At 41.3% G+C, this 57,671-nt stretch carries 45 protein-coding genes (1 of these 45 only partly in view); 17 read left to right on the forward strand and 28 right to left on the reverse strand.

Annotation, left to right across the window (positions count from 1 at the left end; genetic code table 11):
- The 10 genes from HMPREF1505_RS01600 to ftsZ all read left to right on the forward strand — a co-directional run.
- A protein-coding gene (locus HMPREF1505_RS01600) for a penicillin-binding protein (protein ID WP_036921522.1) crosses the window boundary here: on the forward strand, positions 1-472 show its end. It extends 1,688 nt beyond the left edge of the window; only the last 472 of its 2,160 coding nucleotides appear in the window; the start codon falls outside the window, past its left edge; it ends in the stop codon at positions 470-472.
- 65 nt (positions 473-537) lie between these two features.
- Positions 538-1,995, forward strand: coding sequence for a UDP-N-acetylmuramoyl-L-alanyl-D-glutamate--2,6-diaminopimelate ligase (locus HMPREF1505_RS01605; RefSeq protein ID WP_036921524.1), 1,458 nt, complete (start codon positions 538-540; stop codon positions 1,993-1,995).
- 55 nt (positions 1,996-2,050) lie between these two features.
- Complete coding sequence (locus tag HMPREF1505_RS01610; RefSeq protein ID WP_036921527.1) at positions 2,051-3,322, forward strand: phospho-N-acetylmuramoyl-pentapeptide-transferase; 1,272 nt, start codon at positions 2,051-2,053, stop codon at positions 3,320-3,322.
- Between the two features lie 178 nt (positions 3,323-3,500).
- Entirely contained in the window at positions 3,501-4,832 is a 1,332-nt protein-coding gene (murD, locus tag HMPREF1505_RS01615; RefSeq protein ID WP_036921529.1) for a UDP-N-acetylmuramoyl-L-alanine--D-glutamate ligase, read from the forward strand.
- Positions 4,833-4,922: 90 nt separating this feature from the next.
- Complete coding sequence (locus HMPREF1505_RS01620; RefSeq protein WP_036921532.1) at positions 4,923-6,209, forward strand: FtsW/RodA/SpoVE family cell cycle protein; 1,287 nt, start codon at positions 4,923-4,925, stop codon at positions 6,207-6,209.
- 84 nt (positions 6,210-6,293) lie between these two features.
- On the forward strand, positions 6,294-7,400 hold the full coding sequence (gene murG, locus HMPREF1505_RS01625) for an undecaprenyldiphospho-muramoylpentapeptide beta-N-acetylglucosaminyltransferase (protein ID WP_036921534.1): 1,107 nt from the start codon (positions 6,294-6,296) through the stop codon (positions 7,398-7,400).
- 89 nt (positions 7,401-7,489) lie between these two features.
- On the forward strand, positions 7,490-8,866 hold the full coding sequence (murC, locus tag HMPREF1505_RS01630) for a UDP-N-acetylmuramate--L-alanine ligase (RefSeq protein WP_036921537.1): 1,377 nt from the start codon (positions 7,490-7,492) through the stop codon (positions 8,864-8,866).
- A gap of 42 nt (positions 8,867-8,908) precedes the next feature.
- On the forward strand, positions 8,909-9,847 hold the full coding sequence (locus HMPREF1505_RS01635) for a hypothetical protein (protein WP_013263811.1): 939 nt from the start codon (positions 8,909-8,911) through the stop codon (positions 9,845-9,847).
- 50 nt (positions 9,848-9,897) lie between these two features.
- The gene (gene ftsA, locus HMPREF1505_RS01640; RefSeq protein ID WP_036921543.1) at positions 9,898-11,358 is read left to right on the forward strand and encodes a cell division protein FtsA; all 1,461 of its coding nucleotides are present in this window, start codon (positions 9,898-9,900) and stop codon (positions 11,356-11,358) included.
- Positions 11,359-11,414: 56 nt separating this feature from the next.
- On the forward strand, positions 11,415-12,743 hold the full coding sequence (ftsZ, locus tag HMPREF1505_RS01645; protein WP_036921546.1) for a cell division protein FtsZ: 1,329 nt from the start codon (positions 11,415-11,417) through the stop codon (positions 12,741-12,743).
- A gap of 235 nt (positions 12,744-12,978) precedes the next feature.
- On the opposite strand, the gene HMPREF1505_RS01650 is transcribed toward ftsZ, so the two are convergent.
- From HMPREF1505_RS01650 to recO, 3 genes are all read right to left on the reverse strand, one after another.
- The gene (locus HMPREF1505_RS01650) at positions 12,979-13,470 is read right to left on the reverse strand and encodes a hypothetical protein (protein WP_036921550.1); all 492 of its coding nucleotides are present in this window, start codon (positions 13,468-13,470) and stop codon (positions 12,979-12,981) included.
- A gap of 350 nt (positions 13,471-13,820) precedes the next feature.
- A complete protein-coding gene (locus HMPREF1505_RS01655) occupies positions 13,821-14,867 on the reverse strand; it encodes a YeiH family protein (protein ID WP_036921553.1) in 1,047 nt (348 codons plus the stop codon).
- A gap of 402 nt (positions 14,868-15,269) precedes the next feature.
- Positions 15,270-15,995 carry a DNA repair protein RecO gene (gene recO, locus HMPREF1505_RS01660; RefSeq protein ID WP_036921555.1) on the reverse strand — a complete coding sequence of 242 codons (726 nt, stop codon included), beginning with the start codon at positions 15,993-15,995 and terminating at the stop codon, positions 15,270-15,272.
- Positions 15,996-16,205: 210 nt separating this feature from the next.
- Here recO and rpsT point away from each other — a divergent pair, with 210 nt between their 5' ends.
- Positions 16,206-16,460 carry a 30S ribosomal protein S20 gene (rpsT, locus tag HMPREF1505_RS01665; RefSeq protein WP_004358670.1) on the forward strand — a complete coding sequence of 85 codons (255 nt, stop codon included), beginning with the start codon at positions 16,206-16,208 and terminating at the stop codon, positions 16,458-16,460.
- A gap of 250 nt (positions 16,461-16,710) precedes the next feature.
- On the opposite strand, the gene hemG is transcribed toward rpsT, so the two are convergent.
- The 4 genes from hemG to HMPREF1505_RS01685 form a co-directional block, all read right to left on the reverse strand.
- A complete protein-coding gene (hemG, locus tag HMPREF1505_RS01670; RefSeq protein WP_036921558.1) occupies positions 16,711-18,075 on the reverse strand; it encodes a protoporphyrinogen oxidase in 1,365 nt (454 codons plus the stop codon).
- A 66-nt stretch (positions 18,076-18,141) separates the two neighbouring features.
- Positions 18,142-19,506, reverse strand: coding sequence for an oxygen-independent coproporphyrinogen III oxidase (hemN, locus tag HMPREF1505_RS01675; protein ID WP_036921561.1), 1,365 nt, complete (start codon positions 19,504-19,506; stop codon positions 18,142-18,144).
- Positions 19,507-19,691: 185 nt separating this feature from the next.
- Entirely contained in the window at positions 19,692-20,894 is a 1,203-nt protein-coding gene (locus HMPREF1505_RS01680; protein ID WP_036921564.1) for an MFS transporter, read from the reverse strand.
- A gap of 111 nt (positions 20,895-21,005) precedes the next feature.
- Positions 21,006-23,063, reverse strand: a complete 2,058-nt coding sequence (locus HMPREF1505_RS01685) for a TonB-dependent receptor (protein WP_036921567.1) — start codon at positions 23,061-23,063, stop codon at positions 21,006-21,008.
- Between the two features lie 230 nt (positions 23,064-23,293).
- On the opposite strand from HMPREF1505_RS01685, the gene gyrB reads away from it, so the two are divergent.
- Together gyrB and HMPREF1505_RS01695 are read left to right on the forward strand one after the other, a co-directional pair.
- Complete coding sequence (gene gyrB / locus HMPREF1505_RS01690) at positions 23,294-25,267, forward strand: DNA topoisomerase (ATP-hydrolyzing) subunit B (protein WP_036921570.1); 1,974 nt, start codon at positions 23,294-23,296, stop codon at positions 25,265-25,267.
- Between the two features lie 216 nt (positions 25,268-25,483).
- Positions 25,484-26,368: a helix-turn-helix domain-containing protein gene (locus tag HMPREF1505_RS01695; RefSeq protein WP_036921573.1), complete on the forward strand. Its 885-nt coding sequence runs from the start codon at positions 25,484-25,486 to the stop codon at positions 26,366-26,368.
- A gap of 50 nt (positions 26,369-26,418) precedes the next feature.
- Here the strand turns inward: HMPREF1505_RS01695 and HMPREF1505_RS01700 are convergent, their stop codons facing one another.
- The 8 genes from HMPREF1505_RS01700 to HMPREF1505_RS01735 form a co-directional block, all read right to left on the reverse strand.
- Positions 26,419-27,009 carry a DUF3109 family protein gene (locus tag HMPREF1505_RS01700; RefSeq protein ID WP_036921576.1) on the reverse strand — a complete coding sequence of 197 codons (591 nt, stop codon included), beginning with the start codon at positions 27,007-27,009 and terminating at the stop codon, positions 26,419-26,421.
- Positions 27,010-27,252: 243 nt separating this feature from the next.
- Positions 27,253-27,918, reverse strand: a complete 666-nt coding sequence (ung, locus tag HMPREF1505_RS01705; RefSeq protein WP_036921578.1) for a uracil-DNA glycosylase — start codon at positions 27,916-27,918, stop codon at positions 27,253-27,255.
- 163 nt (positions 27,919-28,081) lie between these two features.
- Positions 28,082-28,405 carry a hypothetical protein gene (locus HMPREF1505_RS01710; RefSeq protein WP_036921580.1) on the reverse strand — a complete coding sequence of 108 codons (324 nt, stop codon included), beginning with the start codon at positions 28,403-28,405 and terminating at the stop codon, positions 28,082-28,084.
- 939 nt (positions 28,406-29,344) lie between these two features.
- The gene (locus tag HMPREF1505_RS01715; RefSeq protein WP_036921583.1) at positions 29,345-29,947 is read right to left on the reverse strand and encodes a hypothetical protein; all 603 of its coding nucleotides are present in this window, start codon (positions 29,945-29,947) and stop codon (positions 29,345-29,347) included.
- 147 nt (positions 29,948-30,094) lie between these two features.
- Positions 30,095-31,612 (reverse strand): 2,3-bisphosphoglycerate-independent phosphoglycerate mutase, encoded by a 1,518-nt coding sequence (gene gpmI, locus HMPREF1505_RS01720; RefSeq protein WP_036921586.1) that lies wholly within the window; start codon positions 31,610-31,612, stop codon positions 30,095-30,097.
- Between the two features lie 306 nt (positions 31,613-31,918).
- A complete protein-coding gene (locus HMPREF1505_RS12580; RefSeq protein ID WP_051412288.1) occupies positions 31,919-32,368 on the reverse strand; it encodes an energy transducer TonB in 450 nt (149 codons plus the stop codon).
- Positions 32,369-32,458: 90 nt separating this feature from the next.
- Positions 32,459-32,860 carry a TonB family protein gene (locus HMPREF1505_RS01730; RefSeq protein ID WP_231480319.1) on the reverse strand — a complete coding sequence of 134 codons (402 nt, stop codon included), beginning with the start codon at positions 32,858-32,860 and terminating at the stop codon, positions 32,459-32,461.
- 108 nt (positions 32,861-32,968) lie between these two features.
- Positions 32,969-33,418, reverse strand: a complete 450-nt coding sequence (locus HMPREF1505_RS01735) for an energy transducer TonB (protein WP_036921590.1) — start codon at positions 33,416-33,418, stop codon at positions 32,969-32,971.
- Between the two features lie 409 nt (positions 33,419-33,827).
- On the opposite strand from HMPREF1505_RS01735, the gene HMPREF1505_RS01740 reads away from it, so the two are divergent.
- From HMPREF1505_RS01740 to HMPREF1505_RS01750, 3 genes are all read left to right on the forward strand, one after another.
- On the forward strand, positions 33,828-35,075 hold the full coding sequence (locus HMPREF1505_RS01740; RefSeq protein WP_036921593.1) for a hypothetical protein: 1,248 nt from the start codon (positions 33,828-33,830) through the stop codon (positions 35,073-35,075).
- 223 nt (positions 35,076-35,298) lie between these two features.
- On the forward strand, positions 35,299-36,021 hold the full coding sequence (locus tag HMPREF1505_RS01745) for a hypothetical protein (RefSeq protein ID WP_036921596.1): 723 nt from the start codon (positions 35,299-35,301) through the stop codon (positions 36,019-36,021).
- A gap of 37 nt (positions 36,022-36,058) precedes the next feature.
- The gene (locus tag HMPREF1505_RS01750) at positions 36,059-36,865 is read left to right on the forward strand and encodes a PoNe immunity protein domain-containing protein (RefSeq protein WP_036921599.1); all 807 of its coding nucleotides are present in this window, start codon (positions 36,059-36,061) and stop codon (positions 36,863-36,865) included.
- Between the two features lie 331 nt (positions 36,866-37,196).
- On the opposite strand, the gene HMPREF1505_RS01755 is transcribed toward HMPREF1505_RS01750, so the two are convergent.
- The 5 genes from HMPREF1505_RS01755 to HMPREF1505_RS01775 form a co-directional block, all read right to left on the reverse strand.
- Positions 37,197-38,438 (reverse strand): SGNH/GDSL hydrolase family protein, encoded by a 1,242-nt coding sequence (locus HMPREF1505_RS01755; RefSeq protein ID WP_036921602.1) that lies wholly within the window; start codon positions 38,436-38,438, stop codon positions 37,197-37,199.
- A gap of 130 nt (positions 38,439-38,568) precedes the next feature.
- Positions 38,569-39,489 (reverse strand): YafY family protein, encoded by a 921-nt coding sequence (locus tag HMPREF1505_RS01760; RefSeq protein WP_036921604.1) that lies wholly within the window; start codon positions 39,487-39,489, stop codon positions 38,569-38,571.
- A 515-nt stretch (positions 39,490-40,004) separates the two neighbouring features.
- A complete protein-coding gene (locus tag HMPREF1505_RS01765) occupies positions 40,005-41,552 on the reverse strand; it encodes a RagB/SusD family nutrient uptake outer membrane protein (RefSeq protein WP_036921607.1) in 1,548 nt (515 codons plus the stop codon).
- A gap of 25 nt (positions 41,553-41,577) precedes the next feature.
- On the reverse strand, positions 41,578-44,655 hold the full coding sequence (locus HMPREF1505_RS01770; RefSeq protein WP_036921611.1) for a TonB-dependent receptor: 3,078 nt from the start codon (positions 44,653-44,655) through the stop codon (positions 41,578-41,580).
- A gap of 1,372 nt (positions 44,656-46,027) precedes the next feature.
- Entirely contained in the window at positions 46,028-46,630 is a 603-nt protein-coding gene (locus HMPREF1505_RS01775; RefSeq protein ID WP_036921614.1) for a ribonuclease HII, read from the reverse strand.
- A 167-nt stretch (positions 46,631-46,797) separates the two neighbouring features.
- Between HMPREF1505_RS01775 and HMPREF1505_RS01780 the strand changes: the two genes are divergently transcribed.
- Positions 46,798-47,079 (forward strand): hypothetical protein, encoded by a 282-nt coding sequence (locus tag HMPREF1505_RS01780; protein WP_013264647.1) that lies wholly within the window; start codon positions 46,798-46,800, stop codon positions 47,077-47,079.
- Positions 47,080-47,174: 95 nt separating this feature from the next.
- Here HMPREF1505_RS01780 and HMPREF1505_RS01785 read toward each other — a convergent pair whose 3' ends face one another.
- The 8 genes from HMPREF1505_RS01785 to rimP form a co-directional block, all read right to left on the reverse strand.
- Entirely contained in the window at positions 47,175-48,392 is a 1,218-nt protein-coding gene (locus HMPREF1505_RS01785) for an aminotransferase class V-fold PLP-dependent enzyme (RefSeq protein ID WP_036921617.1), read from the reverse strand.
- 76 nt (positions 48,393-48,468) lie between these two features.
- Positions 48,469-49,812, reverse strand: a complete 1,344-nt coding sequence (gene sufD / locus HMPREF1505_RS01790; RefSeq protein WP_036921620.1) for a Fe-S cluster assembly protein SufD — start codon at positions 49,810-49,812, stop codon at positions 48,469-48,471.
- 116 nt (positions 49,813-49,928) lie between these two features.
- A complete protein-coding gene (gene sufC / locus HMPREF1505_RS01795; protein WP_036921622.1) occupies positions 49,929-50,687 on the reverse strand; it encodes a Fe-S cluster assembly ATPase SufC in 759 nt (252 codons plus the stop codon).
- A 12-nt stretch (positions 50,688-50,699) separates the two neighbouring features.
- On the reverse strand, positions 50,700-51,104 hold the full coding sequence (locus HMPREF1505_RS01800; RefSeq protein ID WP_036921625.1) for a hypothetical protein: 405 nt from the start codon (positions 51,102-51,104) through the stop codon (positions 50,700-50,702).
- 18 nt (positions 51,105-51,122) lie between these two features.
- Entirely contained in the window at positions 51,123-52,568 is a 1,446-nt protein-coding gene (sufB, locus tag HMPREF1505_RS01805; RefSeq protein WP_013264873.1) for a Fe-S cluster assembly protein SufB, read from the reverse strand.
- A 350-nt stretch (positions 52,569-52,918) separates the two neighbouring features.
- On the reverse strand, positions 52,919-55,774 hold the full coding sequence (gene infB, locus HMPREF1505_RS01810; protein ID WP_036921629.1) for a translation initiation factor IF-2: 2,856 nt from the start codon (positions 55,772-55,774) through the stop codon (positions 52,919-52,921).
- Between the two features lie 135 nt (positions 55,775-55,909).
- Positions 55,910-57,175 carry a transcription termination factor NusA gene (gene nusA / locus HMPREF1505_RS01815; RefSeq protein WP_036921634.1) on the reverse strand — a complete coding sequence of 422 codons (1,266 nt, stop codon included), beginning with the start codon at positions 57,173-57,175 and terminating at the stop codon, positions 55,910-55,912.
- 4 nt (positions 57,176-57,179) lie between these two features.
- Entirely contained in the window at positions 57,180-57,647 is a 468-nt protein-coding gene (gene rimP / locus HMPREF1505_RS01820; RefSeq protein WP_004358718.1) for a ribosome assembly cofactor RimP, read from the reverse strand.
- Between the last annotated feature and the right edge of the window lie 24 nt (positions 57,648-57,671).

Raw genomic sequence — 57,671 nt, forward strand, 5'->3', positions numbered from 1 at the left:
ACAGAAGACAGGTCTCCCAGCATCCGGAGGTGGCATGAGTGGTGTTGTATTCCACCACATTGCGGAAGGCATTATGGCACAAAGTCTGAAGCTGAATGTTACTGATGCACACGATGCTTCATCTGTAACAATCCCTACAGCAAAGACAGGCAACCTGCTTGCAACAGACTATGTGCTGAATTCTCTCGGCTTCCAAATAACGAATGGTTGGAACGGTGCTTACCCATTTGGTAATCCTATATGGGGAACAACCACCATAAAAGGAAAGTCATTGACCTTCCAAAAGGAGCAAACACCTAAAGCCAACATTGTCCCTGACGTCCATGGCATGGGTGCTCGCGACGCTGTTTACTTGATGGAGAAACATGGTATTAAAGTAATACTTACCGGTAGAGGTCGTGTTATTAAACAAAGCGTTGCACCAGGCGAAAAGGTTAAGAAGGGAATGAAATGTGAATTAAGAATGGGATAAACATTCACTTCACAAAGGCAGAACACTTCGATTACAATCATAAAGAATAAGAAAAGAACAAAGATATGAAGTTAAGCGAATTACTCAAAAACGTTAAGGTTATTGCCAGCCAAGGCAATATTGACGTTGAGATTAAAGGAGTGAACATTGATAGTCGTAAGATAAAGAACGGCCACTTGTTCATCGCAATGAAAGGAACACAGGTAGACGGACATAAATTCATTAGCAAAGCTATTGAGTTAGGAGCCGTAGCAATCCTACTTGAAGATATGCCTGAGGAACTGAATGAAAAGGTAACATACGTTCAAGTAGCATCAACTGAGGAAGAAGCAGGAAAGGTTGCCACAATGTTCTATGGAGAACCATCACGCAAACTAAAGTTGGTTGGTGTGACTGGAACGAACGGTAAGACAACCATTGCCACCTTATTATATAGAATGTTCCGTGAGTTCGGTCATAAGGTAGGCTTACTCTCTACCGTATGTAACTATATTAATGATGAGGAAGTTCCTGCAAGTCACACTACTCCAGACCCAATAGAGCTTAACAGTCTACTTGCGAAGATGGTTGAGGCAGGCTGCGAATATGCGTTCATGGAGTGCTCCAGCCATGCTATTCATCAGCATCGTATAGGTGGTTTAGAGTTTGTAGGAGGCATCTTTACCAACCTTACACGTGACCACCTCGACTACCATAAGACTTTCGAGAACTATCGCAATGCAAAGAAGATGTTCTTCGACGGATTGCCTAAGACCGCTTTTGCCATCACCAATGCCGATGACAAGAACGGTATGATTATGGTTCAGAACACAAAGGCAACCGTCAAGACCTATTCTATCAAACGAATGGCAGACTTCCGTGCAAAGATTCTTGAATGCCACTTTGAAGGTATGTACCTTGAAGTTGACGGTAAAGAGGTTGGCGTACAGTTCATTGGTAAGTTCAATGTGAGCAATCTGCTTGCAGTATATGGTGCTTCCATCATGTTAGGTAAGAAGCCAGAAGACGTCCTAATAGCAATGAGCACACTCAAGAGTGTTAACGGACGATTAGAACCTATCCAATCACCAGAAGGCTACACTGCTGTTGTTGACTATGCCCATACACCAGACGCACTGGAGAATGTCCTCAGTGCTATTCACGATGTACTTGATGGTAAGGGCGGACATGTCATTACTGTCTGCGGTGCAGGCGGACATCGTGACAAGGGAAAGCGTCCATTAATGGCTCAAGAGGCTGTTAAACAAAGTGACACTGTCATCCTTACAAGTGACAATCCACGCGACGAAGAGCCACAGGCTATTATCGATGATATGCTTGCAGGACTTGACACTACACAGCGCAAGAAGGTTCTCACGATTACTGATCGTAAGGAAGCAATTCGCACTGCAGCCATGATGGCACAGAAAGGTGACGTTATTCTTGTTGCAGGTAAGGGACATGAGAACTACCAAGAGATTAATGGTGTGAAACATCATTTCGATGACCACGAGGTTATCCGTGAAATCTTCGGTATTAAGTAATTCTAAAATAGAGACCCTATCGTCTATCGTAAGAACAACATAAAAGAGAAATAAAATGTTATACTATATCTTCCGTTGGCTTGACCAGTTCGGTATCAGTGGTTCTCACCTTTGGGGCTACATCAGTTTCCGTTCTATCTTGGCAATGATATTAGCACTGATTATCTCTGCATGGTTCGGAGAACGCTTCATTAAATACCTCAAGAAGAAGCAGATTACAGAGGTACAACGAGATGCACAGATTGACCCATTTGGTGTCAAAAAGATTGGTGTACCATCAATGGGTGGTATTATCATCATCGTTGCACTCTTGATTCCTGTCGTTTTGTTAGGTAGATTACGTAATATCTATCTGCTCTTGATGATTGTCACAACCATTTGGTTGGGTTTCCTCGGTGGTATGGATGATTTCATTAAGATATTCAAGCACGACAAGGAAGGACTGAAGGGTAAATATAAAATTATCGGACAAGTAACCATCGGACTCATCGTTGGCTTAACACTTTGGGCTTCTCCTGACGTTAAAGCTAACATGAACCTTGAGGTTGCAAATCAAAATGGTAAGGAAGTCGTCATCAAACATGAAACAAAAGCTGAAAAGACATTGAAGACGACCATTCCATTTGTCAAACTGCATAATCTGGATTATTCAGAGATAGTAGGCTTTTTAGGCGAGTATAAGAATGCAGGTGGCTGGATTCTCTTCGTGCTTATGACTATCTTTGTTGTCACTGCCGTCTCTAACGGTGCAAACCTTAACGACGGAATGGATGGTATGTGCGCAGGAAACTCCGCCATCATAGGTGTCGTATTGGGTATATTAGCCTACGTAAGTAGCCATATACAGTACGCAGCCTACCTCAACATTATGTACATTCCAGGCTCGGAAGAGTTAGTAGTGTTCTTCATGGCATTCATTGGGGCATTGATAGGCTTCCTTTGGTACAATGCTTATCCTGCACAAGTGTTCATGGGTGACACGGGAAGTCTTACCATCGGAGGTATCATAGCAGTAGGTGCAATCATCATTCACAAGGAGTTGATGCTCCCTATTCTCTGTGGCGTATTCTTTGTTGAGAGCTTAAGTGTTATCGTACAGGTTTGGTACTACAAGTTAGGAAAGCGTAAAGGTGTTAAACAACGTATCTTTAAGCGCACACCAATACATGACAACTTCCGTACACAAGATAGTCAACTCGATCCAGAGTGTAAGTATCTCTTGAAAAAACCACATAGTGCAGTGCATGAGAGTAAGATTACACTACGCTTCATCATCGTGACTATCATCCTCGCTGCAATGACTATCATCACACTGAAGATAAGATAAGCACGAGGCGTGCGAGGCGTTAGCACGATATGTGCGGGGCGTTCGCACAATTGGTGTTCATACGAAACACCACACAGCTGACCACTACCAAAGAGGCGAGTAACCGTTTACTCGAAGAGAGGTAAGCAGCCAGCAAACAAAAACATTACATAAGCAAGAGTAAGGAAAGGAAAGATATATGAAAAGAATAGTAATACTTGGTGCCGGTGAAAGTGGTGCCGGCGCAGCCGTATTGGCAAAGAAAGAAGGCTTCGATGTCTTTGTTTCTGACATGTCAGCCATTAAGGACAAGTATAAGAAGATGCTTGATGACCGTGGTATAGAATGGGAAGAGGGACAACACACAGAAGAGAAGATTCTCAATGCTGATGAAATCATCAAGAGTCCTGGTATTCCTAAAGAAGCTCCTATTGTTCAGAAACTTATCGCACAGGGTACACATATCATTAGTGAAATAGAATTTGCTGGTCGATACACCAACTCTAAGATGATATGTATTACTGGAAGTAATGGAAAGACCACAACAACGAGCCTCATCTATCATATCTTCAAAGATGCTGGTTACGACGCTGGTTTGGCTGGTAACATTGGTAACAGTCTTGCACTGCAAGTAGCAGAAGATCCACATGAGTATTATATCATTGAGTTGAGCAGCTTCCAGTTGGACAATATGTATGACTTCCGTGCCAATATTGCCATCCTTCTCAATATCACCCCTGACCACTTGGACCGCTATGACTACAAGTTTGAGAACTACGCAGACGCTAAGATGCGTATCATTCAGAATCAAACCAAGGAGGATAGCTTCATTTACTGGAACGATGACCCTGTCATCAAGAAGGAACTCGAGAAGTTTGATGTACATGCCGTATGCTATCCATTCTCTGAATTAAAGGAGAAGGGCAGTATCGGTTACATTGAAGAAGGACAGTATACGATTGAACAGCCTGAGCCATTCAACATGGAGCAGGAAGACCTTTCGCTCACAGGACGTCACAACATCTATAACTCTTTAGCAGCAGGTATTGCCTCAGACATTAGCGGTATTAAGAAAGAAAACATCCGTAAGAGTCTGAGCGACTTCCCTGGCGTTGAGCATAGATTGGAAAAGGTATGTAAGGTTGCTGGCGTACAATACATCAACGACTCAAAAGCTACCAATGTTGACGCTTGCTGGTATGCACTCGAAAGTATGCGCACACCAACAATCTTGATTATTGGTGGCAAGGATAAGGGAAATGACTATAACAGCATTAAGGACTTAGTTAAGCAGAAGTGTGCTGGCATTGTCTACCTTGGCGCTGACAACAAGAAGCTACATGACAACTTCGACGACCTCGGTCTTCCTATCCGCGACACCCATTCCATGAAGGATTGTGTTGCAGCTTGTGCAGAGTTAGCAAAGCCTGGTGACACAGTTCTCCTAAGCCCATGCTGTGCAAGCTTCGATCTTTTTAAGAATATGGAAGACCGTGGCGAGCAGTTCAAGAGTTATGTAAGAGCATTATAGGAAAAGACATATCAGGCTAATGGGGCTAATAAGGCTAATTGGGCTAATAAGACTAATTAGGCTAATAAATCCCATAAGGAACAAAAAACAATGAAGAATAAATCTCTCAGTAACATATTCAAAGGAGACAAGGTTATTTGGATGGTCTTCTTCTTCCTATGTATCATCAGTATCATTGAGGTATATTCAGCCTCAAGTTCACTGTCGTACACAGGAGGTAACTACTGGAGTCCTATCATCTACCATTGTAGCATCCTCGTTGTAGGAATTGCTCTGATGGTAGTTGTATTAAATATTAAATGTCGTTACTTCAAACTCATAACGCCTATCGTACTGGGCATGTCCATACTATTGCTGGCATGGGTACTTGCAGCAGGACAAAGTACGAATGGAGCAAGCCGTTGGATTAGCTTTGCAGGTATTCAATTCCAACCTTCCGAATTAGCTAAGGGAGCCTTGGTATTAGCTATTGCACAGATACTTAGCGCAATGCAAACCGAACATGGAGCAGATCGAAAAGCCTTTAAATATATCATGTGGCTATCTGGTGGTATTATTCTCCTGATTCTTGGTGAGAATCTTTCCACAGCTATGCTCATTGGTTTGACCGTAGTATTGATGATGTTTGTGGGAAGAGTTCCTTTCAATCAGTTAGGTCGTTTGATCGGTTTCATCGTCTTACTTGGCGTTTTCGTCCTATCTATGGTGATGCTTGTGGGTGATGACAAGAAAGCTGAGGACGAATTATCTGCCAAACAAAACCTTACAGAACAGACGGTAGCTGCACAGCAAGAGGAATCACCCGGATTCATTGGTAAAATTCTCCACCGCGCTGACACATGGAAGGCACGTGTCAAGAAATTCTTTAGTAACGAATATGTTGCACCAAAAGATTACGACTTAGATAAAGATGCGCAGGTGGCACATGCTAACATAGCCATCGCCTCATCAGATGTCGTTGGTAAAGGACCAGGAAACTCTAATGAAAGAGACTTTCTTTCGCAAGCCTTCTCCGACTTTATCTATGCGATTATCATTGAAGAAGGAGGTATCGAAGGAGCCATCTTTGTGGCACTCCTATATATTATCCTTCTGTTCAGAACTGGAATTATAGCCAACCGGTGTGAAAATTCTTTCCCTGCTTTTCTCGCTATGGGTATCGCTTTCCTCTTGGTTACACAGGCGTTATTCAACATGTTAGTAGCTGTAGGATTGGCGCCAGTAACAGGACAGCCACTTCCTCTTATCAGTAAGGGTGGTACTTCAACTATCATTAATTGCGTCTACATAGGCGTAATACTCAGTGTAAGCCGTTCGGCAAAGAAAAAGAAAGAAGAAAAGAAACCTTCTGAGAAAGTTTCACATGCAATAGTCTAATCTGTAGAGAAGACTAAAAAGAATGTGAAAGTTGAAAGAAGATAAAAAAAATGATTACCTTTGTAGGTTATAAAGAAGATGCAAATGGACGAGGATTTAAGAATTATCATCAGCGGTGGCGGCACGGGAGGACATATTTTCCCTGCAGTATCTATTGCTAATGCCATTAAGGCAAAACACCCAGAGGCGAAGATTCTCTTTGTGGGTGCTGATGGACGTATGGAGATGCAACGTGTTCCTGCTGCAGGCTATGAGATAAAAGGCCTACCTATCAAAGGTTTCGACCGTGCTAATAAGCTAAAGAACATTGAAGTACTTTGCAAACTTTGGAAGAGTCTTCGCATGGCTCGCCAGATAATAAAAGACTTTAAGCCACAAGTTGCTGTGGGTGTTGGTGGTTATGCCAGTGGTGCAACGCTCTATGAGTGTGCAAAGATGGGCATCCCATGTCTTATCCAAGAGCAGAATTCTTATGCTGGTGTTACCAACAAACTATTGTCTAAGCGTGTGAAGAAGATTTGTGTTGCTTACGAAGGTATGGACCGTTTCTTCCCTGCTGATAAGATTATCATGACGGGTAACCCTGTTCGTCAGAACGTCCTCTCTACCCCACTCTCTATTGAAGAATCACGTGAGAGTTTCGGTCTTGACCCTAACAAGAAAACGATTCTCCTCGTTGGTGGTAGCCTTGGAGCAAGAACTATCAATCGCTCAGTCATTGAACACCTTGATCTCATCAAGCAATCAGACGTTCAATTCATATGGCAAACGGGTAAATTCTATCATCAACAGATATTGGATTCGATGAAGGGTAAGGAACTTCCGAACCTAAAGATAATGGACTTTATCAGTGATATGGGTGCTGCATATAAGGCTGCTGACCTTGTTATCAGTCGTGCTGGCGCAAGTTCTATCAGTGAATTCCAGCTTATCGGAAAGCCTGTTATCTTGGTACCAAGTCCAAACGTGGCAGAAGATCATCAGACAAAGAATGCGATGGCATTGGTCAATAAAGATGCTGCACTCTGCGTAAAGGATGTTGATGCACCTGACACTTTAATAAAACTTGCACTCGATACCATCACGAATGATGAGAAGTTGGCGAGTCTTAGTGAGAATGTTAAGAAGATGGGGCTGAAGAACTCTGCAAAGATTATTGCTGATGAGGTTATCAAACTCATTAAGGGATAAAGCTATCTTCCAATAGATAGGGTTTAAAGAAACTATTGTAGAACGTTGTCCTATCCCCAAACAAAAGAAAGAAAAAGAATATATAACACATGGAACTCAAAGATATTAAATCAGTTTACTTCGTAGGTGCAGGTGGCATCGGCATGAGTGCTATTGCTCGTTATTTCCTTCATAAAGGATTGAAAGTAGCGGGTTACGATAAAACTCCATCTGAACTTACCCACACTTTGGAGAAAGAAGGAATGGACATCCATTATGAGGAGAATGTTCAACTCATCCCTGCAGCGTGCAAAGAACCAGCATCAACATTGGTAATCTACACACCTGCCATCCCTTCTAACCACGCTGAGCTGGTTTATTTCCGTGAGAATGGCTTTGAGATTCAGAAACGTGCACAGGTTCTCGGCACACTCACCCGAACACATAAGGGTCTTTGCTTTGCTGGAACACATGGAAAGACAACGACTTCCAGTATGTGTGCACACCTTATGCACCAAAGTCATTCGGACTGTAACGCCTTCCTTGGTGGTATTTCCAAGAACTATGGCACTAATTATATCCTCTCTGACCATAGCGACTTTGTTGTGATTGAGGCAGACGAGTTTGACCGTTCTTTCCATTGGTTGCGTCCTTGGATGAGCGTTATCACCTCAACAGACCCTGACCACTTGGATATTTATGGTACAAAAGAGGCTTACCTTGAGAGTTTCCGACACTATACAGAACTCATTCAAAAGGGAGGTGCACTCATTATCCGCAAAGGATTAGAGATGAAACCAAACGTACAAGAAGGTGTTAGAATCTATGAATACAGCCGTGACGAAGGCGACTTCCACGCTGAGAACATACGAATTGCAAACGGAACCATCACCTTTGACTTCGTTTCTCCTATTGAAAATATAAAGGATATTGAGCTTGGACAACCCATACCTATCAACATTGAAAACGGTATCTCTGCAATGGCTATGGCTCAACTCAATGGCTGTACGGCAGAAGAATTGCGCAATGGAATGAAGACATATGGTGGTGTTGACCGTCGTTTCGACTTCAAGATAAAGGATAACCGCCACGTCTTCCTCTCAGACTATGCGCATCATCCAAAGGAGATTCTGCAGAGTGCAAAGAGTCTTAAGGAACTCTACGCTGACAAGAAGGTTACTGCAATCTTCCAACCACACCTCTACACTCGAACACGTGACTTCTATAAGGACTTTGCAGAGGCACTCAGTCATTTCGATGAAGTGGTATTGACAGAGATTTATCCTGCTCGCGAAGAACCAATCCCAGGTGTAACAAGCGAACTCATCTATGACAACCTCAGTCCTAATGTTAAGAAACAGATGATTAAAAAGGACGATGTTCTCGACTTTGTAAAGTCAAGAGACTTTGACGTTTTGGTTGTTTTGGGTGCCGGTAATCTCGACAATTATGTCCCAGAAATTGCAAAGATACTCAACGAGAAATAAGAAGAAAGAAAGCAAAAACTCTTAAAACAAAAGAGAGAAGATATGCACATTAAGTGGAAAAAGATAATTATCACTGCGTTGGACATTGTACTGGCTATTTATCTCATCATGGCAGTTACCTCATGGAACAAGCCTGATGAGAGCAAACAGCTATGTACCAAAGTGAATATCAACATATCTGACTCTAACAATGCTGGCTTTCTTACCGCAACAGAAATCAAACAAATATTAGAGAAGGTACACCTCTATCCCCTCAATAAGAAGATAACTGACATCAATCCGCGCAACATTGAGGAGGCATTAAAAGTGGGACCATTCATCAATACAGCCCAATGCTACAAAACAAAAGATGGACACGTCAACATCTATATTACTCAACGTATGCCGATTATCCGCATTAAGAGTAGCAATGGAGCTGATTACTATCTTGATGATAATGGGGGAATACTTCCGAACTCTAAGTACACCAGCGACTTGATCATTGCAACTGGCAATATAGATAATAACTTTGCACGCCTTTATATTGCTCCTCTTGCCAAGGCTATCAGTGCAGAACCACTATGGCTGAACCAAATAGAGCAGATTAACGTCTTACCAGACAGAGGCATCGAGTTAGTACCACGTGTCGGTAATCATATCATCTTCATGGGTTACTTGCCTAAAAACAACGGTCCATGGAAGCGTAAGCATGATATAAATATCTTCGTTAAAAAGAAGTTGTCACGCTTAGAGAAGTTCTATCGATATGGTCTTTCACAGGCTGGTTGGAACAAATACTCTTACATCGACATAGAATTCGACAACCAAATCATCTGTAAGAAACGTGATGAGAAAGCCGAGAAAGAAGAAGAGGATGCATTGCTTAAGAAGGCTCAGTCTGAACAAGTAGAAGACGTACAACGTACAGAAGAGGAGGAAAGAGATAAAGCCCGTAAGGAAGTGAAACGGCAAGAAGATGCCTCAGCAGGACTTACGGAATAAAAAATATCATTTTAGAGAATATAAAATAAGGAACATAATACTTAACGAATATGGCAGAGTTCATAGTAGCCATTGAATTGGGCTCATCAAAGATTACGGGAATCGCTGGCAAAAAGAATCTTGACGGCAGTATCTCCGTGCTTGCTGTTGTAAAGGAAGACGCTACACAGTGTATTCGCAAGGGTGTCGTTTACAACATCGACAAGACCGGACAGTGCCTCACTGGCATCATCAACAAACTAAGAAAACAACTGAAGTATGAGATTTCTCAGGTCTATGTAGGCGTGGGAGGACAGTCTATACGAAGCGTTCGCAACGTTATCGTAAAGGATCTGCCTACTGATACCATCATTACCTCAGATATGATTAATGAGTTAATGGATGCCAACCGCAATATGACTTATCCTGACCAAGAGATTCTCGATGCTGCCACACAGGAGTATAAGGTTGACAACCAGTTTGTTCTCGACCCAGTCGGTATCAAAGCTACTCGCTTGGAGGGTAACTTCCTTAATATCCTTTGGCGCAAGGCTTTCTATGATAACCTCAACAACTGCTTTGAGAAGTCTGGCATCTCTATTGCCGAGATGTACCTTGCACCTTTGGCCTTGGCTGATGCCGTATTGAGCGAGGCTGAGAAACGTGGAGGTTGTGTATTGGTTGACTTCGGTGCTGACACAACAACAGTTTCTGTATACTACAAGAACATTCTCCGTCACTTGGCTGTTATTCCATTGGGTGGTAACAATATTACAAAGGACATTGCCAGCCTACAGATGGAAGAAAAGGATGCTGAGGCTATGAAGCTTAAGTATGGTTCTGCTTTCACTGAAAATAACGATATCGATAATACATTAAAATACTCTATCGACTCAGAACGTACCGTAGAGAGCCGTAAGTTCATTGAAATCGTTGAGGCACGTATTGGCGAAATCGTTGAGAATGTATGGTGTCAGGTTCCATCTGACTATGCCGACAAACTCCTTGGCGGTATCATTCTCACTGGTGGCGGTATGAACTTGAAGAACATTGAACGCTGTATTCGTAATACCACACATATCGACAAGATTCGCAAAGCAAACTTCGTCACACATACCATCGCTTCAAGCAATGCTGATATCACAGCTAAGAATGGTGACATGAACACAATTCTCGGTTTGCTTATCAAGGGAGAAATGAACTGTGCTGGACCAGAATACAACCCTGCACAGAGCAATCTCTTCAACAACGAAGACATTGCAGTAGCAACTCCTATTGACCAACAGCAGCAACCTTATACGCCATCATCTACAACAAGACAGGGACAAGGTATTGTTCCAACACCTGAAGAGAAAAAGAAGGCTGAAGCTGAGCGTCGCAAGCGTGAAGAGGAAGAGCGCAAGCTGCGTGAGGAAGAGGAAGCAAGAGAGCGCGAACTCGAAGAGGAGAAGCGTCGCAATAGTTTCTGGAACAAATTCTCACGTAAGGTGAAGGAGTTCGGAAAAACCATTATGAGTGAGGATGAAGAATAATCCAACAGCTCAAACAGAAAAAGAATATAGGAAATAAACATAGACAACATACTGTTATGGCAGAAAACAATAATAAAATGGATATATTAGACTTCGGTGACGGCGATGTAGCTGATAGCATCATCAAGGTCATTGGTGTCGGTGGTGGTGGTGGTAACGCCGTAAACCACATGTACAGAGAAGGTATCCACGATGTGACCTTCGTACTCTGTAACACGGATGCGCAGGCACTCAACGACTCTCCTGTTCCTGTTCATCTGCAATTGGGTAAGGAAGGATTAGGTGCTGGAAACCGTCCTGAACGTGCACGTCAGGCTGCAGAAGAGACCAGCGAGGATATCAAGCGTATGCTCAACGATGGTACGAAGATGGCATTTATCACCGCTGGTATGGGTGGTGGTACGGGTACTGGTGCAGCACCTGTCATCGCACGTGTCAGCAAGGAATTGGGCATTCTCACCGTGGGTATCGTTACAATTCCTTTCCGTTTCGAGGGTGCTAAGAAGATAGATCAGGCGTTGGATGGCGTTGAAGAGATGGCAAAGCACGTCGATGCGTTGCTCGTCATCAACAACGAACGTCTCCGCGAGATTTATCCTGAACTGAGTTTGCTCAATGGTTTCCGCAAGGCTGACGACACACTGAGCGTGGCTGCTAAGAGTATTGCAGAGATTATCACCGTTCATGGTATTATGAACCTCGACTTCAACGATGTTAAGACAGTCCTCAAAGATGGTGGTGTAGCTATCATGTCTACCGGTTACGGTGAGGGTGAAGGTCGTGTGAAGCAGGCTATTGAGGATGCACTCAACTCACCACTGCTCAACGATAACGATGTCTATAAGTCTAAGAAGATTCTGCTTTCTATCAACTTCAATACTGATGACAAGGACAACCCTGGTCTGACAATGGAGGAAATGGGCGATGTAACAGAGTTCATGAACCACTTCAGCGCAGACTTCGAGTTGAAATGGGGACTTGCTATTGACCCTGAACTCGACAAGAAGGTTAAGGTTACTATCCTTGCAACGGGCTTCGGTATCGAGGATGTTGACGGTATGGGTAGCCATATCAAGAAGCAGACACAAGAGGATGCAGCACGTCAGGCAGAGGAAGAGGAGAAGGCTGCAGAGCGTCGTGACCGCCGTGATCGTTTCTATAAGGACAACAACAGCTCACAATACAAGCATCGTCCACACATCTATCGCTTTACTGCGGATGAACTCGACAACGAGGATGTTATCCTTGCTGTAGAGAACACACCAACCTATAAGCGTACTAAGCAGATGATTAAGGACATCAAGCGCATCAGTAATCCTGAGCAAGATAATGAAGAAAACGAAAGCAACGAAGGCGCTGTTGAGGGCGTTATTAGCTTCGTATAATAGTTATATCAAAAATAAGAAAAGGCTGGACTCCGAAAGAAGTTCAGCCTTTTTTGATTCATCAACCTTCTTCGTTATAAGAAGAATAACCCCTTCCCTTTGGGAAAAGGCACCCTTTCTATAAGTCGCTTTACCCTTATATGCGTTCTTATTAAGCCTCCGCACCACATGTGTTAGGCGTCCGCACATAACGTGCTAAGGCTTCGCACACTCGTAGGAGAGGGCAAGACTTCTCCTATTTTGTAGTATTTTCTTTCTTACAAAGGCTCATTCCAGAAATATAATAGACCGTTGGAAGTGGCTCTTTTAGATACAATTCCACATCATATTGATTACAACTATCAGAAAGGTCATAGTCTGAAAGTGAGAAAGAACGCTTAAAAGATCTCCCCTTAAAGCTAAAATAAATATGATCTACTCTAAAAGTTGAAAAGCCATCTAATGGTACTTTATAAATCTTTTCGGGCAGATAATACGACCTTAACATCAGAGTGAGCCCAACTACTGTCCAACAAATACATGCGTTATTAACTATAGCATCAAAGCCCTTCGATGCTATCAACTTATCATATAGGACTGCCACAACCGTAACAACAATAAAGAGTCCAATATCATAATATGCCACCACCAGAAATCTCTGATAGATAACATAACATCCCATTATCAATAGCAACGAAAGGAAATTACGTAACTTACCCAACTTCGCTTTACTAAATAGTTCCTTCATTCTACCTTACCTACAATGTTATATCTATGGATTGTATCGTAGACTCGCCACAAATACGCTCCTCACATAGTCCTAAATATTAATCAATCCAAAACAAACACCTAAGACAAACATGTTCCCTCGAATGCGCACTTCATCAACAACCAAAATTCAACACCCAACACCTAAACACCAAACATGTTCCCTCAGATGCGCACTTCATTAACACCTAACATTCAACACCCAACACCTAAACACAAAACATGTTCCCCCAGATGCGCACTTCATCATCACCTAACATTCAACAGCCAACACCCAAGCCAATATTTACACATCATCATCACCCAAAATTCAACACCTAACACCCATATTCAACACCCAACACCCAACACAGGCACCAAATACTTTGCTAAGCAATAACCTCCACCGATCAGCCAGAACCATAGGATTGCAGCCAAGAGGAAAGGCTTAAAACCTGCTTTCTTAAACTTATCAATACTCGTTTCAGCACCAAGCGCAGACATAGCCATTGTAAGCAGGAAGGTATCGAGGGTATTGATAAAGTCGACAAGCTCTTTTGGAAGTAAGTTCAATGAGTTGAAACCGATGACCACAAGGAAGAGGATAGCAAACCAAGGGATGTTTATATTACGACTACCACCAGCCTCATCATCTCGCTCAGCAACATTCTTTGCAACAAAGAAAGCTATAACCAATAACACTGGTACCAACATCATCACACGAATCATCTTAACAATAATGGCTGAATTGCTCACTGCAGCACCCATGGCATTACCTGCACCGACTACATGAGCCACCTCATGAATCGTAGAACCCGCAAAGATTCCCATTGCATCGGGTGATAAATCGAAGACACCTGCACGATAAAGAATAGGATAAAGGAACATTGAAAGTGTTCCGAAGATTACCACCGTCGCTACCGCTACAGCTGTCTTATAAGGCTTCGGACGGATAGCACCGTCGACACCTAACACCGCTGCGGCTCCACAGATACCACTTCCACAAGCTGTCAAAAGAGCTATACTGCGGTCCATCTTCAAAAGTCTACCTACCAAAACACCCAAGAGAATCGTTCCGCATACAATAATTGCATCCACAATGATAGCAGGGAAACCCACAGCCACCACGTCTTGAAAGGTCAAACGAAAACCATAAAGGATAATTCCAAAGCGCAAAACACGTTTTCCACAGAAGGCAATACCAGGCACCCAAGTGTCTGGAAGGTTATTGCGAAGACTGTTGGCATAAAGCATACCCAAGATAATACCAACAACCATCGGACTCAACGAAAGTGCTTTCACCCATCCCATATCACCGATATAGAACGCTGCACAGGCAAACAAAGTAATCAGCAGTACACCATGAAGCATACTACTGCGCTGTTCTGTTAACTTCATAGACTTATTTTATATATAGACAAAATTTGAATTTTCATGCTTCGAGACCACAAAAGTAATAAAAAAACGAACCATATAAAAAAGGTATCGCATTTTTTATCACGAATAAAAGAATTTATTTTCATGAACAAAAATATCTCTTTTCATGAAGAGAATTATTTTTCCCATGAAAAGAATTCTCACAGAGAAGCATGTTTTTTTATCTCTATAGATTTTAACTCTTGTCAATACAGCTACAAAGCGTTACAATTTGTAACGGTTTCATTTCCTTCCTTTCTGAGACGATTCTTTAACACTCTCCAGTATGTTTGTGGATTTTTGCTATCTGTTAAGACAGCCACTACATCTACAACAGAAATCAAGCATATCATTTTAAGAAACCAATAGGCATCATAAAACCCATTAACTAAACAGCTCGCGCATTACCTGAAAACTTTTTAGCTCAGGCATATCAGGCACATGAATTCGATAGTAATGCAATACTATATCAGAAATACGATTACGATTGTGACGAGAAAGACGGAAAAGGTGCATATTCTCATAGTCCATACGAATCAATTGATTAATACCCGCGGCATCAACAGGGAGTAAATAATCAGAATGAAGAGGTGCACTCGCAGTGAAGGTTGCATTGCGAAGATCAAAACAAGCACCCGCCTGATAGGCATCGAGATTAGGGAAGAAACCTATGAAACGACTCAAACGCATCATAAAGACAAGGTGGAAGTTGGCATAATCATGTTCAGCCTCATCCAACCATTCCATACTCGCACATATATAATTATATAGGTGGGCGTTCTGTTGCTCACCACGCGTGACATAATAAAGGAATTCAGAAAGGAAAAGAAGTATAGCCGACTTCACAGGGTCAAAAGGTATAGAGCCGTAAGGACGAAGGATACGCACTTCCTTTATACGCTGCAAAGAAGTTCGCGGACGGTAATCAAATTCAAGGTCGAGTAAGGTCAGCGGTTGAAAATACTGCTTCTTAATCTTCCCTTTTGCCGTCTTAGGAATGCGCGTTATAAAAGAAATACGCCCCTCTAACTCGGTAAACATATCAATTATTAGTGATGAGTCACCAAACTTCAGAGAACGCAAAACAATTGCCTTTGACTTCAAAATCATATAAAAAACAATGCAAAAATACAAAAATACAGCCTCTTACGAAAATTTATTAGCAAAAAGTTTGGTTGATTAAAATAAATGGGCTACCTTTGCACCCGCAAAATCAGCTATGGTCCCTTCGTCTATCGGTTAGGACGAGAGATTTTCATTCTCTAAAGAGCAGTTCGACTCTGCTAGGGACTACAAGTAAAATAAAAGAAGAAAACAAAGATGGCAAATCACAAATCATCATTGAAGAGAATCCGTCAGGACAAGGTTAAGACCTTGCACAACAGATATTATGCTAAGACTATGCGTAACGCTGTTCGCAAGTTGCGTAGCATGACGGATAAGGAAGAGGCTGTTAAGCTCTACCCTGTTGTACAGAAGATGTTGGACAAGTTGGCAAAGACTAACGTTATCCACCAGAACAAGGCAGCTAATTTGAAGTCTGCTCTCTGCAAGCACGTAGCTGCATTGGGATAAAAAAATACTTTCAGTCATAGCTGAAAAGAACAATAAAAGCCGTAATCCTATTGGGATTATGGCTTTTTGCATGTTATATATACTTGTTTGATGTATAGACAGAGCTTCACCAAATGGGATAATTTTCAATTTGCTGTCACTGCTATCATCCACTGTAAACACCTAACTTATTCGTTTACAGGGGAGTAAAAGAAGTGTTAAAAGTGACAGCAAATTAAAATAAAAAATATTACGTGTAAGACAGCTGTATTTACGATAAAGCGAAATAAATCTTCTCTGCCATATCTACAGCCTGCTTGATTCTATCGCCCATACCGATACCATCTTTCAGATTACCAATAATATGTAAACTTGGATAAGCACGTTCTACGGCATCAATAGTGCGAAGGCGAGCATCCGTTTCGGGCATATATTGTGGAATAGCATGACTGTGCCTATAAATACGAATAACATCGGCTCGGGTACCTTTGGGATATCCCAACATCGTATGAAGGGACGTATTAACCAATTCTGTCAGTTCTTCATCTGTCTTATTGAGATATTCAGGATGACAAGCACCACCAACGAAGAACGCATAATTAGCTCCTTCCTTAGGCGAACGCCCCTGAAAACAAGCGGAAGGCATAAGGATTCCCAACACATTCTGTTTTTCTTTAGACGGTACTAATCCGCCAAAGGCATTCCAATGTACATCCCCCGTATTCTTCATTCCTACTCCTATCTCAATCACAGGAGCATAATAAAGATTGCTTAAATCGTCAAGTTGGTCCTTAGGCAAGAAGCTCAACAACTTTGGTAAGGCATAAGCAGGACAAGTTGTAACAACCTGCTCAGCTACTATCGTATTCTTACCCCAAGATAGTTTCCACTTATCTCCTAACGGCTCTATACTTAGGTCTTTGCAATTCGTTAGGATTCTCTCATCACCTATCACTCTCCCTAACGCAGAAACAAGGCTACGGAAACCGCCACGAGTAGAGAAGACTGCCTTTGTTGCACGCTTTTCCCTGTCCGTTTTCGGTTGTTTTGCAAGTGCTATAGCTCCTTTGATAAAACTCCCATAACGCTGTTCTAAGTCGTAGAGTTTAGGCAAAGCAAGGCGAGTTGGTAATTGATAAGGATTACCAGCATACACGCCAGAAAGGAAAGGGTCGACTGCATAATCAACAAAAGACCGTCCCAAGCGTCGTTCAGCAAGGCTTCCCACACTCTCGTTAGGGTCTGTTCCCTTCTTACGCCATGGCTCACCAAGGATGCGGAACTTATCTTTCAGCGTGAAGAGAGGAGTTGTGATAGCAGACCAAAGTCCAGAAGGTAGGGCATGGAAGCGTCCATCCTTCCATATCAAACGACATTTAGCAGAACTCTGTGCCACCTCCAGCGTACAATCATCGCCTAACATATCGAAGAGTTCAGCCACTTCAGGGTATTTAATAGTACCCGTACTCGGTCCTTGTTCCATCACAAAGCCATCAACCTCTTCCGTCTGCATAAGTCCACCGATACGGTCGGTAGCCTCCAAGACCACTACATCTTGACCTTTACGACGTAGATAAGCAGCACAAGTAAGACCAGTAAGACCTGCACCAACAACAACTATCTTTCTTTCTTCCATAATATTAATGCTATATAGATTCCCCTCCCCTGTTTCTCTACCCAACGATAAGGAAGGGTAAAACTTTTATATCGGCTTAGAAAACTTCTTATCCGTAGCCACCATCATCGGATCAAGCACAGCAGCCACAGTACGAACAAAGGGATTCCCCTCCCCTGTCATCTCCAAGGTATTCTCTGTCAAACAAAGAATACCATCTCTTTTCATCTCTTGCAGACGTTCAACATCATAATTGATAGCACCTTTCACGTCAGCTACCGACACTGCAAGGTCTTCCGCAATATGTGTCCAATCAAGATGATAGTTACACATCAAACGTTCAATTACCTCACGTACAATACGCTCTTTGGGCGTTAATTGGTAGCCTTTTCGGATAGGCAATGTACCCAAAGAAACCTCTGAAATATATTCGTCTATCGACTTTGTATTCTGTGCATAGGCAGTCTCTAATTGGCTGATACCCGTCACACCAAAGGCATACACCTGTCCAGTTGTGCGACGAGTGCAATAACCTTGGAAGTTTCGATGTAATCTATGAGATTGCAAAGCCTCAGATAGCTCATCATTAGGAAGTACAAAATGATCCAAACCAACACTAAGATAACCTGCCTCATGCAGCACACCTTTAGCTTTTTGGAACATCAAAGCCTTCTCTTCAGTATCAGGAAGACCAGCCTTTTCAAGTATAATCTGACGTTTAAATATCCATGGGCAGTGTCCATAACTAAATGTTGTAACACGGTCGGGACGCATTGCTACAGCACGCTCTATCGTCTTCTTAAAGCTATCCGATGTCTGAAGTGGTAAGCCAAAGAGGAAATCCATATTAATATTAACACCCGCACTACGAAGAATTGATACTATTTCCTCTGTTGGCAATTCTGAAGGCGTACGATTAACAAGCCTCAACACCTCTCCATTGAAGTCCTGTACGCCTAAACTAAAACGATTAAAACGTGCATCCAACAGTCCTTGCCAGTCCTTTGCTGTTAGATAACCTGGATGACATTCTATGGCTATCTCAGGCTGTTCTATCGTAGAAAAGAGCGACAGCAGATGCTCATTCAGTTCTTTAAGAACACTTACAGGCATAGCAGTTGGACTACCACCGCCATAATGAATCTGCGATATACGTCTACTTTTATCTATATGCTTTGCAATGAGATCTATCTCCTTATGCAACGCTTGCACATAAGCTTCAACACGTTCTTCCTTCGCCATAGGGTAAGAGTTGCAGCCACAATAATGACACAGACGCCGACAGAAAGGCATATGAAAATAAAAGGAAAGATTCTTCTCACGCACCTCGTTGCTATAATCAACCTCCTTCAAAAACTCTTCCCCAGTAAAAGGTCGGAAGAAGTTAGCTGGTGGATAACTCGTATAACGAGGTACAGATACATTGTATTTATCAATCAGTTCTTGCTTCATTCGTCGAAATAAATTATATGACAAAGGTACGAATACCTCCTAACATAAACAATCCTCATTTATAAGGAAAGCACAATAGGCTTACAAGCCTAACTTTACTATGATATAATCTGAATAGGTCATTAGACCATAATACGTGATCGGTTTGGGGCAAAGCCACGTTCTTCTGTAAAGGAACACATGGTTTATTGTTCCTTTTTAAAGGCTGAGAGAACATAAATAAGGCTGACGATAGCCACCACTGTCTCAGCTATATAAAGACCACGATAGTCGAAGATATGTGCCACCGTTCCCGCCAATACCGCAACAAGCAGACCGCTTACATGACTAATAACAATTTGTATGGTAAAGTCAGTCCCTTCTCTACCAGGACGTACGCATCGCATGGCTGTAGTGTAAAGAACCACAGTTGCCAATCCGTAACAAGCTTGAATATAAATGATTCCGATGACAAATGCAGTCTTGTTAAAGTCGGCAAAAGTCATTGCAAGGAAGTAGATAGGTGCCAGTATAATAAGTCCTGCAATGATAATACGAGCCTTATAAATTCCAATTCGCCGTATGAGAACTCCAGAAAACCACGCCATAACGAAGGAAGCAGCAGTTCCGACGATACCCGTAAGGAATCCTATCTCCTTCATATCGTACCCCTTATCAACGAGGTAAGGACGCAACATGGAAAGAATACCGATGATTCCCATATAATACAGCAGCAAGAAACCTATCTGTGGCCATATCTCCTTACGTCCAAAGAAGCTAAAGATGTCAGTCCACTTCGCACGCTCTCTTGGTTTCTCATTCTCTATCTTGATATGAGGATTAAACATTAAAGGAATAATCATCATACAAACAAACAAGGCTAAGCAGGGTACTACAACATTCCAACCATAGCTTTTCAGTAAGATAAGCAAGACTCCTCCACCAATAACAGCACCTCCGAAAGCTCCCATAGACTGCATACTATTAAGCATACTATGGTCGTGCTTCTTAAAAGAAAGGATGGCAAGCGCGTCTGTAGCAATGTCTTGCGTAGCCGAAGCAAGCATAGAGATAAACGCCAGAATGACTACAAGCATGATTTCTGAACGTACATTAATCAGCCCTGTGGCTAAGAGTGCAACGGCATATATCAACTCTGTAGCGATAATCGTACGTTTGTAGTCACGCACTGTTACGCAGTGGCGGTCAACAAAAGGCGACCATAGGAACTTTATTGTCCATGGAACTCGGACAAGGTTTAGCAATCCAATGGTTGCAAGACTATATTGTCCTTCTCTCATGATAACCTGTAAGGCTGTCATAAGAAAGGATGACGGTACCATCTGTGCAATATATAGACAGAAGAACGTACCAAAACTTAGTTTCTTTGATGAAATGCTGTTGAACATGTTGTGAATTATATAAGTAGAGCAGCGTGTTACATATCATGAGAAAGGACTTTAGGAGAAGTGAGCTGAATTAGCTACAGCATCCTTTTTCTCCTACCCTTTATCCTCTCCTTAGAATGTCATGCTGAGGGAAGTACCAAAGGTAAGAGGCTTACCCTTCTGTGCATAGTTACCAGTTGACATCTTGAAACTGTACGCTATATAGTCAGTTCCTGCCAGATTCTTACCCCATAAATCCCATGTGAATATACCTTTTGTGAGACTAACCTTTGCGTTAAGCGTTGCATAGAAGTTCTGGCGTACAACGTTATCATCAGCCCAATAGATACGACCGAGACCTGTTAAGCCTGCATTAACGACAATCTTATCAAACCAACCTGCCTGCAAAACGGTGTAAGTCCCATCCATTGAGAGTGTGTGGTTAGGCACCATTGGAAGTCTATTACCCGAGAAATCCTCTGTAGCACTCTTCTTATATTCCAAGTAACGAGCGTGGGTGTAACCATAGTTCATACTAAACTGTAAGCTCTTTATTGGATGATAAGCAAATGAAAGTTCGAATCCTTTACTATCCGTATGTCCTGCATTCGCAATTAGATTACCCACAGCAGGAATAGTATAGGTAGTCTGCATGTGTCGCCAATCAATGTAGAAAAGATCTGCTTCAGCTGTCAGTCGTCCATTCAAGAACTTCAATCGCGCCCCTACCTCGTAATTCCAGCTGTATTCTGGGTCGTATGCACGCTCTGCATCGGTCTTAAAGATAGTGTTAAATCCGCCTGGCTTATAACCACGAGTGACACTCGCATAGTAGAGATTGTCCCTGTTTGTAAGATATTGAAGCGTAAACTTAGGAGTGAACTGGCGGAAGTTTGCACTACTAACAAAGTCCTTCACATGTGCATTAGCACCTGTTGTTAACGTTACCTTATCTTGATTGTAGTCTATCTTCGCATGCTCATAATCGAAGCGTAAACCAACAGTTGCCGATAAACCCCTCCATATATTATAAGAGCTCTGGTGATAGATTGCATAGCCTGCTGTAGGATTTTTATAGGAAGTTGGAGTCGAGAAATCCTTTGTATAATAGCTTGTTTCTATAAAGGGGTCAGAATGGAGTAGCATACCAAACATACCAATAATCCACTGGTAACGACCTTTATCATTCGATTTCAAGGTTAGCTCTTGTGAAAGCATATTCTGATGATAACTATTATCAGCATAGAAGAGGTCCTTTGGTGTGAAATCTTGGTCTATCCCCTGATGTGATTTGATGAATTGATAAGATGTCTGACTATTGAAACTAATACGACTATTCTCATATCGAGCATTAAGACCTGTTGTTGAAATCAGACGTTTGTAAGTGCTATTGCGGTTATAACTAATAGGTGACAGTACATCTTTCGTAAGGTCATATGGTGCATATGGATAACCATTCTGCTTACTATGAGTAAGCGTACTATTGAGATGAATAAGCCAATTCATGGTTGGTCGCCAGTAAAGTCCGAGGCGTCCTTCAGCCTCATTCACCTTATCTGCCTTATTATTCAGGAACTGATTGATGAACATACCATCATTATGATGATAAGAAATAGCACTCGACAAACCAAGTTTATCAGTCAGCTTAGAATAGTTAGAAACCTGTGCTACAACATCGTTATACATTCCATAACCTACTTTTATACGCGTCTTCTGATAATCAAGAGGGTTATGTGTGTAGACATTGATAACACCTGCTATAGTGTTACGGCCGTATAAGGTTCCTTGCGGACCTCGAAACACATCTACAGCAGCAATATCACTAAGGTCAATATTAAATGCTGACGACTCAAAATGAGGCACACCATCTACATAGAAACCCACGGCAGAACCCTTCGTCTTTGCTCCGATACCACGAATAAAGATAGGTGTGTTAGCATATGAACCATAGTCGGGCATGTAAAAGTTAGGCATTACTGCCGTTAATTCCTTCAAGTTCACAATTTGTTGGTTCAGTAATTGCTGACTGTTAATGGTTGAAACTGCAATAGAAGTTAGGTTTCTCTTGTTCTGCTTGAAGTCAGTAACGACTACTTCGTTAAGTGATACATCTGTGTTCACTACTGAGTCTGGAGTCACTCCAGCTACCCCGCTAATAGCAAGGGATGCAAATAATAAGGTATTTAACATAAGGATGGCTTTTTGTTAATGTTTTTGTGGTGCAAAGGTACAGATAATGACTTTTTCGAACAATCCTCATTTATAAGGAAATTAAATATTACCACTAAAAAGAATAAAAGCTAATTATCAGCACAAAACAGCAATTTGATATGCTTTCTTTTGTGTTTTTTGCAGGTTTTTATTTTCAAATATAAAGGAAAAAGTGTATCTTTGCATACTATAAGAACAATCGAAAGAAAATGGCAGAAAATCCAGAAAACGAGAATAATTACTCCGCCAGTAACATCCAGGTATTAGAAGGCTTGGAGGCAGTACGCAAGCGTCCTGCTATGTACATTGGTGACATTAGTGAGAAGGGACTCCATCACTTGATTAACGAGACCGTCGATAACTCTATCGACGAAGCAATGGCTGGCTACTGTCAGAACATTGAGGTTACAATCAACGAGGACAACTCCATTACCGTTGAGGATGATGGTCGTGGTATCCCTGTTGACATGCACGAAAAACTTCACAAGAGCGCCCTTGAGGTTGTTATGACAGTGCTCCACGCAGGTGGTAAGTTCGACAAGGGTTCGTATAAAGTCAGCGGTGGTTTGCATGGTGTGGGTGTTAGTTGTGTAAATGCGCTCTCTACACACATGAAGTCACAGGTGTTCCGTGATGGTAAAATCTACCAGCAGGAGTATGAGAAGGGTAAGCCTCTCTATCCTGTAAAGGTTGTTGGTGAGACTGACAAGACAGGTACACGTCAACAGTTCTGGCCAGACCCAGAGATTTTCACCACTACAGTTTTCCAATGGCCTATCGTAGCACGTCGTATGCGCGAGTTGGCTTATCTCAATGCTGGTATTAAGATTACACTTACCGACCTTCGTCCAGACCCAGAAACAGGCAAGACACGTACTGAGGTCTTCCATGCTAAGGATGGTTTGAAGGAGTTCGTTCGTTACGTTGACCGCCATCGTCAGCATCTCTTCGATGATGTTATCTATCTCAAGACTGAGAAGCAAAACATTCCTATCGAGGTGGCTGTGATGTACAACACTGATTATACAGAGAACATCCACTCATACGTTAACAATATCAACACTATCGAGGGTGGTACTCACTTGCAGGGATTCCGTGCCGCATTGACTCGTACATTGAAGACATACGCTGACAATGACCCACAGATTTCTAAGCAGTTGGAGAAAGCTAAGATTGAGATTGCAGGTGAAGACTTCCGTGAAGGCTTGACAGCTGTTATCTCTATTAAGGTTGCAGAGCCACAGTTTGAGGGTCAGACAAAGACCAAATTAGGTAACAGTGAGGTTTCTGGTGCCGTTCAGCAGGCTGTTGGTGAGGCACTGACCGATTATCTCGAGGAGCATCCTAACGAGGCAAAGATGATCTGTAACAAGGTTATCCTTGCTGCTACAGCTCGTGTTGCAGCCCGTAAGGCACGCGAAAGCGTACAGCGTAAGAACGTGATGAGTGGTGGTGGCTTGCCTGGTAAGTTGGCTGACTGTTCTAACAAGGACCCTAAAGACTGCGAAATCTTCCTTGTCGAGGGTGATTCTGCGGGTGGTTCAGCTAAGCAGGGACGTGACCGTTATACACAGGCTATCCTCCCTCTCCGTGGTAAGATTCTGAATGTAGAGAAGGTTCAGCGTCATCGTGTATTCGAGGCAGAGTCTGTTATGAATATCATTCAGTCTATCGGTGTACGCTTTGGCGTTGAGGGAGAAGGCGACTTTGAGGCAAATACCGATAAACTTCGCTATGACAAGATTATCATCATGACCGATGCCGACGTCGATGGTTCTCACATCGACACACTGATTATGACGCTTTTCTATCGTTATATGCCAAAGGTTATCGAGCAGGGACATCTGTATATCGCTACACCTCCACTCTACAAGTGTACTTATAAGAAGGTAAGCGAATACTGCTACACCGAGCAACAGCGTCAGGCTTTCATCGATAAGTACGCTAATGGTGTTGAAGATGCAAAGGCTATCCACACACAGCGATACAAAGGTCTTGGTGAGATGAACCCAGAACAGCTTTGGGAGACAACTATGGACCCAAAGACACGACTCTTGAAGCAGGTTACTATCGAGAATGCTGCTGATGCAGATGAGATTTTCTCTATGCTGATGGGTGATGATGTTGAGCCTCGTCGTGAGTTCATCGAGAAGAATGCGACCTATGCTAACATTGATGCATAAGCTTTTCTAAGTAGATTCTACACAGCTTCTAAAGCTGAAAACATAAAGAAACTCCCTTTCTCACAAAACGAGAAAGGGAGTTTTTATTTTCTCCTAATTATCACCTATAATCGCTTATTATCGCTTTTATTACTATGAATATTGTTCTTTTTCCCACATAAACTTTTCGAAAGAAGAAATAAATGAGTATATTTGCAAATTCAAAACAATAGGAAAATGAACAAAAAGATAAGGCTTCTCGAAGTTAATGTAGCACAAGCAAAAGCTGTCTATCCTGAAGGTAAATTTATTGATAACGACCTTATTCTCTTCGAGGATATTACGCAAGTACCACTTCCTACCAATCCTTCTCGTATGAAGTCTCTCTTTCTTGCCCTCTGTACCAGCGGTCATGCACAATATACTGTTGATACAAAGATGCACGAGGTGGGTGCTGGGGACGTCATTATCATTAGCGAAGAACAGGTAGTTGCCGACTATATGCTCTCACGTGATTGCAAGGGAATTGCCCTCATCATGTCTTATGACTTCTTTCAGAACATTGTAAGCGGAGTTCACGAACTGTCTGCTCTCTTCCTCTTTGCCCGTACGCATCCTGTTTTCCACCTTGATAACAATCAGGCAAAGGCATTAGAAAACGACATTCAGCATATCAAGGAGAAGATTATTGATACTGGTCATCGCTTCCGTCGTGAGTTAGTTATGACAATGCTAAAGGCACTTATCATCGATATGAGTGATATCATCTATCGCTTCCAACAAGTAGGAGAAGCAGGACAGACTCGTGCTGAAGCTATCTTCCGCGACTTCATTCAGACTGTGGAAAAGAACTATCGTACGGAAAGGCGTGTCAGTTGGTACGCACAACAACTGTGTATCACATCTAAATATCTCTCTGAAACCGTGCGTACTGTCAGCAGACGTACACCAAGTGATTGGATTGACTCCTACGTTACACGTGAGTTACGCGTGATGCTTAGAAACAGTACGATGAGTATTAAGCAGATTGCTGATGAACTAAACTTCGCCAATCAGAGCTTTATGGGTAAATACTTTAAGGAACATGTGGGCATGAGTCCATCGCAGTTTAGGAAGAGTTGAGAGCTATTAGGCTTATTAGCCTTATTAGGCTAATTGGCCTAATAGCCTAATCACCCCAACAACTGCTCAGCTACCTCACACAATTCATCATACCACTCCTTACCAAATCTACGAGTAAGGGGTTCCTTCAAAAACTTATAAAGGGGAAGATTCAGTTCTTCTCCTTTTTTTCTTGCGTCGGCGCAGATGCGCCAGTGATGGTAATTAATACCACAAGTACCATTCCCAAAGTCTTTCACTCTAACTGGATACAACGAACAAGAAATAGGTTTTACGAAGCCTGTCTTGCCATTACGGTAGGAACGCTCCAAGGCACAAAGACAACAACCATTCTCATAACAAGTGAAGACACAATCCTTACCACCAACGATACTCGTCACCAAATCGCCCTCTTCATCGGTGTAAGCGACACCCTGTTTATCTATGACCGACTGCCCAGAAGCTGACAAATCACCCCAAACAGTATCAAGGACATTCTCAATCTCCATTGTCTCGTCCAAGGTTACAGGTGCACCAGCATCTCCCTCAATGCAGCACTGACCATGACATTTATCAAGGTCGCAGCAAAACTTCACATTGATTATATCTGGTGAGACAAGCACATCACCCACCATGAATATATGATCATACGTATTACCCATCTTTCTTAACGCTAAATTATTTCATTTCTGACTATGTCTTGCCGTTCGCTCAACAGCATCTTCTCACTAAAACGGAACTCCCTTCCAATTTATTTTCACGTAAATAATTCCCTCCTAACATGCTTTTAGAGTGTCAAAGAGCTTTGACTATTATGCTATTCTTATTAGAGTTATTAGGCTAATACGCCCCATAAGCCTAATAACAACTAACTTGTCAACCCCTAAACTCGTCAACTTGCCTACTTACCACTCAATAGGTTGCGCCCCACAAGAGGTCAAGTAGGCATTACAACGTGAGAACTGATGCTGTCCAAACCAGCCTCCACGGTTAGCAGAGAGTGGCGAAGGGTGTACACTTTCTATGACACAATGTCGTTGCTGGTCAATCAGTGCCTTCTTACTACGCGCAAAACCGCCCCAAAGCATAAAGACTAAGTTCTCTCGTCCATCACTAAGTGCCTTGATAGCTGCATCGGTAAAGGTTCCCCACCCTAACCGTTGATGACTATTGGCAACATGTGCACGAACAGTAAGTGTAGCATTCAGCAAGAGAACTCCCTGCTCTGCCCAACGTGTTAAGTCGCCAGACTGACGGATAGATGTACCCAAATCTGCAGCAATCTCCTTATAGATATTCTGCAATGAAGGTGGAAGCTGTACCCCATCAGGCACGGAGAAGCTTAATCCCATCGCCTGTCCAGGCTCATGATAAGGGTCTTGACCGATAATCACAACCCTTACTTTATCGAAAGGACAAAGATTAAAGGCATTGAAAATCAACTTTCCCGGAGGATAACAAGGGAACTGTGCATACTCTTGTTTCACCTGCTCAACCAACTGCTGAAAGTAAGGTTTCTCAAACTCTCCACTCAGTTGCTGTGCCCACGATGGTTCTATCTTTACACCCATAGCTATGATTGTTATCTGCAAATGTAATAAGATTAAAACAAAGATATAACTTATCACATCTTACTACATGCAGTTTTGTTACTACAAAAGTACGATAAAGTTCTGATAACAACAAAAAAGTCGTGCCTTTCGACACGACTTTCTTATTTTTAAAGCTAAACTATTACTTCTTCTTTGGCTGAGCCTGCTTCTTGCAGCAGCTACCAGCCTGTCCCTTCTTGCAGTCCTTCTTTGCCTTGTCGCAAGACTTAGCAGACTTATCACAAGCCTTTTCCTGCTTCTTGCAGCAGCTACCTGCCTGCTTATCACAAGCCTTCTCAGCTTTCTCATCACAAGCCTTACCTGCCTTATCGCACTGCTTACCCTTCTCTACCTGCTCATTTGGAGCCTTATCACACTTCTTTGAACACTGATTCTGTGCCTGTGCACTAAGTGAACATACGCTAAATGCTACTACAAATGATAATGCTATTTTCTTAAAATCCATAATCTTTTACTGTTTAAAAATTATACATTAATATCTTTAAAACTCGGAAAGGATATAATCCCTTATGGGCGCAAAGGTAATGAAAAAAGAAGTTTCAACTGCAAAAAAGATTCATTCTGTTTATAAATTTTAGATTTATTAAAACCTACTTGTTTGTTTAGTGAATTTATGTAAACTACAATCTTAATCGTTCTTTTTCCTTACCAACAAACAAAAAGAGGTTCTTCCGTTAAATGCATAGACACTTTTCGTATTGCTTTAAAGGAAAAACCGAAGTTACTCATTAAACAAAAACATAGCTAAGACAGTCAAGTATCTATCCTATTATCGTCCTCCTTCATTGAAAATATTTCCAATTTAAGACTTCGAAAATCTGCAGACAAGCGTTTGAAAAATCATTACATAATTTTGAGTAAGACATCAATAAATAACGGTAAAATCACATACAAAAAACAGGTTTGTAATCAACAGGAAATCAATTAGTTATAAATCAGTAAAGTAAAAGGTGCTTAATTGCACTTCAAAAGGGCGTTAGTAAGAGGCTTAAAGGGCACCTTTTGCAAGCCAATTGGGCGTCTTTTAGAAGCTAAAAGAGCATGTATTGGTTTTGAATTGCATGAAAATAAATTACAAAACTCGACTAATGAGGGAGTAAGTTGTATGTAGAAAGCAGATAGACATCGCACCTAATTATATTTGTCATGTAGTTTATCCCCCGTTCTTAAACCATCCAATAGGAGGTAATCATACTGGTGTTGAGTGATGGTTGTTGGGTGTTGAGCCTTTATAAAACTATATTATTGGGGGTAATCATACCCTATATGTAGATTAATCTCATTCTATTAACGATCTACACTTTTAACGGAAGAACACAAAAAGAGCCGTGAATAAACACGACTCTTTTATCTACAATTAAATAATTGTTTCTATTTAAGCAAATTATTTCTCCTTCTTAAAGAACGCCTTAACCTTTGCCTTGTCCTTGTTATAAGTGTTCTTGATTTTCTGTCCGTCCTTAGCAAGACCTTGCTTAACCTTTTTTACGCCAGCCTTAACCTTTGCCTTGTCCTTACGATATGCGTTTCTTACTTTCTGCTTATCCTTAGCAACATCCTGCTTTACCTTTGCCTCATCCTTACGATAAGTATTCTTTACTTTCTGCTCATCTTTAGTAAGACCGTTCTCAGCCTTCTTTACATCAGCATTGAACTTTGCCTTATCATCCTGATAAACCTTATTTACCTTCTCCTTGTCCTTAGCAAGGTCTGCCTTAACTCTCTGCTTGTCTGCGTTGAGCTTTGCTTTCTCAGTAGTTTCAGCCTTCTTAACGGCAGCACCTACCTTCTGTGCCTCAGCGTTTAACTTAGCTTTCTCCACACCCTCTGCATGTTTAACATCAGCACCTACCTTTTTTGCCAACGTGTCAACACGCTGCATGATAGTCTCATGAGGTTTTTCTGTATTGTTGGTCTGTGCTTGTGCGCTAAGAGAAGAGAGTCCTGCAAGGGCTACTAATGATAATACTAACTTACGATTCTTCATTGTCTTTAATCTTAAAAATAAATACTAATACCTATATAATATTAGAGTCGAAATACGACTCACGGCAGCAAAGGTAATAAAAAAACAAATCCCAAAAGTCATAAAAGACCTTTGGGATTTGCCTAATTTAATATAATTAACCTTTGATTAATCTGTAATAAGATTTTCACCTGTCATATCTGCTGGCTGTTCTAAGCCCATAATATGAAGGATTGAAGGAGCAACGTCAGCCAAACGACCATTCTTCACTGTTGCAGAATTGTTGTTTGTAACATAGATGAATGGTACTGGGTTGAGTGAGTGAGCAGTGTTTGGACTGCCATCCTCATTGATTGCGTTGTCTGCATTACCATGGTCAGCGATGATGATCGTCTCATAATCGTTAGCCTTCGCAGCCTCAACAACCTCCTTTACACACTGGTCAACTGCCCATACAGCCTTTGCAATGGCATTATAAACACCTGTATGACCTACCATATCACCATTAGCAAAGTTCACAACGATGAAGTCATACTCCTGTGTATTGATAGCACCAACAAGTTTATCCTTCACCTCGAAGGCACTCATCTCTGGCTGCAAGTCATATGTCGCAACCTTTGGAGAAGGAACCAAGATACGGTCTTCACCCTCGTAAGGCTGCTCACGACCACCATTGAAGAAGAAGGTTACGTGTGCATACTTCTCTGTCTCGGCTGTATGAAGCTGCTTCTTACCGAGCTTGCTGAGGTATTCACCTAATGTATCCATTACGTTCTCCTTAGGGAAGAGAACATTCACGTTCTTAAAGTTTGCATCGTATGGAGTCATACAGTAGAACTGCAGATCCTTAATTGTGTGCATTCCCTCCTCTGGGAGGTCCTGTTGTGTGAGCACAGATGTCAACTCCTTAGCACGGTCGTTACGGAAGTTAATGAAGATAACTACGTCACCCTCCTCAATCTTACCATTCACAGAAGAGTTTGCGATAGGCTTGATAAACTCGTCTGTCACACCTTCTGCATAGCTTGCCTCAATCGCCTTAACCATGTCAGTAGCCTGTACGCCCTTACTCTCAACGAGCAAGTCGTATGCTTCTTTCACACGATTCCAACGCTTGTCACGGTCCATTGCATAGAAACGACCAACGACTGAAGCGATATGTGCATCATTCGCATCGCAAACCTTCTGAATCTCAGCAACGAAACCAACACCACTCTTTGGGTCTGTATCACGTCCGTCCATAAAACAATGAACGTAAACATCCTTGAGGTTATACTCCTTACCAATCTCGATGAGTTTGAAGAGGTGATCAAGTGAAGAGTGAACACCACCCGTAGAGGTCAGACCCATCAAGTGGAGTTTCTTACCATTCTTTTGTGCATAGCTATATGCATTAATGATATCTTGGTTCTTCAAGATGTCACCGCTCTGGCAAGCCTTGTTAATCTTAACGAGGTCCTGATAAACAATACGACCTGCACCTATATTCAAGTGACCAACCTCAGAGTTACCCATCTGACCATCTGGCAGACCGACATCTTCACCTGATGCCTGCAACTCAGAGTGTGCACTAACTGCATTCAAATAATCTAAGTATGGAGTTGGTGTGTTATAGATTACATCACCCTTACCATGCTTACCGTTACCCCATCCATCAAGGATCATCAATAAAGCTTTCTTTGCCATAATTATTCCTTTATTTTTGTTATTATCTTCGTTTATTACCTATTATTATTTTTGTTACTGCAAAGGTACGATAAAAGAATAAGATGGGTGCAAAAAGCCATTGGAATTTTAAGATAGAAACTTATAGAATCTTAAGTATTGTTTCGTCCTAACCTACACTGGATTACTTAAAAACATAGTCTTGCTTAACATTAGACTATCAATTATGCCGATTTCATCGGTATTACCCCCTACAACGTGGCTTTATCTCCTCACAAAAATATCTATATCCAAAAACAAGATTGCCGATTAAACTATTATTCATTCTTATCTCAACTGAAATTCTACAGCCTTTACCATCCACAAACATTTCTTCGTTCGATCCCTCCATTTCCATTTTGGCATTAACCTTAAAACACGCAGAACTTCCTTGTCAATCAATGGGTCTACAGAACGCACAATAGAAAAATGATCACACTTTCCTTTGGGGTTAATACAGAACTTTACTACCACCCTCCCCTGTATACAATTTTCCATTAAAGATGGGGGATAATGAAAGTTAGAAAAGATAAACTCATTAAAATCTCCCGGAAAGAATGGGAGTTCTTTTAGAATAAAAACGGTATCTTGCCAAGCCTTTTTAGACTTATCTGGCAAGGTAATAGCCTTCGTATTACACATATGTTTCTGTTGGTATTTCATTTGGCTACTGTACGTAGCATAAATACTACCTACAGTCATCAAAGATAAAAAGAATATAATCAAAAACTTATTCATAATAATTATATACGTTTAAAAGTTCGTTTCCTTGCTATATAAATAAAAAAACGGCTTACAAAAAGTGATGACAACATGAGCAATTTAGGCTTATAATAATCTGAAAGTGACAGGCACAAGCTGCCAAACTCCCTGCTTCGGTCTTCTTTCCCACTCCCACGCTGGCATAAGTTTTAGTACGCGAAGTGCCTCTCTATCCAAAAATGGGTCTACAGAACGCATAACCCTGAACAGACAGCAACGACCAGAGGGAGTCACAAAAAACTTTATAATGACTCTTCCTGACACTGTGCTTTCTGCCAATTCAGGCGGATATTGAAGATTTGATGCGATGAATTCGAGGAGATTACCTCGGAACGAAGGCTTCAAACCCTCGGCGGTTTCAAACATCTTTGCCCCTAAGGTGTCCACATTCAATGTATCATAACAAAGAGCAAAGGCTGGTTCAGCACAATAAGGCTGCTCAGTTTGCTCCTTTTTCTTCGGTTTCATCGTTCTTTTATGCTTCTGTGCATTGATATTACTAACGACTACAAAACTTAAAAACAGGACTAACAACAGTTTCTTCATCATAACCGTAGACTTTTATTGTTGAGCTTTTTACTTCTTAAAATAAACTGGCAAGACATACCAAGTACCACTTCCTTCCATAGAACTCATATTCCATTTTGGCATTAACTTCAATACCCTTAATGCTTCAGCATCGAAAGATGGATTCAACGAACGGAGCACCTTAAATTGAGAACAGCTACCGTCGCGGTCTATATAAAACTTGACAACCACCCTCCCTTCAACGTTCTTGTTCTTACGACCGGCTGGCCATACAAGGTGAGTACGGAGGAATTGTTGAATATTACCTGGGAAAGATGGCATTGGAGGAATACAACAGATAATCTTCTCGGGCATTTCTTTTTTCACTCCTAAGGTATCGATTGTATCTTTCCGAACCTCATTTTCATAAGGTTTCATCGACATATTCTTCTGTTGGGCAGTAACAGTTCCTTCCATACAGATACTAAGTGACATTGCTAACAAAATTCGCTTCATCATATAAACCTTTTGTTTTATTCTCCTTTACAGCTACTAAACGCAGCCTTTCGAGGGATTATTATAAACAAACTCCTCACTTTGAAGAGTCTTGTGAACATTCTTAAATTAAAACCTGCGCCAACGCTTAAACGCAATCACGTCGCCGCAGGTTTATGAAATGCAGATGACATATATTGGAACTTATTGTCGATGCAAAGGTAAAGAAGAATATAATGCAATGCAATAGCCCCATTAGAGTTGACACATGTAAAACAAGTTAACATTTGACTATCAATAATTTACAACTAACAACTTCACTTCTTTGACACAATAAAGCTTATAAAAGTTCCCTCGTTTTCGCACTTTACCAACCTTTAAGGTAGCTTTTCATCCCCTTTCTTCCCACCCTAATTTGGCAATACGCAGTAGAATGTGTATCTTTGCAAATATGAACAAAAAACCGATTTTATTACTGATTACTCTTTTGACTTTGCTTTCATGCAGCCAAAGAAAACTACCTAACTATCCTGCAACAGACGATGGAATCACTCGGATGAGGCTCGACAGTGCTGCTTTCTTCATGGCTAAGCATGACACAAGGAATGCGATGTATCAGCTAAAATCGGCAGAAAAGCACCTTTTCAACGTAACAGAAGACTCTTTGAAGTTTGCTACATACTATCGTATTGCTCTATTGAATGCCCAAAATGGTGCTTATAAATTGGCACTTGACTACTTCGCCCATACTGCTCGCTATGCAAATGATAGTAAGAAGAGTCACAGACTGACGGATATTTACCTCGGTAAAGCCTCTGTTTTCAACCAAATCGGACAACGCGACTCTGCTCTGCTGTACGTAAAGAAGGCTGAATCCTTCAAGCCTCGTATTCGTAAAGACCAAGAGAAGAGTATTAATCAACTGCGAACACGCATTGAAAAACATCAAATTTTATCGGTTTCACCGGAGAAAGATATTGAGATTATACAGATACAAGACCGTTATGAAGTGGCTATCGCACAACGTAAAGCCTTACAACTTCAACTCTATATCGCTTATCTTGTTATCATCTTGATACTCCTTACATCTGGTATCGTTGTATGGTTCCGCCGTCGTATGCGCCAACAGCTACATACCTATCGCAGACAACAAGAGATGACAGAGCAGAATATTCAGCAGTTGCTCCGCCGAAAAGATGCAACGATAGATGAGATGAAGGCTGAAGTTGACAGTAAAATCAATCAGTTAGAACAGTTGAAACAGAAAACTCCTACACATAATGGAGACACAAAAACAGCCGATTCCATCGAACAAACTAAGTTGGGAATAGACGTGCTCTATACCATTCTAAAAGGTGGAAATATCTCACAGATGGGTAAACGTGAACAGCAGGCTCTCAACGCTATTATGCCTAACTTCGACTACGACCTTGCCTATATCCTCAATAATCCCCGCTATGCGTTCACTCCTAAGGAGACATTCTACTATATAATGGAACACAACGGGATGACCGACGAGCAGAAAGCTGATGCCTTCTGTTGTACATCACAAGCCATCAGATCGATTAAAAGTAGAATGAAAAAGAAGATGGAAAAGTCACAAGAAGAACTTCCTGAAGCAGATATAGAACTTGCAGCAGAGGATAAATCAGCCTCATGCCTACCACACCTTCATCATTAAGTTGTAACGAACAAAGGTACACAGGTGACTATTTGATGAAGGTAGGTTTGATGGTCCTCTCAGCCAACGAGGGTTCAAGTAGAGTCCTCGAGCTGACTGCAGAGTAAGCCTTTCTTATTCTTTAGATAGGTATTATTCCCATGCAGAGTAGAAATCTATAATCGCAATAATGTAAGTGTGTGTGTGGCATATCACGAATCATAATTAAAAAGAAGAATATTTAATGATGAGTAAGTTATCGGTAATTCTATGGTTATTATTGTTTGCGACAACATGTGTTGGGCAAGATAATTTAAGTAATAATAGTGACAAGGATACTTTAAGATATAAGCGATTTGATATTGAGGAGTATAAGACGTTAGTAAGAAAAAATCCTACTGCTTATCGTATACGCAAAGAAGGAAAGTTGGGTGAGCTTATAGAATTAGAAGATGAATACGTAAATAACTCCTTTGCTGGCTTTCGAGAGTCTCATACATATAGAGACTCTCCATACGAATATATCTATCTGTATAACACAGTGGGAAATATAACGGCATATTGTGCATATCTTTATCAAATGCCAGTAGGTAAAGGATATCAATTCGATGGTCATGGACATGAAGTAAGATGTGTAGATTATGATTTGCCTTATAAGTTTAGCATAGATTCATTAAAAGTAAAAATGTTGCACCAATATGGTATTAATCTCATGGATAAGAAGGAAGTGTATAGTGTAAGACGTTATGAAGAACGAGAGTACATTAAGCGACCGATTTATATAGTCTGTGCTCATTGGAAAGATAATCGGAATAACATTTATCTCATTGATGGGATTAATGGAGAAACATTATATACCCAGAAGGCTGTTGAAATAATTCGGGATGATTCTCCTACTGATTGGAAGAGTATAGAGGAATTATATCATGACTCTAAGAGTTCCTCGTCAATACCAATGCAGCAATAATGTTATTGGGTTGTATTTCCTAATAAAAGAATAAGTTATGGGTATATTTGATTATTTCTTTAGTCATGCTAAACAGAAGCAAGATAAACCTATTAGGGATAAAATAAAGAATAGGAAATTCTTTAGCAAGATGTTGATAGAAACCGCGAAAAATAAAGGTGAAACCGAGAGATTAATATTGGAAGCGAATACCAACAAAAGGTTAGATACCGTATACTTACATTGGTCATTAGGGGAACAGTACATCTCTGAAATAGAAATAAGGTATTCTATGGATGCGAATATGATGGAATTAAAACGAATATATTCAAATTCTTTGGAGTATTTTATAACGGGTCTTGCTATTGAAGACCCAATATATTTTGAAATCCTGAAACGAGTTTCGTTAGGTATTCTACTAAATGTTTCCTGTGCAGAGTTTCAGCAGCTTATTGATTATGTGGAACGGGTAGATAATCAGGCAAAGCCAGCTGATTGGACTCCAGACCTTTTACTCTGGTTTATGCTGAACTCTCGAATGGGCGAAGATAAGAAACAAACGCATGTAAATAAGCTTGCCTTCCCTAAGTTGTATAAAGGGCTTTTCAAATTAACACAGTTGTCTGATGCGCAAGCAGCGAAGAAAGCTTTGATAGATTACATCGGGAAATGGTATAACTTGAATAAGGATGCCCCTTGGTATAATAATCATTTGAAAACAAGCTGTTATCGTGGTTACTGGGCTTGGGAGGTCGCAGCCGTAGCAAAGATACTGCAGATAGATGATTCCGACCTAAAGGATAATCCATATTATCCTTATGACATGGTACATTGGGAAGAAGACAATACAACTAACGATGAGTAAAAATGATCAGATTCTGCTTTCACCTTGTAATATACGAAGCAGTAGACTTTTCTAAATTAGGAAGTGATAGCATCTATTATGATCAGAATATAGTACATAATATTACAAAAATAGTTTTATTTTCTTTTGCTGTCACATTTAACATTTCTCGTAAGTATGCTGTTAATTAACGACTTAAATGATTCTGATAGGTGACAGACATGACAGAAAACTTTATTTATAGATTCTTGCTTTGCTATAGAAAGAGAATGTCTATCATTCTAAAGTAGATTTTCATTTTCAGTAAGAATGATAGACATTATCGTATAGGAGTCAATCGATGTGGATTTTATTACTTCCTTTCTATTAATGGTCGTTGATTGGAGGGAGTTGGTACATTCATGTCTTCGAGACTCTTGGCAGCATATTCTCCCATCATCTTATACCCTTTAGGGTTAGGATGTAACCAATCGCCAATCTGCCATTCTTTACGCAAACGGTCGGGTGATGACGGATCACGCATAAGTGCATCAAAGTCGATGAAACCGTCGATTTCATGGTTTGTTCTTATCCATTCGTTCACCGTCTTACGTGCTGCATCACGTGCCTCTGTAAAGTAACCTTTGCAGCCATTAAAAGGAGTTATTGTCCCCATATAGACCTTCAAGCCACGCTGGCGAGCCTTCTTAATCATCACTTGATAGGCTTCTATCAACTGGCGAGCAGTTTCTTCTGGATTGGTTGACGTACCGATATCATTAATAGCCTCGAAGATGATTACTGCACGAAGTCCTCTTTGTCCCAATATATCACGATCAAAACGCTCCTTTCCTGGCTGTCCTAAACCCACAGAGAGGATACGATTATCCCCAATACCAAGATTCAATACACCCGTTTTCGGACTCTTCGACTCATGTTCTCCATTCAGTACGGCAGACATAAAATCAGGCCAACGGTCTTGTGCATTTGTAACACAACCCTTTCCATCGGTAATACTATTACCAAGGATAGCCACACTGGAAGCAGAGGCATCAAGAACATCAATAGCAGAAATATTAAACCAATGGTCCTCTTTGAAAGCTGTTGAGAAATCAGTATTAGCATTTGTCACACCACGTAATATATAAGATGTAGTACGCGAACCCATGTGAACAGTAGGTTCTTTTGGTGCTTTAAGATAGTTAATCGTAATTGACAAACGCTCCAATGGTTGTAAATCGAATTTCAACGCATCTGAAAAGGCAGCCTTACCAGCAGGTATCGTTACCCGACGTTTATTATTAAAACGGAGATACTTAGCTGAATTCTTCTGTATCTCTGACCCTTCTCCAGCCTTTGCAATATAAACACTGGTAATCTCAACAGGCTCAGAAGACAGTTCATTACTCAACTGCAAACGAATAACAGGGCCACCGATACTCACCTTCACGACCTGTCGTACGGAGCGATTCGTCATTTGGTTATTATAAGGCATAAAACCCTTATCAACTGTCTGTGGCGCACAAGCCCATGTACCTACCCAACGTTCTTGCTGTGCATAAGCGTTGAATGTGATAAAAAACAATAAAACGAATAAAATCTTACGTGTAAACATTTTCCTGAATTTTAAACCTCCCAAGCTTCTCGCACTATCTCTAACTAAAAGAGAACATATTTCTATTAATGGAAGGTTAATGATAAATAATGATAGTTTGCAATGAATAATAGAACAAAGAATAAACTTCCTACTTCTGCAATAGTTGGTTTGACGAATCAATAAGACTTTCTATTTCCGCTCTCAGATATGCCTTAAAACCATCACCCTCTATGATTTCTATATCTTTAAAGAGTCCGAGAACGAAACGACCTAAACCACGATAATCGCATACTTCTATATCTAAAAGCCACGAGCCATCCGCATTCGGAGTAATATAATGCGCCCCTTGTGGGTATTCTTCCTTAAAGAGATTGTGGGATAACTGCCCTAAACGTAACTTCACACGATATCGTTCCTCACTACTAAACATAAAGATATCCGTAAACACCTGCCTATGCTTGTCTTCATGTAACCACGATGTATCCAGTATTTCCACACTCGTCATGCGAGAAATCTTAAATGTCTTATTTTGTTTTGACACCAATTCATGACAGCGTACATCCTCATTATTATGCAACAAAAGGAAAGGCTCTACAAGACGATCCTTAACAGAGTGACTATGTGGACTTGAATAACCAATTAAACGTACCGTCTTCTTCTCTGCCATGGCCTTGCGTAGCAGTTTCAGGTTACTCTCCATTTGGCGACGAATGGGTGACTCTGCAGACACAGAGAAGTTATAAGAACTTTCCAACTTCTGCCTTAGCTGGTTCACCATCTCACTATCATTACCAGCCATTGTCAGTACACTATGTATCGTCTTCACATCCTTATCTGTAAACTGAATCGTCTGTAACAGCTGTGTGAAGAAAGGAGAGCGACGATCAATATGATAATAGCCCTGATTCTTAAATACGATAAAACCTGCATGCTTGATGAAGTCGAGTAGGTAATAGAAATTCCTACGCGACAAGTTCATCCGCTCACACAGTTCTTCAACCGTATAATTGCGTCCATCAGACAATAGAATCAAGAGTTCTAACTGCTTCTTTAATTTATCGAATCTCATTCTTACAATGAATAGACATATGATATATAACGCAGAAACAACACTTTTATTAATCTCTACAGCACTTTTTTATGCCGAATCATATCTAACCACTGACACTATCCTCTATAACAAAAGACTCTTCTCATAGCAAGATATAATGATTCCCTACCAAAAGTGATATATTTATGTAACGTACAAGAATAGTTTTATTTTGATTTGCTGTCACTTTTAACATTTCACATAACTCCATTGCAAACAAATGAGTTAGACAAGTACTTTGGATGACAGGAATGACAGGAAAATTAGTTTTAGATAATCTCTATCTCAACAAATAGAGATAGAAGCCTATAGGAACCATTCTCTTATAACAGAGATAAAAAGCTGTTAGGGAGTAACTAAAGACGAACACAATAAAAGAATAATAGTTTATTACTCTTGAAGTTGGATAAACATAATAATTTAACGCAAGATGGGGAACTAATTGCTTTAGACAATTAGCTCCCCAAATATTGATCTGTAAAGAAAGTTATTTATTAGTTACTATAACCAGTGTTCTGCTGATTTTTGAGATTAGAGTTTGCATCAACCTCATAACCAGGAATTGCAGGATATGCCTTATAATAATCTCGGTTGTAACTACGAGCCTCTGTCGTTAATACGTCATGCCAACCACGCGATGCATCACTTGTATAACGAGTGATAGTCTCATTATTACGGAGAGCATCGAAGAAACGTTGTCCTTCACCTACAAGTTCTTTTCGACGTTCCAACAATATGCGCGCTAAAGTAACATCAGAAGCTGTAACCTGCTTAGTGGTATCACTTGTACGATTTTTGATAATATCATTCAAGTACTGAGCCGCTTTTGTAGTATTTCCTAATCTAAAAGCTGCTTCTGCTGCATTAAGATAAACTTCAGAGAGACGAAGTAAAGGAATGTTCGAATAACGAACATCTCCGTTATATGCAGGCATCTTATTCAGATAGACCTTAGCACCATTAAATACTTTCTTTTTATCAGCAGATGGGGCTAAGAATACGTTAGCTCTAACATCCTGTGGATCTTCTGCAAGGAGTTCTACAAAGCTTTTTGTTGCACATACATCCCCATAGCCAGGAACATCGGGGCGATTCTCCGCATACATATAAGCAATACCCTCTCTGTCATTCCAATCTTGTGAATTGGTAACTGAAAGCTCAAAAAGCATCTCATTAGAATGGTTCTTATCGTCCTTTTTCCAAGCTTGAACATACTCATCAGCAGCCCAAAGTTTATTACCAGAATTATTAATAACATCTTCGGCTGTTGAAAGTGCATTTGCCCAATCACCTTTTGTTAAGTAAACACGTGATAACAAAGCCTTAGCTGCATAAAGACTCATATAACCAGTTTCTGGCTTTGTTTCTAAATTACCAGAGCTTATAGCCTCATTCAAATCTTTGATTACTTGAGTATAACACTCTGCAACCGTACTACGGGAAGGTTTTTCCTCTGTTGACATTACCTTTGTAACCAATGGTACGCCTAAAGATGCACCATTATCCTCTGTGTAAGTCTTTCCATAGACACGTGTTAAATCAAAAGTTGCCATAGCTCTTAAGACTAAAGCTTCAGCACGGATTTGACCTATCAATGCCTTTCCGTCCGCATCATCCTTATCCGTCAGTTTTCCACCATCTGCCGCTTCTATGATATGATTTGCGGTTTGAATTACAACATAAGGTGACTGCCATATCGCAGTAGTATTACTAAAATTAGAGGCTGTAGTATATTCCATCTTGTAATAGAACGAAGCACGATTACTACCATACTTATAATTATACTGCAAGTCCTCTCCGTGCATCTCTCCATAAAGAAACATCTGTAAGCCATAATAATCCTTGGCTTGGGACGAACCTTTCAAAGCCGCATACATACCTGTACGCGCTGTGACCATGTCAGAACTGTTATTGATGGCAGTTCCTTCTGAAACACCATCGCTCGGTCTCTGATCGAGAAATTCATCACCACATGATGCCGCACCAGTCATTACAACTACAGCAAGCATAAGGCTATATATTTTCTTATAAGTTCTTTTCATAAACAATATTTTTAATTAATAGACATTAAAAACCAAGTTCAATACCGAAAGTAAAGGTGCGGAGTGCAGGTGTCTGGAAAGTACATACACCATCGACACGCATTTCTGGATCAACATAAAGATCCTTTGATTTCCATGTCAACAAGTTACTTGCAGAGAAGAATGCACGTGCCTTACTCAAACCAATATGTGTAACCCAGTGTGATGGAGCTGTAAATCCGAGTGTCAAACTCTTCAGACGCAGGTAATCAGTTGGCATCAACCAACGAGAAGATACTTCACTTGAATTACCATACTGGAACACTGGCTGTGAGGCATTCGTATCGCCAGGACCTGTCCACATCTTATTGATGTCATAATAAGTTGGTAACTGACCACCGAAGGTATAGTTTCCATTATTATGTTGCCATGTAGCTGCATCAAAAGCCTTACCTCCAAGAGAGAATGTAAAGTTCAGACCGAAATCAATAAACTTCCATGTGATATTATTACTGAAGCCACCTTCTATCTTTGTTTCGTGATTTCCTATAATAACTTTTTTCGCTTCATTAGGATTGACTGTTGTGTTACGTGCATTGCTTGTTCCATCATTGATGTAGTAAGATTCTCTACCAGTATTTGGGTCAACACCAGCATACTCATAGCCATAGTAGCTATAATAAGGTTCACCTACTTTATGAATGCGAACACCACTGATAATCTGATTTTCTTCACCATAAATCTTAGTAAGTTCATTATGGTTATGTCCGAAGTTCAGCATTGTTGTCCATGTAAGGTCCTTTGTTTGGAGGTTGTTACTTTGAATAGTTATTTCATAACCTCTATTACGTAGTGAACCTACATTAACAGCTTTCTTGGAAAATCTATCACTATTATAATAACCAGGCACTGCTGATATTGGTAAATCAAAGATTAGGTCAGACGTTGTACGTACATAATAATCGAAAGTCACAGATATGCGATCAAGTAACGTTAAGTCAAGACCAAAGTTGACAGAACGGTTTTTTTCCCACTGTAATTCAGGATTACCAATACCAACAATAGCCATACCAGATTTTCCATTATAATATTGACCATATTTGTACCAGTTTTGATAACCATAGAAACTACTTGGTAGCGTACCATTCACACCATAACTTGCACGTAACTTACCATCGCTAACAACCTGCTTGATAGGCTCCATGAACTTCTCTGAACCAAAACGCCATGCTGTAGAAACTGACCAGAAGTTACCCCATCGATTGTCTTTTGACAAACGACTACTACCATCACGACGGAAACTCACACCAGCATAATACTTATTATCATAGTTGTAGTTTACTCGTCCTAACCAACTTGCAAGAGTGTAACCACTTACTTTACTCTCTGCACTGGTTGTACCAGCATTACCAAATTCGTAGAGGTCACCAGGATAATCTTTACCACTAATGTAATTATACCTTGTGACATACTTCTCAGTTTCATAGCCTAAAAGGGCATCAATATTGTGTAGACCAAAAGTTTTCACATATGCCAACTGTGTCTGACCATTTAACTGGCTGATAGATCCATTGTAGCGTTGCAGATTACCAGAAGGACTACCGTCATTTGACAAACGGTCCCAAAGTACATCTTCATTATTTGAAGTATAATCGTATGTTATCTTCTCACTCAGACGGAGACCATCCCATATATTCCAATCCAACTTCAAAGAGTTAAAGGCACGCTTGATATCTGTTTTATCATACGTATGCAAAGCCTCATAGATTGGGTTTACACTGGTCAAACTATTTGTTTCACTTCCACGAGCCATGGTTCCATCAGGTAAGTAAGCAACAGAAGATGGACTCTGAATAAATGCGTAATTGGCTATAGGACTTGAGAAAGAAGCTCCTCCATCGTTGGTAAGGTTTTGATTAATCTTTGAGAACAAAGAAGAATATGTCAACGTAAAATGACCAAACTTATGTGTTACATTAGCATTACCAGTGAAACGCTCCATACCTTGATTAGAGAATATACCAGTTTGCTTCATATAAGAAAGTGAGGTGTAGAAACGTGTACTCTCACCACCACCACTCAAGCTAACCTGATAGTTTTGGTGATGTCCCCTCTTAATGAGAAGGCTCTTCCAATCTGTCCACTCTTTAATAGGCTTACCACTTTGATCATATCCCACTATAGGCTTTGATGCAAAGTCTTCAATATTATTATTAGCAAAAGTCTCTGCATCTGTTTCAGACTTACCCTCTTTATAAAGAGCATAGTTCTTCAAACCAAGTAACAACAGTTCACGTCGTTCATCTCCTCCCAATACTGGGCGATAATTAATAGCTACATTAGAGAAACCCCAGTCGCTACGAAAATCGACATGTGTTTTTCCTTTCTTACCACTCTTTGTTGTAATTACAATTACTCCATTTGCCGCACGTGAACCATAAAGGGAAGCTGCTGCTGCATCTTTTATGACAGTAATTGACTCAATATCATTACTGTTAAGAGTCGCAAGCACATTTGTTCCAGATTCATTATAGTTGCCTTGACCGAAGCCATTGACATCTCCTGATATCATAGGCGTACCATCAATAACATACAAAGGTTCATTACCAGCGTTAATTGAACCCATACCACGAATACGGATATTACTTACAGAACCAGGAGCACCAGATGCACTTGTCACAGTAACACCAGGAACCGAACCTGCTATCTTGTCTTGGACAGAAGCTACAGGCACATCAGACAATTTACCAGGGTCAACGTTAGCAGCAGCTCCTGTAAAGCTTGATTTCTTAAAGTTACCATAACCAGTAACAATAACTTCTTCAAGTGAGCCTGCGTCAGGTTTCATTACCACCTTTATGCCGTCTGAAACTGGTACAAGCTGAGTTTTTAGACCAACATATTGCACACGTAACTGATTCTTTCCAGCAGGTACAATAAGGTGGAATTTACCATCAATGTCTGTGACAGTACCCATCTGTGTGCCAGCTACAAGAATAGAAGCCCCAACGACTGGTAGCCCATCTTCTGAGGAAACTACAGTTCCGCTAATCTCTGTCTGCGCCAGCGCTGTTCCTAAACTTAGGAATAGACCGACTAAAAACATCATTAGTCTTTTTTCCATAAATTCTCTCTTTAATTAATATAATAAATAAACTATTTCAGACTCAAACTATTAATACGTAAGGTATTACAAAATGGTACTATCCTAATAGGTATCTTTTTTAACACTTCACAAAGATAGTACACCGCTTTTAAAGTTCCAAGTGGAAGTGAAATTTTAATTAATATTTTCACATTTATTAATATTTCATTTTTACGAAACGACATATTATTGCATGAAAATAAATTAATTATTATTTATAACGGTACATAAAACAGCATATTGTAAGTATTACACTTCCATTCCTTATTAAAGATTAAAATATAATTAAGTATAGAGAGATAAAGTAACTTTAGAGCCAAATCTGCCATTAAATCGTAATAGCGATTATTAATATTACTCCAAACAAGCAATATCACCCGTTTTTTAGAAGAAGAAAATAACTTAACAAACCTGCTTACTAACAATAAAATAAGCCTTTTCTAACAATGAGTTACGCACGAACAACTGACATATTACAAGGTGTTTAGCACTCCGCACCATTGGTGCTAAGGCTTAACACGGTTGGTGCTGACCCTTCGCACCACATGTGCGCAATGACATATGTTTAGCCTCTAATGACCGATTGGGATTCAAAAACAGAAAGAAAGAATCCTTATAGCATATTATAAGGTATAAAGAATATCTTTATTAGGGAATTGTTTACAAGACAACATAAACAATATATAAAATAATAAGAACTTAACCTTACATTTACGCTGTTAGAACCACAAATAATGTAAAGTTATCCTACTGAAGGCATGTAAAGAAAAGTGGGTCTTCAGAATTTTGGAGTGATAACAATCCGTCTAAGCTTAGGTCTCTGACGAAATGTCACACAGAGGGACGGAGAGTACGGAGGAATATCAAAGTAGGCACTGGTAGGCACGGAGGCACCGTCGGTGCATGGAGCGACGGAGATAGTTTGCCAATTCTGTTAGCAATTTATATACAAAGCGTTCATACCAAAAGAATCATTAGAAATCTGTACGCTATACCTCCGTCGCTCTTTGTGCCATCGGCACCTCCGTGATATTGCCTTTATCTCCGTCCTCTCCATAGCTCTATGTGCCTTATTATATAAGCGTTTTAATTTATCACTCCATATTTCGGAAGAACCAGAAAAGTTGCAAGTCAATTGATTGAGAAGGATGGAGTCACAAACAGACTTCACTCAAATTGAATCATAAGACAAAACCCACTATAATATAGTTACCTAACAGATTGTAGGTTCTTATCAGCATCTTGTCTGTCTTTGTAACTTGATGTTAGTACACTATGCTGGCGTTACAATAACAGACAAGATGCTTGACAATACAATAAAATCTGTTTAGAATCATATACTCAATTAGGTTTAGAAGTCAAAAGAGAGCTGCCCATCACCCAAAAGGTTATAACTTTTGCGATGATAAGGTGTGATACCATGTTCCCGAATAGCCTGACGATGCTTCTTCGTTGGATAACCCATATTTGACTGCCAGTCATACTGCGGATATTCCTCAGCCAAGGAGAGCATATAGTCATCACGATAAGTCTTGGCAAGGATTGAGGCAGCTGCAATGGAAAGATACTTCCCATCTCCTTTAACTATGGTTGTTGAAGGTAGATCTTGGTAAGGCTTAAAACGATTACCATCAACGATAACAGCTTCTGGACGTACACTCAACTGGTCCAACGCTCGGTGCATAGCCAAGAAAGAGGCGTTGAGAATATTTATCTTATCTATCTCTTCAGGCGTAACGATACCCACTGCCCATGCAATAGCATCTCGCTCAATTTCCTCACGAAGTGCATAACGTTTCTTAGCCGTCAGCTTCTTTGAGTCGTTTAACAACTCATTCTGATAATCGGGTGGTAGGATAACGGCTGCAGCATAGACACTTCCAGCAAGGCATCCTCTGCCTGCTTCGTCGCAACCAGCCTCTATTAGGCTTTCATAATAATGACTTTTCAGCATGAGCAATAGGTTTTAAAAGTTAAAGAACCTTTCGTTTTAATCTTATATAACAAATATTTTTTGCAGAGTGAACATTCCTTGCACAACATGCAACTACTTTTGCAAACGTAAACCAAGGAATGTTTTACACATCATTTATATATAGCAACAATTAAAGAACAAAGAATATGAAAAAAGAATTGATTCTCACAGAGCGTAACGCATCGTACAACGAGCTTAGTCGTTTCTTCGCAGACGCAGCTGCATGGTTCCAAACTCCAGTAGAGTGGCTACGTAATTATTACAGCTCTGTCCTCGAACGGGAAGTGAGTAGCAAGCAGGCTTCCTATATCACGCAAGCTCAGTTGGCTTTGATTCTGACTATATTCCCGATTGTTTCATCATTACTATTACAAGGAGTCTTCCTTATTTGGTTTGTCTTCAGCCTTTATAAATGCAAGAAGGGATAAGAACCTCGGTGTATACCTTGTATATCTGCAAGAAAACAGGCGTTCATAAGCGTAATGAAACGCATATAAACGCCTGTTTAAATCTACTTATTTCCTTAAAACATCATTGCAATACGCTTGATACCTGCTACCAAAGCATCCACTTCCTCACGTGTGTTATATAATCCGAAGGAGGCACGAACAGTACCAAGGATACCAAGGCGATCCATCAAAGGTTGTGCACAATGATGACCCGTGCGGACAGCAATACCTAACTGGTCGAGCAATGTACCAAGGTCCATGTGGTGAATATCACCGACATTGAAACTGATAACAGCATCCCCGCTGTCATTACGATGTCCATAGATGTGCATACCCTCTATCTCACGAAGTTGCTGAAGTGCATAACGTGTGAGGTCCTGCTCATGAGCAAGGATGTTATCCATCCCCAAGGAAGTAACATAATCGAGGGCGGTTGCAAGTCCATGCGTTGCAATATAATCAGGTGTTCCAGCCTCAAACTTCAAAGGGGGGCGCTCGAAGGTAGTCTTCTCAAAGCTAACACGCTCTATCATCTCACCACCACCTTGATATGGAGGTAGTCGGTCGAGCCACTCTTCTTTACCATAAAGAACGCCCACACCTGTCGGACCATACACCTTATGACCACTAAAGGCGAGGAAATCGCAATCTAAGTCTTGCACGTCAACGGCAAAGTGAGGAACGCTTTGCGCACCATCCACTACTACAGGAACACCGTGTTCGTGGGCGATACGAATCATCTCCTTTACAGGATTGATGGTGCCAAGAACATTGCTTACCTGCGTTACACTAACAAGTTTTGTACGTTCGGTGAAGAGTTTCTCGTATTCTTCAAGCAGAAGTTCACCCTCATCGGTCATTGGAATAACCTTTAGCACAATTCCCTTGCGCTGCTCCTGCAACTGCCAAGGCACAATGTTTGAGTGATGTTCCATGGTAGAAACTATCACTTCATCACCCTCCTTCATACAACCTTCTACAAAACTGGAAGCAACGAGATTCAAACTCTCTGTCGTACCACGTGTGAAGACAATCTCAGTTGTTGAACGAGCATTGATAAACTTCCGCACTGTCTCACGTGCTGCCTCGTGCAAGTCGGTAGCCTGTTGTGACATCCAGTGTACACCACGGTGCACATTGGCATTTACATTGAGGTATTCTTCCCGCATAGCATCCAACACACAGAGCGGTTTCTGCGTGGTAGCACCATTGTCAAGATAAATTAGGGGTTTACCATGGACGGTGCGAGAGAGAATTGGGAAGGATTCCCGAACTTTCGTTATATCGTACATCTTTTATTGGGCTTGTTGGGCTAATAAGGCTTATTGGGCTAATAAGGCTAATAAGCCCAATTAGCCTAACACCAAATTACTTACACAAATCGCAACCTTCACACTTATCAAGCTCACCACGGAAACGCTTCTCTACCAAATGGTGGAGACGGTCGCGCAATGGTTCAAGTTCCATCTTGTCGATTACCTCATTGATAAAGGCAAACTCAAGGAGGAGCTTTGCTTCTTTCTTATCAATACCACGCTGCTGCATGTAGAAGAGTGCGGCATCATTGAGCTGTCCAACTGTTGAGCCATGATTACACTGAACATCATCAGCATAAATCTCAAGCATAGGCTGGGTGAACATACGAGCTGTCTTGCTGGCGCAGAGGTTACGGTTGTTCTCCTGTGAAAGCGTCTTCTGCGCACCCTTACGAACAAGCACACGACCTGCGAAAGCACCAACTGCATTATCATCAAGTACGTACTTGTAAAGTTCGTTACTGGTGCAATGAGGTACCTGATGGTCGATAAGCGTATTGTTGTCAACGTGCTGACTCTTATCAGCTATCACACAACCATTACAGAAGCATTCGCTACCCTCTCCCTTGAAAACAAGGTCGAGCATATTGCGAGTAACTCCATTATGCAATGTAATGACATTGTGGCTTGCACGTGAATCACGCTGCTGCTCAATATATACATTCGACACGCGTACATTCTTTGCATGCGTTTCCTCAAGACAGTTCAACTCAAGATTGGCATTCGCTCCTACATAGGCTTCGATTACCTGTGTAGCAAGGAAGTTACGGTCGTCAGCAGCGTGGTCACAGAAGAGGAACTGCGCCTTAGCACCTTCTTCAAGAACAATGAGTACTCGACGATTGACCATCAAGTCAACATCTGAACGAAGGATATTGATTACTTGTATGGTACGCTCAAGCTGTACATTCTTAGGCACATAGATAAAAAGACCATCTTGCGCAAGCATTGTATTCAAAGCTGTTATAGCATCAGCCTCAGTATTGGCAAGACGACCATAATACTTTGCAACCAACTCTGGACGCTCAGTTGCTACACGGTTCAAACTGTCAACAATGACACCATCATTAAGCTTTGCCTTTGGAAGAGCCTTACTGTAGAACTGATCATTAACTACGAAATAAAGAGAAGTGCTGAGATTTGGAACATCGCACTTGAAGGTCTCATAAGGATTTACAGGAATCTCAAGACGGTTGAGATTCAATCCATAATCAGGTTCAAAGAGCTTCTGCATATCCGTGTACTTATAGCGTTCCACCTTCTTGGTAGGAAAGCCCTGTCGACGGAAGTCTTCAAAAGCCTTATCGCGTACCTCATTGAGCACAGGTGCAGCATGCTCTTTGATGAGTTGCTGCGCCTCTGTATAGAGGTCTATATATTGTTTTTCGCTTTGCATTGTAATTTCTTTTTGGAGGTTTTATCTAAAGGATAGCAGATTAGAGATTATAGAAAAACTAAGTAAACTATGAGTACTATGTTAACTATAAAAACTAAACACTCTAAAGCCAACCATTAATCCTCTGCGTCAACCTCTTCCTTAATCCAATCGTAACCGCGTGTCTCAATCTCCTTAGCAAGTTCAGGACCTGCAGTCTTCACGATACGACCCTTATAAAGCACATGAATAACATCTGGCTTAATCATCTCTAACAGACGCTCATAGTGCGTAATAACAATAGCAGAAGTCGTTTCATTGTGCATCTTGTTTACACCCTCAGCTACAATACGCATAGCATCAACGTCAAGACCTGAGTCTGTCTCATCAAGAATACTAAGCTTTGGCTCCAACATTGCCATTTGGAAAATCTCGTTGCGCTTCTTCTCACCACCAGAGAAACCCTCGTTTACACTACGGCGAGAGAGTGTTGAGTCCATACCAACCAACTGGCGCTTCTCACGCATGAGTGCCATAAACTCTGCAGCCTTCATTGGCTCTAATCCCTCATAGGCACGCTTTGCATTGATAGCAGCCTTCATGAAGTTAGTCATACTTACGCCAGGTATCTCTACTGGATACTGGAAAGACAAGAAGAGTCCCTCATGAGAACGATCCTCAGGCTTCATCTCCAAGAGATTCTTGCCATTAAACAATGCCATACCATCAGTTACCTCATAGAGAGGATTACCTGTAAGTACTGCACTTAGTGTTGACTTACCAGATCCATTAGGACCCATAATAGCATGAATCTCACCATCTTTAATTGTGAGGTTGATACCTTTTAATATTTCTTTTCCTGCGATGGTTGCATGCAGGTTTCTTACTTCTAACATATTATCTTTGCTTTATTTTTTCTTCACTAAAAATATATTAACGAAATCTAACAACATGTCGAATACGAAATCAGAGGTATGATACTCACCACGAGCCATCTTCTCTGTTTTTTCTTGTTCTCTCTGCTCTTCAAAAAGCGATGGCGCAGAGTCATTATAACCCAAGAAAGACTTTGATTTTTTCTTGTAACGTGGTAGGTTACCTATCATCTCCGAGCCTGTAACTGTACGGTAGAGACGAGTTTCAAAGGGCTTGGGTGTCGATGGTAATCCCATCACTGACTGGCATGTAATTGCTGTATCCTGCTTCACATGCTTCTCAATAAGATACTTCTCCCATGGTTTTAACTGCCATGATTGGGCTTGAAGCATTGTTGTAAGCAGCAAGCCAGACGTGATAAGAATGACCTTTCGCATGTTGTTTATTCAGTTATATTATCCTACTGTTCCTTCAAGTGTTACAGAGAGTAGTTTTTGTGCCTCAACCGCAAACTCCATAGGAAGCTTATTGAGTACGTCCTTAGCATAACCATTGACAATCAAACCAACAGCATCTTCAGTAGGAATACCACGCTGATTACAATAGAAAAGCTGGTCTTCACTAATCTTCGAAGTGGTTGCTTCATGCTCAACAATAGCAGTATCGTTGTGGATGTCCATATAAGGGAATGTGTGAGCGCCACAGTCAGAACCTAAGAGAAGAGAGTCACAACTTGAGTAGTTGCGGGCATTCTCAGCATTGGCTGTAGCACGAACCAAGCCACGATAAGAGTTCTGACTATGGCCAGCAGAGATACCCTTAGAGATGATTGTACTCTTGGTATTCTTACCCATGTGAATCATCTTCGTACCCGTATCAGCCTCTTGGTAATTGTTTGTCACAGCAACCGAATAGAACTCAGCCTGTGAGTTATCACCCTTCAACACACAAGAAGGATATTTCCAAGTAATTGCCGAACCTGTCTCTACCTGTGTCCATGACAGCTTTGAGTTCACTCCACGAAGTTCACCACGCTTTGTAACAAGGTTCAAGACACCACCCTTACCGTTTTCATCACCTGGATACCAGTTCTGAACAGTAGAGTATTTTACTTCTGCATTGTCCAAGACAACGATTTCAACGACTGCTGCATGCAACTGATTCTCGTCACGCATAGGAGCAGTACAGCCCTCAAGATAGCTAACATACGAATCATCATCAGCTACAATCAATGTACGTTCGAACTGACCAGTATTAACCGCATTGATACGGAAATACGAACTAAGTTCCATTGGACAACGAACGCCCTTAGGGATATATACAAAGGAACCATCACTGAACACCGCAGAGTTAAGTGCTGCAGAGTAGTTATCACGATAAGGAACTACGCTTCCGAGATACTTACGTATCAAGTCAGGATGCTCCTGAACTGCCTCACCGATAGAGCAGAAGATGATACCCTTCTCAGCCAACTGCTTCTTAAAAGTAGTCTTCACTGACACCGAGTCCATAATGGCATCAACTGCCGTACCACTCAAAGCAAGACGCTCTTCCAATGGAATACCTAACTTATCAAAAGTCTTTGCTAACTCTGGATCAATCTCCTTGTTCTTAGGCTTCTTCGCTAATGGATCAGCATAATAGGAGATATCCTGCAGATGTAACTCTGGCAAATGTAAGTGCCCCCACGTTGGTATAGGGAGTGTCTGCCAGTAACGGAAAGCCTTCAAACGAAAATCGAGGAGCCACTCTGGTTCCCCTTTCTTCTGCGAAATAAGTCGAACGACATCTTCGTTCAGACCCTTCGGAATGACCTCCGTATGTACATCAGTCGTAAAGCCGAACTCATACTTCTGCTCTGCGACTTTCTTTACAAATTCATTATTCTTGTTCTCAGACATTTGTTTTTTGTGATTAAAGAGAGGGAGAATACTCAGGAGTCAAAAGAGTTAGAGGGAGTTAGAAGGGTTAAAGAGAATACCTACCTTTTCAGTATGCTTCTTTACCTCTAACGTTTAGCCCATCCAAATACACTATCTGTCTTTCCTATACCTATTGTTTAATTCATTTAAACCTATCGTTTCAATTCATCCAGCAATAAGTTCTTAGTTCCCACCGTCTCTATTCTCAATACTTAGATACACTCTGTGAACATACAATATGTATGCCACAAAGACCAATGGCAACATTTGTTACCATGAAGAAAAACCGCCTTTACTCCTTTGATGGAGAAAAGACGGTTTTTATATTGTTACAATTTCTGTTCAACCTCAATCTCCGTGAAGGTTTCGATGATATCACCCACCTGCAAATCATTGTAGTTGACAAGTGAGATACCACATTCAAGTCCTGTAGCGACCTCCTTCACATCGTCCTTATAACGCTTCAAAGCATCAATAGGAGCTGTATGGATAACGATTCCGTCACGGACTACGCGACCTTTATCCTTGCTGTGAACCTTACCTTCAGTAACCATACCACCGGCAACAGTTCCAACCTTGGAAATCTTGAAGACCTGTTTAACCTCAAACTGACCAGTGACAATCTCCTTCTTCACCTTGTCAAGCATACCTACCATCGTTGACTTAACATCGTCGATAGCATCATAGATGACAGAGTAAGTATTGATTTCTACACCCTCACGGTCAGCCAAACGGCGTGCATCAGCAGAAGGACGAACCTGGAAGCCGACGATAACAGCGTCTGAAGCTGATGCCAACATTACATCGTTCTCAGAAATCTGACCTACAGCCTTACTGATAACGTTAACATTAACCTTCTCAGTTGATAGTTTGATGAATGAGTCAGACAATGCCTCGATAGATCCATCAGTATCACCCTTCACAATGATATTCATCTCATGGAACTCACCACGAGCAATTCGGTGAGAGATATCAGACAGGGTAAGACGAGTCTGTGTACGCAAGCCTTGCTCACGCTGCAACTGTTCACGCTTGTTTGCAATCTCACGTGCCTCCTGCTCTGTCTCCATAACATGGAAGGTATCACCTGCTGTTGGTGCACCATTCAGACCGAGGATAATTGCAGGCTCTGCTGGTCCAGCACTCTCAATACGCTGGTTACGCTCATTGAACATAGCCTTGATACGACCCCATGAAGTACCAGCGATAACATTATCACCAATCTTCAAAGTACCATTAGATACAAGAACCGTACTTACATAACCACGACCCTTATCAAGTGAAGACTCAATGATAGTACCTGTAGCCTTACGGTTAGGGTTAGCTTTGAGATCCATCATATCAGCCTCAAGAAGAACTTTATCAAGAAGTTCGTTCACCCCGATACCCTTCTTAGCACTGATTTCCTGACACTGATACTTACCACCCCATTCTTCAACGAGCAGATTCATTTGTGACAAGTCTTCACGAATCTTATCAGGATTAGCTCCTGGCTTATCAATCTTATTGATTGCAAAGACCATAGGAACACCTGCTGCCTGTGCATGAGCAATAGCCTCCTTGGTAGTAGGCATCACAGAGTCGTCTGCAGCAATGATGATAATCACAATATCAGTAACCTGTGCACCACGAGCACGCATAGCAGTAAATGCTTCGTGACCTGGAGTATCAAGGAAGGTAACCTTACGACCATTCTCAAGTGTCACACCATAAGCACCGATGTGCTGGGTAATACCACCTGCCTCACCAGCAATTACATTCGTATTACGGATATGGTCGAGCAAAGAAGTCTTACCATGGTCAACATGACCCATGACAGTCACGATTGGAGCACGTGACACGAGATCGTTCTCATCATCCTCCTCTTCACTAACAGCTTCCTGTACTTCAGCACTAACATACTCTGTCTTGAAGTCGAACTCATCAGCAACAAGGTTGATAGTCTCTGCATCAAGACGCTGGTTGATAGACACCATGATACCTACAGACATCAAGGTCGAGATGACATTTGTTACAGGAACATTCATCATTGTTGCCAACTCTGAAACAGTAACAAACTCTGTCAACTTCAATATCTTACTTTCCTTGCGTTCTGCCTTTGCCTCTGCATTCAGACGTTCTTGAACAGCATCACGCTTCTCTTTACGGTATTTAGCACCCTTCTTATTCTGACTCTTGCTTGTCAAACGTGCAAGTGTCTCCTTTACCTGGCGTGCTACAGCCTCATCATCAACCTCTAAAGGCTTCTGATTACGATTGCGGTTCTTCTTACCCGCATTCTTGTTGCCACCGCCATTGTTGTTATTGCCTTTCTTACCATTCTGGTTCTGCTGCTGATTAGCGGCAGCATTGATATCAACACGTTCCTTGTTAATACGAACGCGTTTCTTCTTGCCCTGACCATTACCCTGACCAGCTTTCTCCTCACGCTCTTTACGGCGTTCCTCCTTACTCTTCTTCTTAGGGCGGGTACTCTGGTTCAAAGTGCTGAGGTCAATCTTACCTAAGACATTCACCTTAGGTGTATTTAAGATCTTCTTCTCATTCTTGGTCTGGAACAAACCATTATCTTTCTTCTCCTCTGCAGCTGCAGGTTCAGCTGGAGTATTAGAAGCTGCAGGTTCAGCCTGCACCTTAGGCTCAGCCTTTACCTCAGCCTTAGCTACAGGAGCTTCTTTCTTCTTAGGCTCAGCCTTTACTTCAACAGGTTTCTCAACCTTTGGAGCTACAGGTTTAGCCTCTTCTTTTTTTACAGCAGGCTTCTTGCTTGCATCATGTTTCTCTACCTTTTTCTTCTCCTCTGCAGGTTCTACGGCAGCAGCAGGGGTAGGTTTATTCTCAACAGGAGCAGCAGCTTTCTTTGCAGCTGTCTTATTCAGCTGATCAAGGTCCATCTTTCCGACTGGTTTATACTGCTGACGCTCAGCCTTCATGACTGCTTCGCCTTTATGTTCTGCAGCGCTTTTCTTCTCTTTAGTCTTCTTCTGCAAAAGCTTAGCAGCGTCCTTCTTTACCTCCTTATCATTATTGAAGGCATCTACGAGAGCTTTATACTGACCCTCGCTTAGCTTAAAGTTAAGCTCGTTCTTCACCTCGCCTAACTCTGGCTTCTTCTCTAAGAACTCCACTGCCGTTTGGAGTCCTATATTCAATTCACGAATTGCTTTGTTTAATCTGATGCTCATTAACTTTATTTTTCGGTGTAGGGTGTTGGTTGTTGATATGCCTTTTGGTAGAGAGGGGTTCCGAACATGGAGTTGCTGAATAGTCACACCCGTTAGCTTTCAGTCAACAGCCATCACCCACCAACCAATCACCTTTTACTGTTCAAACTCTGATCTCAATACGTTCAACACGCTATCAACAGTCTCTACCTCCAAGTCTGCCTTTTCAATCAGCATCTCACGTGGAGCGTTGAGTACCTGGCGCGCTGTGTCAAGTCCGATACCCTTAATGGCATCGATAACCCACTGATCAATTTCATCAGAGAACTCATCCAAGTAAATATCCTCCTCAGCATTCTGTTCGTCAAGTTCACGGAATACGTCGATGGTATAACCTGTCAGCATACTTGCCAACTTGATGTTCATACCGCCACGACCAATCGCAAGACTTACCTCCTCTGGCTGCAAGTAAACCTCAGCCTTCTTATTCTCCTCATCAATAGTTAAGCTACTCACCTTTGCAGGAGCAAGCGCACGCTGAATAAAGAGTTTTGTATTTGCAGTCCAGTTGATAACGTCGAGATTCTCGTTGCAAAGTTCACGAACGATACCATGAACACGACTACCACGTACACCAACACAAGCGCCTACTGGGTCAATACGCTCATCAAAGCTCTCAACTGCAATCTTTGCACGCTCACCAGGCATACGAGCAATCTTACGAATAGCTATCAAACCATCGTTGATTTCAGGCACTTCAGCTTCAAGCAGACGCTCAAGGAACTCTGGAGCAGTACGTGAGAGGATAATCTTTGGATTGTTATTCTCATTGTCAACACGATGAATCACCGCACGAACTGTCTCGCCCTTACGATACTGATCACGTGGAATCTGCTCACCCTTAGGGAGAATCAACTCATTATTCTCTTCGTCAACAAGCAGAACCTCACGCTTCCAAGTCTGATAAACCTCACCAGAGATAATCTGACCAACACGATCCTTATACTTGTTATAGAGAGAATCATGCTCCAGCTCAAGAATCTTAGAAGCCAAAGTCTGACGAAGGTTCAAGATAGCACGGCGACCGAACTTATTGAAGTCAACCTCCTCACTTACATCCTCACCTACTTCATAGTCTGCCTCTATCTTACGTGCATCTGTAAGGCTAATTTCCTTATTCTCATCCTCAACTTCACCATCAGCCACAACCACACGGTTACGGTGAATCTCGAAGTCGCCCTTATCAGGGTTTACAATCACGTCGAAGTTTTCGTCACTACCGAAAATCTTAGCGAGTACATTGCGGAAGCTCTCCTCCAAAACGCTCACCAATGTAGTACGATCGATGCTCTTGGTGTCTTTAAACTCCTTGAAGGTCTCGATCATATTCGGACGTTCTTCTTCTATTTTTCTTGCTGCCATAGCTTTACTTGAAACTTATTATGTATTTTGTATATTTTACTTCATCCATCTTGTACGCATGGTCTACGTCCATCTTCACTGGACGTTTCTTACCTTCCACTTGTACCTTCTCATTGACTGCAACAACAAAGTCGTTACCATCAACGCTCTTCAATATGCCTTTGACTTTCTTTCCGTCCTTACCGAGTACCTCAACTTCCTTACCAATGAAGTTCTGATACTGCTGAGGAACTTTGAAAGGCTGACCCAATCCTGCAGAACCTACCTCAAGTTCGTAATCCTCTTCATCACGTGAGAGACGATCTTCGATATACTTGCTCAACTCTACACAATCTTCAATCCACACGCCATCGGCATGATCAATCTCAACGACAATCTTATCGTCAGAACTGATTTGAATGTCAACAAGGAAGTACTCCTTACCTTCCAGCCACTCGTCAACAAGACTTTTTACAACGTTTTTATCTATCATAAGTGTTTTAATATGAAAAATGAG

This window comes from Prevotella sp. ICM33 (genome assembly GCF_000517825.1).
GTDB lineage: Bacteria > Bacteroidota > Bacteroidia > Bacteroidales > Bacteroidaceae > Prevotella > Prevotella melaninogenica.

Excerpts from the sequence above, each read along its gene's own strand:
- HMPREF1505_RS01605 (WP_036921524.1), top strand. The coding sequence starts at position 538 with ATGAAGTTAAGCGAATTACTCAAAAACGTTAAGGTTATTGCCAGCCAA.
- HMPREF1505_RS01610 (WP_036921527.1), top strand. The coding sequence starts at position 2,051 with ATGTTATACTATATCTTCCGTTGGCTTGACCAGTTCGGTATCAGTGGT.
- murD (WP_036921529.1), top strand. The coding sequence starts at position 3,501 with ATGAAAAGAATAGTAATACTTGGTGCCGGTGAAAGTGGTGCCGGCGCA.
- HMPREF1505_RS01620 (WP_036921532.1), top strand. The coding sequence starts at position 4,923 with ATGAAGAATAAATCTCTCAGTAACATATTCAAAGGAGACAAGGTTATT.
- murG (WP_036921534.1), top strand. The coding sequence starts at position 6,294 with ATGGACGAGGATTTAAGAATTATCATCAGCGGTGGCGGCACGGGAGGA.
- murC (WP_036921537.1), top strand. The coding sequence starts at position 7,490 with ATGGAACTCAAAGATATTAAATCAGTTTACTTCGTAGGTGCAGGTGGC.
- HMPREF1505_RS01635 (WP_013263811.1), top strand. The coding sequence starts at position 8,909 with ATGCACATTAAGTGGAAAAAGATAATTATCACTGCGTTGGACATTGTA.
- ftsA (WP_036921543.1), top strand. The coding sequence starts at position 9,898 with ATGGCAGAGTTCATAGTAGCCATTGAATTGGGCTCATCAAAGATTACG.
- ftsZ (WP_036921546.1), top strand. The coding sequence starts at position 11,415 with ATGGCAGAAAACAATAATAAAATGGATATATTAGACTTCGGTGACGGC.
- HMPREF1505_RS01650 (WP_036921550.1), bottom strand. The coding sequence starts at position 13,470 with ATGAAGGAACTATTTAGTAAAGCGAAGTTGGGTAAGTTACGTAATTTC.
- HMPREF1505_RS01655 (WP_036921553.1), bottom strand. The coding sequence starts at position 14,867 with ATGAAGTTAACAGAACAGCGCAGTAGTATGCTTCATGGTGTACTGCTG.
- recO (WP_036921555.1), bottom strand. The coding sequence starts at position 15,995 with ATGATTTTGAAGTCAAAGGCAATTGTTTTGCGTTCTCTGAAGTTTGGT.
- rpsT (WP_004358670.1), top strand. The coding sequence starts at position 16,206 with ATGGCAAATCACAAATCATCATTGAAGAGAATCCGTCAGGACAAGGTT.
- hemG (WP_036921558.1), bottom strand. The coding sequence starts at position 18,075 with ATGGAAGAAAGAAAGATAGTTGTTGTTGGTGCAGGTCTTACTGGTCTT.
- hemN (WP_036921561.1), bottom strand. The coding sequence starts at position 19,506 with ATGAAGCAAGAACTGATTGATAAATACAATGTATCTGTACCTCGTTAT.
- HMPREF1505_RS01680 (WP_036921564.1), bottom strand. The coding sequence starts at position 20,894 with ATGTTCAACAGCATTTCATCAAAGAAACTAAGTTTTGGTACGTTCTTC.
- HMPREF1505_RS01685 (WP_036921567.1), bottom strand. The coding sequence starts at position 23,063 with ATGTTAAATACCTTATTATTTGCATCCCTTGCTATTAGCGGGGTAGCT.
- gyrB (WP_036921570.1), top strand. The coding sequence starts at position 23,294 with ATGGCAGAAAATCCAGAAAACGAGAATAATTACTCCGCCAGTAACATC.
- HMPREF1505_RS01695 (WP_036921573.1), top strand. The coding sequence starts at position 25,484 with ATGAACAAAAAGATAAGGCTTCTCGAAGTTAATGTAGCACAAGCAAAA.
- HMPREF1505_RS01700 (WP_036921576.1), bottom strand. The coding sequence starts at position 27,009 with ATGGGTAATACGTATGATCATATATTCATGGTGGGTGATGTGCTTGTC.
- ung (WP_036921578.1), bottom strand. The coding sequence starts at position 27,918 with ATGGGTGTAAAGATAGAACCATCGTGGGCACAGCAACTGAGTGGAGAG.
- HMPREF1505_RS01710 (WP_036921580.1), bottom strand. The coding sequence starts at position 28,405 with ATGGATTTTAAGAAAATAGCATTATCATTTGTAGTAGCATTTAGCGTA.
- HMPREF1505_RS01715 (WP_036921583.1), bottom strand. The coding sequence starts at position 29,947 with ATGAAGAATCGTAAGTTAGTATTATCATTAGTAGCCCTTGCAGGACTC.
- gpmI (WP_036921586.1), bottom strand. The coding sequence starts at position 31,612 with ATGGCAAAGAAAGCTTTATTGATGATCCTTGATGGATGGGGTAACGGT.
- HMPREF1505_RS12580 (WP_051412288.1), bottom strand. The coding sequence starts at position 32,368 with ATGAATAAGTTTTTGATTATATTCTTTTTATCTTTGATGACTGTAGGT.
- HMPREF1505_RS01730 (WP_231480319.1), bottom strand. The coding sequence starts at position 32,860 with ATGAAACCGAAGAAAAAGGAGCAAACTGAGCAGCCTTATTGTGCTGAA.
- HMPREF1505_RS01735 (WP_036921590.1), bottom strand. The coding sequence starts at position 33,418 with ATGATGAAGCGAATTTTGTTAGCAATGTCACTTAGTATCTGTATGGAA.
- HMPREF1505_RS01740 (WP_036921593.1), top strand. The coding sequence starts at position 33,828 with ATGTGTATCTTTGCAAATATGAACAAAAAACCGATTTTATTACTGATT.
- HMPREF1505_RS01745 (WP_036921596.1), top strand. The coding sequence starts at position 35,299 with ATGATGAGTAAGTTATCGGTAATTCTATGGTTATTATTGTTTGCGACA.
- HMPREF1505_RS01750 (WP_036921599.1), top strand. The coding sequence starts at position 36,059 with ATGGGTATATTTGATTATTTCTTTAGTCATGCTAAACAGAAGCAAGAT.
- HMPREF1505_RS01755 (WP_036921602.1), bottom strand. The coding sequence starts at position 38,438 with ATGTTTACACGTAAGATTTTATTCGTTTTATTGTTTTTTATCACATTC.
- HMPREF1505_RS01760 (WP_036921604.1), bottom strand. The coding sequence starts at position 39,489 with ATGAGATTCGATAAATTAAAGAAGCAGTTAGAACTCTTGATTCTATTG.
- HMPREF1505_RS01765 (WP_036921607.1), bottom strand. The coding sequence starts at position 41,552 with ATGAAAAGAACTTATAAGAAAATATATAGCCTTATGCTTGCTGTAGTT.
- HMPREF1505_RS01770 (WP_036921611.1), bottom strand. The coding sequence starts at position 44,655 with ATGGAAAAAAGACTAATGATGTTTTTAGTCGGTCTATTCCTAAGTTTA.
- HMPREF1505_RS01775 (WP_036921614.1), bottom strand. The coding sequence starts at position 46,630 with ATGCTGAAAAGTCATTATTATGAAAGCCTAATAGAGGCTGGTTGCGAC.
- HMPREF1505_RS01780 (WP_013264647.1), top strand. The coding sequence starts at position 46,798 with ATGAAAAAAGAATTGATTCTCACAGAGCGTAACGCATCGTACAACGAG.
- HMPREF1505_RS01785 (WP_036921617.1), bottom strand. The coding sequence starts at position 48,392 with ATGTACGATATAACGAAAGTTCGGGAATCCTTCCCAATTCTCTCTCGC.
- sufD (WP_036921620.1), bottom strand. The coding sequence starts at position 49,812 with ATGCAAAGCGAAAAACAATATATAGACCTCTATACAGAGGCGCAGCAA.
- sufC (WP_036921622.1), bottom strand. The coding sequence starts at position 50,687 with ATGTTAGAAGTAAGAAACCTGCATGCAACCATCGCAGGAAAAGAAATA.
- HMPREF1505_RS01800 (WP_036921625.1), bottom strand. The coding sequence starts at position 51,104 with ATGCGAAAGGTCATTCTTATCACGTCTGGCTTGCTGCTTACAACAATG.
- sufB (WP_013264873.1), bottom strand. The coding sequence starts at position 52,568 with ATGTCTGAGAACAAGAATAATGAATTTGTAAAGAAAGTCGCAGAGCAG.
- infB (WP_036921629.1), bottom strand. The coding sequence starts at position 55,774 with ATGAGCATCAGATTAAACAAAGCAATTCGTGAATTGAATATAGGACTC.
- nusA (WP_036921634.1), bottom strand. The coding sequence starts at position 57,175 with ATGGCAGCAAGAAAAATAGAAGAAGAACGTCCGAATATGATCGAGACC.
- rimP (WP_004358718.1), bottom strand. The coding sequence starts at position 57,647 with ATGATAGATAAAAACGTTGTAAAAAGTCTTGTTGACGAGTGGCTGGAA.